The sequence below is a fragment of the Ruegeria sp. AO1 genome, from assembly GCF_056535985.1.
In genome coordinates this window covers 1-54943 of the sequence record NZ_JBQFJC010000003.1, presented here as the reverse complement: position 1 = coordinate 54943, position 54943 = coordinate 1, and the positions used below count along the sequence as shown (strand labels likewise).

At 56.5% G+C, this 54943-nt stretch carries 62 protein-coding genes and 1 pseudogene (1 of these 63 cut by a window edge); 40 read left to right on the top strand and 23 right to left on the bottom strand.

The features are described from left to right. Window positions 1–441, top strand: the 3' portion of a protein-coding gene (locus ACR3FB_RS23580; protein ID WP_170418019.1) for a c-type cytochrome. It extends 33 nt beyond the left edge of the window; the window shows 441 of its 474 coding nt (coding positions 34–474); the start codon falls outside the window, past its left edge; the stop codon is at window positions 439–441. 1 nt (window position 442) lies between these two features. Then, entirely contained in the window at window positions 443–1171 is a 729-nt protein-coding gene (locus ACR3FB_RS23575) for a DsbA family protein (protein WP_414478956.1), read from the top strand. A gap of 37 nt (window positions 1172–1208) precedes the next feature. Here ACR3FB_RS23575 and ACR3FB_RS23570 read toward each other — a convergent pair whose 3' ends face one another. Next, on the bottom strand, window positions 1209–1406 hold the full coding sequence (locus ACR3FB_RS23570) for a heavy-metal-associated domain-containing protein (protein WP_170417905.1): 198 nt from the start codon (window positions 1404–1406) through the stop codon (window positions 1209–1211). Window positions 1407–1579: 173 nt separating this feature from the next. Between ACR3FB_RS23570 and ACR3FB_RS23565 the strand changes: the two genes are divergently transcribed. The 6 genes from ACR3FB_RS23565 (at window position 1580) to ACR3FB_RS23540 (ending at window position 12038) form a co-directional block, all read left to right on the top strand. Beyond that, on the top strand, window positions 1580–4090 hold the full coding sequence (locus ACR3FB_RS23565; protein WP_170417908.1) for a heavy metal translocating P-type ATPase: 2511 nt from the start codon (window positions 1580–1582) through the stop codon (window positions 4088–4090). 15 nt (window positions 4091–4105) lie between these two features. Beyond that, on the top strand, window positions 4106–4492 hold the full coding sequence (cueR, locus tag ACR3FB_RS23560; protein WP_152460772.1) for a Cu(I)-responsive transcriptional regulator: 387 nt from the start codon (window positions 4106–4108) through the stop codon (window positions 4490–4492). 617 nt (window positions 4493–5109) lie between these two features. Beyond that, complete coding sequence (locus tag ACR3FB_RS23555) at window positions 5110–7305, top strand: efflux RND transporter periplasmic adaptor subunit (RefSeq protein WP_170417912.1); 2196 nt, start codon at window positions 5110–5112, stop codon at window positions 7303–7305. Further along, window positions 7302–10481: an efflux RND transporter permease subunit gene (locus ACR3FB_RS23550; protein WP_170417917.1), complete on the top strand. Its 3180-nt coding sequence runs from the start codon at window positions 7302–7304 to the stop codon at window positions 10479–10481. Before ACR3FB_RS23555 ends, ACR3FB_RS23550 begins: the two co-directional genes overlap by 4 nt. Window positions 10482–10510: 29 nt before the next feature. Next, window positions 10511–10852 (top strand): copper-binding protein, encoded by a 342-nt coding sequence (locus ACR3FB_RS23545; RefSeq protein ID WP_170417920.1) that lies wholly within the window; start codon window positions 10511–10513, stop codon window positions 10850–10852. Window positions 10853–11417: 565 nt separating this feature from the next. After that, the gene (locus ACR3FB_RS23540) at window positions 11418–12038 is read left to right on the top strand and encodes a class I SAM-dependent methyltransferase (RefSeq protein ID WP_170417923.1); all 621 of its coding nucleotides are present in this window, start codon (window positions 11418–11420) and stop codon (window positions 12036–12038) included. Window positions 12039–12111: 73 nt separating this feature from the next. Here the strand turns inward: ACR3FB_RS23540 and ACR3FB_RS23535 are convergent, their stop codons facing one another. Continuing rightward, on the bottom strand, window positions 12112–13509 hold the full coding sequence (locus ACR3FB_RS23535) for an ATP-binding protein (RefSeq protein WP_050605707.1): 1398 nt from the start codon (window positions 13507–13509) through the stop codon (window positions 12112–12114). Then, on the bottom strand, window positions 13506–14231 hold the full coding sequence (locus ACR3FB_RS23530; RefSeq protein ID WP_170417925.1) for a response regulator: 726 nt from the start codon (window positions 14229–14231) through the stop codon (window positions 13506–13508). The genes ACR3FB_RS23535 and ACR3FB_RS23530 overlap by 4 nt, the downstream gene beginning before the upstream one ends. Window positions 14232–14403: 172 nt before the next feature. Here ACR3FB_RS23530 and ACR3FB_RS23525 point away from each other — a divergent pair, with 172 nt between their 5' ends. The 9 genes from ACR3FB_RS23525 (at window position 14404) to petA (ending at window position 22782) form a co-directional block, all read left to right on the top strand. Next, the gene (locus ACR3FB_RS23525) at window positions 14404–14919 is read left to right on the top strand and encodes an EF-hand domain-containing protein (RefSeq protein WP_170417928.1); all 516 of its coding nucleotides are present in this window, start codon (window positions 14404–14406) and stop codon (window positions 14917–14919) included. 251 nt (window positions 14920–15170) lie between these two features. Then, window positions 15171–15893 (top strand): TVP38/TMEM64 family protein, encoded by a 723-nt coding sequence (locus ACR3FB_RS23520; protein ID WP_331252139.1) that lies wholly within the window; start codon window positions 15171–15173, stop codon window positions 15891–15893. After that, window positions 15890–16258 (top strand): hypothetical protein, encoded by a 369-nt coding sequence (locus tag ACR3FB_RS23515; RefSeq protein ID WP_157054266.1) that lies wholly within the window; start codon window positions 15890–15892, stop codon window positions 16256–16258. The genes ACR3FB_RS23520 and ACR3FB_RS23515 overlap by 4 nt, the downstream gene beginning before the upstream one ends. Window positions 16259–16342: 84 nt before the next feature. Then, complete coding sequence (locus ACR3FB_RS23510; RefSeq protein ID WP_152460765.1) at window positions 16343–16702, top strand: hypothetical protein; 360 nt, start codon at window positions 16343–16345, stop codon at window positions 16700–16702. 132 nt (window positions 16703–16834) lie between these two features. Then, window positions 16835–17884, top strand: a complete 1050-nt coding sequence (locus ACR3FB_RS23505; RefSeq protein WP_170417931.1) for a YncE family protein — start codon at window positions 16835–16837, stop codon at window positions 17882–17884. A 132-nt stretch (window positions 17885–18016) separates the two neighbouring features. Continuing rightward, complete coding sequence (locus ACR3FB_RS23500) at window positions 18017–20302, top strand: copper-transporting P-type ATPase (protein WP_170418025.1); 2286 nt, start codon at window positions 18017–18019, stop codon at window positions 20300–20302. Then, window positions 20299–21633: an APC family permease gene (locus ACR3FB_RS23495; RefSeq protein WP_255612171.1), complete on the top strand. Its 1335-nt coding sequence runs from the start codon at window positions 20299–20301 to the stop codon at window positions 21631–21633. The genes ACR3FB_RS23500 and ACR3FB_RS23495 overlap by 4 nt, the downstream gene beginning before the upstream one ends. Next, window positions 21630–21908, top strand: a complete 279-nt coding sequence (locus ACR3FB_RS23490) for a DUF2933 domain-containing protein (protein ID WP_170417934.1) — start codon at window positions 21630–21632, stop codon at window positions 21906–21908. Before ACR3FB_RS23495 ends, ACR3FB_RS23490 begins: the two co-directional genes overlap by 4 nt. Window positions 21909–22233: 325 nt before the next feature. Beyond that, the gene (petA, locus tag ACR3FB_RS23485) at window positions 22234–22782 is read left to right on the top strand and encodes a ubiquinol-cytochrome c reductase iron-sulfur subunit (protein ID WP_050605700.1); all 549 of its coding nucleotides are present in this window, start codon (window positions 22234–22236) and stop codon (window positions 22780–22782) included. Window positions 22783–23074: 292 nt separating this feature from the next. On the opposite strand, the gene ACR3FB_RS23480 is transcribed toward petA, so the two are convergent. Further along, window positions 23075–24325, bottom strand: a complete 1251-nt coding sequence (locus tag ACR3FB_RS23480; protein WP_170417937.1) for an MFS transporter — start codon at window positions 24323–24325, stop codon at window positions 23075–23077. Continuing rightward, window positions 24312–25340: a lysylphosphatidylglycerol synthase domain-containing protein gene (locus ACR3FB_RS23475; RefSeq protein WP_170417940.1), complete on the bottom strand. Its 1029-nt coding sequence runs from the start codon at window positions 25338–25340 to the stop codon at window positions 24312–24314. The genes ACR3FB_RS23480 and ACR3FB_RS23475 overlap by 14 nt, the downstream gene beginning before the upstream one ends. Before the next feature lie 89 nt (window positions 25341–25429). Between ACR3FB_RS23475 and ACR3FB_RS23470 the strand changes: the two genes are divergently transcribed. Next, window positions 25430–25843 carry a heavy metal-responsive transcriptional regulator gene (locus ACR3FB_RS23470; protein ID WP_170417943.1) on the top strand — a complete coding sequence of 138 codons (414 nt, stop codon included), beginning with the start codon at window positions 25430–25432 and terminating at the stop codon, window positions 25841–25843. Between the two features lie 284 nt (window positions 25844–26127). Continuing rightward, a complete protein-coding gene (locus ACR3FB_RS23465) occupies window positions 26128–26604 on the top strand; it encodes a DUF411 domain-containing protein (protein WP_170417950.1) in 477 nt (158 codons plus the stop codon). Window positions 26605–26815: 211 nt separating this feature from the next. Here ACR3FB_RS23465 and ACR3FB_RS23460 read toward each other — a convergent pair whose 3' ends face one another. Next, on the bottom strand, window positions 26816–27034 hold the full coding sequence (locus ACR3FB_RS23460) for a GDCCVxC domain-containing (seleno)protein (RefSeq protein WP_237215937.1): 219 nt from the start codon (window positions 27032–27034) through the stop codon (window positions 26816–26818). Between the two features lie 4 nt (window positions 27035–27038). Next, window positions 27039–27362, bottom strand: coding sequence for a hypothetical protein (locus tag ACR3FB_RS23455; RefSeq protein WP_170418031.1), 324 nt, complete (start codon window positions 27360–27362; stop codon window positions 27039–27041). 145 nt (window positions 27363–27507) lie between these two features. Between ACR3FB_RS23455 and ACR3FB_RS23450 the strand changes: the two genes are divergently transcribed. Further along, on the top strand, window positions 27508–27927 hold the full coding sequence (locus tag ACR3FB_RS23450; RefSeq protein ID WP_170417953.1) for a MerR family transcriptional regulator: 420 nt from the start codon (window positions 27508–27510) through the stop codon (window positions 27925–27927). Window positions 27928–28190: 263 nt separating this feature from the next. Here the strand turns inward: ACR3FB_RS23450 and ACR3FB_RS23445 are convergent, their stop codons facing one another. From ACR3FB_RS23445 to ACR3FB_RS23435, 3 genes are all read right to left on the bottom strand, one after another. Beyond that, window positions 28191–29144, bottom strand: a complete 954-nt coding sequence (locus ACR3FB_RS23445) for a LuxR family transcriptional regulator (RefSeq protein WP_170417956.1) — start codon at window positions 29142–29144, stop codon at window positions 28191–28193. A gap of 187 nt (window positions 29145–29331) precedes the next feature. Continuing rightward, a complete protein-coding gene (locus ACR3FB_RS23440; protein ID WP_170417959.1) occupies window positions 29332–30621 on the bottom strand; it encodes a helix-turn-helix domain-containing protein in 1290 nt (429 codons plus the stop codon). 367 nt (window positions 30622–30988) lie between these two features. Next, window positions 30989–31447, bottom strand: coding sequence for a hypothetical protein (locus ACR3FB_RS23435; RefSeq protein WP_170624892.1), 459 nt, complete (start codon window positions 31445–31447; stop codon window positions 30989–30991). A 419-nt stretch (window positions 31448–31866) separates the two neighbouring features. On the opposite strand from ACR3FB_RS23435, the gene ACR3FB_RS23430 reads away from it, so the two are divergent. The 19 genes from ACR3FB_RS23430 (at window position 31867) to ACR3FB_RS23340 (ending at window position 45447) form a co-directional block, all read left to right on the top strand. After that, a complete protein-coding gene (locus ACR3FB_RS23430; protein ID WP_142638830.1) occupies window positions 31867–32223 on the top strand; it encodes a hypothetical protein in 357 nt (118 codons plus the stop codon). Between the two features lie 48 nt (window positions 32224–32271). Further along, a complete protein-coding gene (locus ACR3FB_RS23425) occupies window positions 32272–32685 on the top strand; it encodes a thermonuclease family protein (protein ID WP_170417964.1) in 414 nt (137 codons plus the stop codon). A gap of 462 nt (window positions 32686–33147) precedes the next feature. Continuing rightward, entirely contained in the window at window positions 33148–33831 is a 684-nt protein-coding gene (locus tag ACR3FB_RS23420; RefSeq protein ID WP_331252774.1) for a lytic transglycosylase domain-containing protein, read from the top strand. Further along, on the top strand, window positions 33828–34109 hold the full coding sequence (locus ACR3FB_RS23415; protein WP_152460685.1) for an HAD family hydrolase: 282 nt from the start codon (window positions 33828–33830) through the stop codon (window positions 34107–34109). Before ACR3FB_RS23420 ends, ACR3FB_RS23415 begins: the two co-directional genes overlap by 4 nt. 3 nt (window positions 34110–34112) lie before the next feature. Beyond that, the gene (locus tag ACR3FB_RS23410; RefSeq protein WP_152460684.1) at window positions 34113–34391 is read left to right on the top strand and encodes a VirB3 family type IV secretion system protein; all 279 of its coding nucleotides are present in this window, start codon (window positions 34113–34115) and stop codon (window positions 34389–34391) included. Next, window positions 34384–36750, top strand: coding sequence for a VirB4 family type IV secretion/conjugal transfer ATPase (locus tag ACR3FB_RS23405; protein WP_170417967.1), 2367 nt, complete (start codon window positions 34384–34386; stop codon window positions 36748–36750). Before ACR3FB_RS23410 ends, ACR3FB_RS23405 begins: the two co-directional genes overlap by 8 nt. Then, window positions 36747–36884 carry a hypothetical protein gene (locus ACR3FB_RS23400; protein WP_170417970.1) on the top strand — a complete coding sequence of 46 codons (138 nt, stop codon included), beginning with the start codon at window positions 36747–36749 and terminating at the stop codon, window positions 36882–36884. Before ACR3FB_RS23405 ends, ACR3FB_RS23400 begins: the two co-directional genes overlap by 4 nt. Continuing rightward, the gene (locus tag ACR3FB_RS23395; RefSeq protein WP_170417973.1) at window positions 36884–37630 is read left to right on the top strand and encodes a type IV secretion system protein; all 747 of its coding nucleotides are present in this window, start codon (window positions 36884–36886) and stop codon (window positions 37628–37630) included. Before ACR3FB_RS23400 ends, ACR3FB_RS23395 begins: the two co-directional genes overlap by 1 nt. Then, window positions 37627–38127: a hypothetical protein gene (locus tag ACR3FB_RS23390; protein ID WP_170417977.1), complete on the top strand. Its 501-nt coding sequence runs from the start codon at window positions 37627–37629 to the stop codon at window positions 38125–38127. Before ACR3FB_RS23395 ends, ACR3FB_RS23390 begins: the two co-directional genes overlap by 4 nt. Further along, window positions 38124–39179 (top strand): TrbL/VirB6 family protein, encoded by a 1056-nt coding sequence (locus ACR3FB_RS23385; protein WP_170417979.1) that lies wholly within the window; start codon window positions 38124–38126, stop codon window positions 39177–39179. Before ACR3FB_RS23390 ends, ACR3FB_RS23385 begins: the two co-directional genes overlap by 4 nt. A gap of 17 nt (window positions 39180–39196) precedes the next feature. Then, window positions 39197–39841: a VirB8 family type IV secretion system protein gene (locus tag ACR3FB_RS23380; protein WP_170417982.1), complete on the top strand. Its 645-nt coding sequence runs from the start codon at window positions 39197–39199 to the stop codon at window positions 39839–39841. After that, a complete protein-coding gene (locus ACR3FB_RS23375; protein ID WP_480566948.1) occupies window positions 39841–40473 on the top strand; it encodes a TrbG/VirB9 family P-type conjugative transfer protein in 633 nt (210 codons plus the stop codon). Before ACR3FB_RS23380 ends, ACR3FB_RS23375 begins: the two co-directional genes overlap by 1 nt. 181 nt (window positions 40474–40654) lie before the next feature. Next, a complete protein-coding gene (locus tag ACR3FB_RS23370; RefSeq protein WP_170417989.1) occupies window positions 40655–41335 on the top strand; it encodes a hypothetical protein in 681 nt (226 codons plus the stop codon). Between the two features lie 11 nt (window positions 41336–41346). Further along, window positions 41347–42180 carry a TraB/TrbI/VirB10 family type IV secretion system protein gene (locus ACR3FB_RS23365; protein ID WP_170417992.1) on the top strand — a complete coding sequence of 278 codons (834 nt, stop codon included), beginning with the start codon at window positions 41347–41349 and terminating at the stop codon, window positions 42178–42180. A gap of 205 nt (window positions 42181–42385) precedes the next feature. Beyond that, entirely contained in the window at window positions 42386–43399 is a 1014-nt protein-coding gene (locus tag ACR3FB_RS23360) for an ATPase, T2SS/T4P/T4SS family (protein ID WP_170417994.1), read from the top strand. 12 nt (window positions 43400–43411) lie between these two features. Then, window positions 43412–43570 carry a hypothetical protein gene (locus tag ACR3FB_RS23355; RefSeq protein ID WP_170417997.1) on the top strand — a complete coding sequence of 53 codons (159 nt, stop codon included), beginning with the start codon at window positions 43412–43414 and terminating at the stop codon, window positions 43568–43570. Window positions 43571–43728: 158 nt separating this feature from the next. Then, window positions 43729–44535 carry a type IV secretory system conjugative DNA transfer family protein gene (locus ACR3FB_RS23350; protein ID WP_480566946.1) on the top strand — a complete coding sequence of 269 codons (807 nt, stop codon included), beginning with the start codon at window positions 43729–43731 and terminating at the stop codon, window positions 44533–44535. Further along, on the top strand, window positions 44529–45002 hold the full coding sequence (locus tag ACR3FB_RS23345) for a type IV secretory system conjugative DNA transfer family protein (RefSeq protein ID WP_480566944.1): 474 nt from the start codon (window positions 44529–44531) through the stop codon (window positions 45000–45002). Before ACR3FB_RS23350 ends, ACR3FB_RS23345 begins: the two co-directional genes overlap by 7 nt. Window positions 45003–45117: 115 nt before the next feature. Then, on the top strand, window positions 45118–45447 hold the full coding sequence (locus ACR3FB_RS23340) for a hypothetical protein (protein ID WP_480566942.1): 330 nt from the start codon (window positions 45118–45120) through the stop codon (window positions 45445–45447). Between the two features lie 214 nt (window positions 45448–45661). On the opposite strand, the gene ACR3FB_RS23335 is transcribed toward ACR3FB_RS23340, so the two are convergent. From ACR3FB_RS23335 to ACR3FB_RS23325, 3 genes are all read right to left on the bottom strand, one after another. Beyond that, the gene (locus ACR3FB_RS23335; protein WP_170474328.1) at window positions 45662–46084 is read right to left on the bottom strand and encodes a c-type cytochrome; all 423 of its coding nucleotides are present in this window, start codon (window positions 46082–46084) and stop codon (window positions 45662–45664) included. 161 nt (window positions 46085–46245) lie between these two features. Continuing rightward, window positions 46246–46713 (bottom strand): DUF411 domain-containing protein, encoded by a 468-nt coding sequence (locus ACR3FB_RS23330; protein WP_170417767.1) that lies wholly within the window; start codon window positions 46711–46713, stop codon window positions 46246–46248. Window positions 46714–46787: 74 nt separating this feature from the next. After that, window positions 46788–47417, bottom strand: a complete 630-nt coding sequence (locus tag ACR3FB_RS23325; protein ID WP_170417770.1) for a cation efflux transmembrane domain-containing protein — start codon at window positions 47415–47417, stop codon at window positions 46788–46790. Between the two features lie 74 nt (window positions 47418–47491). Here ACR3FB_RS23325 and ACR3FB_RS23320 point away from each other — a divergent pair, with 74 nt between their 5' ends. Continuing rightward, the gene (locus tag ACR3FB_RS23320) at window positions 47492–47908 is read left to right on the top strand and encodes a MerR family transcriptional regulator (RefSeq protein WP_170417773.1); all 417 of its coding nucleotides are present in this window, start codon (window positions 47492–47494) and stop codon (window positions 47906–47908) included. Window positions 47909–48117: 209 nt separating this feature from the next. On the opposite strand, the gene ACR3FB_RS23315 is transcribed toward ACR3FB_RS23320, so the two are convergent. From ACR3FB_RS23315 to ACR3FB_RS23270, 10 genes and pseudogenes are all read right to left on the bottom strand, one after another. Then, window positions 48118–49155 carry a hypothetical protein gene (locus ACR3FB_RS23315; RefSeq protein ID WP_170417776.1) on the bottom strand — a complete coding sequence of 346 codons (1038 nt, stop codon included), beginning with the start codon at window positions 49153–49155 and terminating at the stop codon, window positions 48118–48120. 87 nt (window positions 49156–49242) lie between these two features. Further along, a complete protein-coding gene (locus ACR3FB_RS23310; RefSeq protein WP_170417779.1) occupies window positions 49243–51078 on the bottom strand; it encodes a relaxase/mobilization nuclease domain-containing protein in 1836 nt (611 codons plus the stop codon). Continuing rightward, window positions 51075–51494 carry a hypothetical protein gene (locus ACR3FB_RS23305; RefSeq protein ID WP_170417782.1) on the bottom strand — a complete coding sequence of 140 codons (420 nt, stop codon included), beginning with the start codon at window positions 51492–51494 and terminating at the stop codon, window positions 51075–51077. Before ACR3FB_RS23305 ends, ACR3FB_RS23310 begins: the two co-directional genes overlap by 4 nt. 470 nt (window positions 51495–51964) lie before the next feature. Then, window positions 51965–52165 (bottom strand): hypothetical protein, encoded by a 201-nt coding sequence (locus ACR3FB_RS23300; RefSeq protein WP_480566940.1) that lies wholly within the window; start codon window positions 52163–52165, stop codon window positions 51965–51967. Between the two features lie 742 nt (window positions 52166–52907). Continuing rightward, window positions 52908–53099 carry a hypothetical protein gene (locus tag ACR3FB_RS23295; protein WP_480566938.1) on the bottom strand — a complete coding sequence of 64 codons (192 nt, stop codon included), beginning with the start codon at window positions 53097–53099 and terminating at the stop codon, window positions 52908–52910. Beyond that, window positions 53081–53377, bottom strand: coding sequence for a hypothetical protein (locus ACR3FB_RS23290; RefSeq protein ID WP_480566936.1), 297 nt, complete (start codon window positions 53375–53377; stop codon window positions 53081–53083). Before ACR3FB_RS23290 ends, ACR3FB_RS23295 begins: the two co-directional genes overlap by 19 nt. Before the next feature lie 22 nt (window positions 53378–53399). After that, the gene (locus tag ACR3FB_RS23285; RefSeq protein ID WP_152460667.1) at window positions 53400–53690 is read right to left on the bottom strand and encodes an addiction module antidote protein; all 291 of its coding nucleotides are present in this window, start codon (window positions 53688–53690) and stop codon (window positions 53400–53402) included. Window positions 53691–53695: 5 nt separating this feature from the next. Next, the gene (locus ACR3FB_RS23280) at window positions 53696–53989 is read right to left on the bottom strand and encodes a type II toxin-antitoxin system RelE/ParE family toxin (RefSeq protein WP_170417791.1); all 294 of its coding nucleotides are present in this window, start codon (window positions 53987–53989) and stop codon (window positions 53696–53698) included. Between the two features lie 114 nt (window positions 53990–54103). After that, window positions 54104–54391, bottom strand: a complete 288-nt coding sequence (locus ACR3FB_RS23275; RefSeq protein ID WP_480566934.1) for a hypothetical protein — start codon at window positions 54389–54391, stop codon at window positions 54104–54106. Further along, window positions 54372–54943: pseudogene (locus ACR3FB_RS23270) on the bottom strand (ParB/RepB/Spo0J family partition protein); the annotation flags it as partial. The gene ACR3FB_RS23275 and the pseudogene ACR3FB_RS23270, both read right to left, overlap by 20 nt.

Here is a 54943-nt window from a genome sequence, read left to right as displayed (position 1 = left end):
GCTGCTGTAGTGATCATTGTCGCGGTCGCTGGCTGGGGCCTGAGTGGGCGTGCGCAGAACAGTGCATCAGCGGATTCGGCACGTGGTGCAGTTTTGTACGCCGAAAACTGCGCGTCATGCCACGGGGCAAATTTGGAGGGTCAGCAGGATTGGCAAACACCTGATCCGGATGGCGTCTTGCGGGCGCCCCCGCATGACCGAACCGGGCATACCTGGCATCACGGCGACAAGCTGTTGTTCGACTATACAAAGTTTGGCGGGGACCAAACTTTGAAACAGATGGGTGTCGCTGACGTCAAAAGCGGCATGCCAGGCTTCGGGGACACTCTGTCGGATCAGGATATCTGGGACATCCTCGCCTTCATCAAGGAGAGTTGGCCGGATCGGGAACGCAAGCTGCAAGAGCAACGCACCGAAGCAGAACAAACGGAAGGAAACTGATGTGAAACGAATACTTGCAGGCTTAGTCGCTATCGCCATGTCGATTGGCATTCCTATGGCACGCGCCGACGAGCTGTCTGACTCCGATGTAAAACGGCTGGCTCTCGAAGCCATTTTGGAAAACCCTGAGATCATCATGCAGGCGATTCAATTGCTTCAACAGCGCGAGGATCAGGCAAAAGCCGAAGCAATTGGAAGCGTCTTGGAAAATCAGCGTGAATTGCTGGAACAGGATCCGAATGCGCCTGTAATCGGAAACCCGGAAGGCGATGTAACCGTGGTCGAGTTTTTCGACTATAACTGCCCATATTGCAAACGCGCTGCCCCGGTCGTGAAGAACGTAATCGCGGGCGATTCCGATGTGCGAATTGTTTATCGAGAATGGCCCATACTTGGAGAAGGTTCCGACTTCGCGGCACGCGCTGCGCTGGCCTCACGAAACCAGGGAAAATACGAAGAATTTCATTGGGCGCTTATGGCTCTGAACGGTCGTGCCACTGAGGCCAGTGTACTGAAAGTTGTTCGGGAACTTGGCCTGGACGAGGATCAATTGCGCGCAGATATGGAAGCGCCGGAAGTCGACGCGCATATTCAGATTTCCATGGAATTGGCCCGACAGCTTGGCTTCAGTGGCACTCCTTCGTTTGTGATTGGAGATGCGCTTGCCCCGGGTCTGATCACCGAAGATGAAATGACCCGGTTAATCGTGGCAGTCAGAGACGCAAGATAGAACCAAGGGGGCGACAGCATGTGCGCTCCTAAGTTTATCATGCGATCGTGGCTTCGTATCCCTCGGACTTCAGCGCTGCAAGGATATGATCAAGTGAATTGGTGCTTAAGACACGTACCCTGCGGTTTTCCATGTCAAAGTCCAACTGTGCGGAGGAATCCACCGTGGCAACGGCTTTTTCGATAGCTGACTTGCAGTGCCCGCAGCTCATATCCGGGATATTTAGGGTCGTCATGGATGTTTGCTCCTGTGTTCCGTCGTCCCGGCTAAAGTATTCCAGCACAGGAAGGTCAAGTCGTGATTATTGGATCGTCAAAATTAGTGGCAAAGAAAGTCAGCCCCATCCCTTGACCTTCCACTTGCTGGAACCCTTATGTTTCCCGTCAGCAGAACATTGGTGGTGACAATATGACTGAAATTTCACATGCAAGGTTTCAAGTTCAGGGTATGAGCTGTGCGTCCTGCGTAGGGCGGGTTGAGCGCGCGTTGAAAGATGTGCCAGGGGTAGATGCCGCTTCGGTTAATCTCGCCAGCGAAAGCGTTCAGGTCGATTTCCGCGATCCAGCCGATAAAGCGGCCATTGCTGATGCGTTAAACAGCGCCGGATATCTGGCACGGACGGAAGAGGTAACGCTGGATATTCAGAACATGTCCTGCGCATCGTGCGTGGGGCGCGTTGAACGGGCATTGCAAGCAGATGATGGCGTCTTGTCCGCGTCGGTCAATCTGGCCACCGAAAGTGCAACTGTACGTTATGCTGAGGGAGTCACAACACCCGAAGCCATCGCGGCGCTTGCGGCATCTGCTGGCTATCCGGCGAGCCTGCGATCCGCGACGCAGACCGAACCACAAGACCGCAAAGCCAAAGAGATTCGCCAATTGGCCCGGCGAACAAGCTTTGCCGCCTTGCTCGCTTTGCCGGTCTTTATCCTTGAAATGGGCTCGCATGTTATTCCGGGCATGCACCACCTGATAGCGAGCACGATCGGCATCCAGAACAGCTATTACCTGCAATTCCTTCTAACCACGATCGTTCTTTTTGGGCCAGGTTTGCAGTTCTATACTAAGGGATTCCCTTCCTTGTTCAAAGGCGCGCCGGACATGAATTCTCTGGTGGCTCTGGGCACTTCGGCGGCTTATGGGTTCTCGCTTGTTTCCACCTTTGCGCCGGGTGTTCTTCCCGCCGGAACCGCAAACGTCTACTACGAGGCCGCAGCGGTGATCGTGGTTCTCATATTGCTGGGGAGGTTCCTCGAGGCGCGCGCCAAGGGGCGAACTGGTGAAGCGATCCGAAAACTGGTCGGTCTGCAGGCAAAAACAGCGCGCGTTGAGCGCGACGGATCGGTTGTCGAGCTACCGATCGAGCAGATCGTTGTAGGGGATATTGTGCACGTTCGACCGGGCGAAAAAATCGCGGTGGATGGTGCCGTAGTGACCGGCGCGTCATATGTCGATGAAAGCATGATCACCGGCGAGCCGGTTCCTGCCGAAAAGACCGAGGGCGCAACTGTGGTCGGCGGAACAGTTAATGGCGCGGGCGCATTGACGTACCGGGCTGAAAAGATCGGCGCAGACACTATGTTGGCCCAGATCATTCAAATGGTCGAACAAGCACAGGGTGCCAAGCTTCCGATTCAAGGCTTGGTTGACCGCATCACGCTGTGGTTCGTGCCGGTAGTGATCGCTGTGGCCGTAATGACTGTGCTGGTTTGGATGTTGTTCGGACCCGATCCTGCGCTCAGCTTGGCGTTGGTAGCCGGGGTTGCGGTACTGATCATTGCTTGCCCCTGCGCCATGGGGTTGGCCACACCCACCTCAATCATGGTCGGCACCGGCCGCGCGGCCGAGATGGGTGTCCTGTTTCGAAAGGGCGACGCCTTGCAAATGCTGCAGGAAACCACCGTTGTTGCGGTGGACAAGACGGGGACCTTGACCGAAGGGCGTCCGGAGCTGACCGACCTGATTGTGGCCGAAGGATTGGCCGAGGATGAGGTTCTGCGCCTTGTTGCTGCCGTTGAGGTCACATCCGAACATCCGATCGCCACGGCCATCGTGCGCGCGGCTGAAACCCGTGGTCTGGAGCTTTCGAAGCCAGAAGACTTCACGTCGATCACCGGTTACGGGGTAAGCGCCTCAGTCGAAGGCCATACAATCCTGATCGGGGCCGACCGCCTGATGAGTCGCGAAGGGGTTGAAATGGGCGCGTTGTCTGATCGGGGCGCTGAACTCGCAATCAACGGAAAGACTCCACTTTATGCCTCCGTAGACGGAGTTATCGCAGCCGTCATCGCCGTGGCGGACCCAATCAAGACCACCACGCCAGACGCAATTGAAGCTTTGCACGGACTGGGGCTGAAAGTAGCGATGATTACCGGCGACAATACCGCTACAGCCAAATCCATCGCGGCGCAGCTTGGCATCGATCATGTCGTGGCCGAGGTTCTGCCAGAGGGTAAAGTATCCGCGTTGCAAGATCTGCGCTCAAATGGCGGAAAACTGGCCTTTGTGGGTGATGGCATCAATGATGCCCCCGCTCTGGCGGCGGCTGACGTAGGAATTGCGATCGGGACAGGCACTGACATCGCCATCGAGGCGGCTGACGTCGTTCTGATGTCAGGCGACCTGACAGGCGTGGTCAACGCCTTCGATATTAGTCAGCGCACCATGCGTAACATCCGCCAAAACCTGTTCTGGGCTTTCAGCTACAACACGCTGCTCATACCGGTTGCAGCGGGGGTGCTCTATCCGTTTGGCGGCCCGTTGCTGTCGCCGGTTTTGGCTGCAGGTGCCATGGCGCTGTCCAGTGTATTTGTCCTGACCAACGCGCTGCGGTTGCGCTGGGTTAAGCCGATCAAAGTTGGGCGAGAACAGATCTCGCAGAATGAAGAGCAGGCGCTGCGATCAGCGCCTGCTGAATAGAATAGGAGAACCGCTGTGAATATCGGAGATGTAGCAGAACGTTCGGGTCTGCCTGCCAAAACCATCCGTTATTACGAGGATATCGGATTCATCAAACCCAGGCGCAGTCTGAACGGGTATCGACATTTCGACGAAAAGGAACTGCACAAACTGGCCTTCATCGGGCGGGCCCGCTCATTGGGCTTTACCATTGAGGATTGCCGTTCACTACTGGCGTTGTACGAGGACAAAGAACGCGCAAGCGCGGACGTGAAGGATATCGCCAAACAGAACCTAAAAGAAATAGATGCCAAGATCGCGGACCTGAAGGCCATGCATGCTACACTGTCTCATTTAATCGATGAATGTGCCGGAGACCACCGTCCCGACTGCCCGATCCTGAAGAACCTCGGCCAAACTTAGATGCGCTCATCGTATGAACTGCCTCCTATTTTGGCAGTTTGTTACGTGTATTCGCGGGAATCCGCTTCATTTCGATACAGCGCACCAACTCACCTGTTTTTTCCTCCGACTGGCTTGAACACTCGTTACGTTCGTCCTAACTGCACGGGATGAAGTGGAAGTTTTTCTCAGTGTTGCGAATGACGTTTCTGACATGCGTCTGCTTGGCGATGACCTTCGTCGGCACTGTTGTGGTCGCGAGCAGTGACGTCAAAAACAGTAGCACCTCTGAGCCTCACGGCGTTTCAATGGCTGCAAAGTCATCAGACTTCAAACACGACCATAGCGGTTTGCATCCGACGACTGGCCAAATCCACACGGATAGCCACGTAAATCACAGCGGAGAATGTCATTCCGGTATCTGTTGTGTTGGCGAATATCCGACCCACGTAGGACTTGCGGTTTTGGCTGAAGCTTTTGGCCAGAAAAACCGTAACATGGATTCCGACATCCACAACTCTCAAGCGCCTCTGACGCCCGATCGTCCTCCACAAATCTCCTAACATCCACAGGCCCGTCAGCGCGGGTTTTCATGTTGTTTCGGTTCGAGCATGCACTGCGACCGTCAGGAGATTATTATGCGTGGAAGATATGCGGCACTATCAGTACTTGCCTTGGCGATTGGCCTGGGTGGAGGTGTCTTTCTTGAAAGACTGTACCTGAATCCAATTGATCAGGGCCAGTCGAACGAACCAGAGGTCCTTTATTGGGTAGCACCGATGGATCCGAATTTTCGGCAGCCTGGACCTGGAAAATCGCCGATGGGTATGGACTTGATCCCGGTTTATTCTGGGCAGGAACCTACCGGCGACCCTGAAGAAGTCACCCTGAGCGCTGCGGAAATCAACGCAATTGGTGTGCGAACTGCGGTTGCACGCATGACTGATATCGAACCTCGCATCGAAACGGTGGGTTTCGTCGGCTTTGACGAACACCTGACCAATCACGTTCATACGCGTGTTGAAGGTTGGATTGAGCAACTGAAAGTTCGAGCGGTCGGTGATCGCGTTGAGAAGGGGCAAGTTTTATTTGAACTCTTTTCACCACTGATCGCAGCTGCGACCGGCGATCTTGTACGCGCAGTCGAAGCTGGTGACCCGCGGATTTTGGACGCGGCGCGCAATAAGTTGATCAGCCACGGTATGTCCGCTCGTCAGGTTGCTGAGATTGAGGCGGGCGGTGAGTTGGTTCGAAATGTGGAAATTGAGGCACCTCAAAACGGTGTCGTCATAGCTCTGAATGCCGCCGATGGCATGTACCTGCAGCCAGGCACGCTTGCTTTTTCGGTAACCGATCTTTCTGAAGTATGGCTGATCGTTGATGTATTTGAACGAGATATTGCACGTTTGTCGGAAGATATGCGCGCGATAGCAAGGTTCGAGCACCTACCCGGTCGCACCTTCGAAGGCGACATCGACTATGTTTACCCTGAGCTTGATCCGCAAACCCGAACTCTTCCCGTAAGGCTTAGTTTCGATAACACCGACGGCGTGCTGCGGCCGGGCATGTTTGGCAGTGTTAGCCTTATACCGGATGAAAGCCGAAATGTTCTCACTGTTCCATCAGAGGCGTTAATTCGTACCGGTTCGGCGGAACGCGTCATCTTAAAAACAGGCGATGGTACTTTTCGCCCGAGACTGGTGACTACAGGTCTTCGAGACAGTTTCGGCGAGGGGGGTCGAACAGAAGTTCTGCAAGGGCTTGAACCTGGTGAGGAAGTTGTCGCATCCGCACAGTTTCTAATCGACAGTGAAAGTGCTTTGAGCGCCGGTTTCACCCGAATGGCACCAACGGATACCGAACCAGCACGCGGGGCAGGCACCCTGGTTTCACTCGATGCCCAAAATCGTATGGCAACTGTTCGTCACGATGTTCTCGAAAGCCTCGATTGGCCCGCAATGACTTCGCAGTTTCCGGTGAGGTCTGGTGTTTCGCTCGACAGCTTGAGTGCAGGCGACGCAGTCGCTTTCGTGATCGCACGGGGTGCGGATGGGCTTCTGAGCCTGATGGAGCTTGCACCAGACGATGGTATTGCCGGAACTGGTGCCGGAATCGCGCGCGCCGTCACTTCAGACGGCAAATTGACGCTTGAGCACGGACCGATCCCCGAGCTCGGTTGGGCCGCCATGACAATGGATTTGCCTGTTGTAGGAGTAGATCTCACTACCGTGCCAATCGACATGCCAATTGAGTTTGATCTGGCTGAGGGAGAAGGGGGGATGTTCTCGATTGTGGCAATTCGCGAAGAGGGCTCGCCGCCGACGGATTCCGTTGAACCCGAAGAAACCGACACGCCTTCTGCTCCACCGATTGTAGTCACCGGCACGATCAACCTCGTTAATGCTGAGGCGGGAACGGCAACCATCACTCACGGGCCGATGACTGAGATTGGCATGCCCGGAATGACCATGGATTTCCCATTAGAACCTACATTGGACACAAGCATGCTCGAAGTCGGTTCTGAAATGACTCTGACTTTCGCGCGTGCAGATGGCATGACAATGGTGTTGGCTGCGGCAACGCCTATTGCACCGCCACTTCAGGTTTCTGGCCGGATTAACAGTATCGACCCGAACGCGCGTACCGCGAACGTAACACACGGTCCGATGACTGAGATCGGCATGCCGGGCATGACCATGGATTTCCCGGTTGCGGAGGGGATTGAGGTTTCTAACTTGCCTGTAGGGATTGATGTTTCTTTGATCCTTCGCCGCAATCCCGACTTTTCGATGACGCTGTTAGAGGTCGCGCTTGATGGGAGTGTTACGCAGTGATCACGGCCATCATTCGTTCTTCGCTCGCCAACAGGTTCGTCATCTTGGCCCTCGCATTCATGATAGGAGTTGCGGGTATTTGGGCCATTCGTGAGACGCCGGTTGATGCAATCCCGGATCTGTCGGATGTCCAGGTAATTGTTCGCACGCCATATCCCGGGCAAGCGCCTCAAGTTGTCGAAAACCAAATCACATATCCACTTGCGACAGCCCTATTGGCCGTACCCGGTGCAAAAGACGTTCGCGGGTTCTCGTTCTTTGGAGACAGCTTTGTATATGTTGTCTTTGAGGACGGGACGGACCTCTACTGGGCTCGGTCGCGTGTGCTCGAATACTTGGGCCAGATTACCGGCAGCTTACCTGAGGGCGTGTCACCACAACTTGGCCCTGATGCGACTGGGGTCGGGTGGATTTATCAGTATGCGCTGGTTGACAGAACCGGAAATCATGATCTGGCTCAGCTCAGGACTCTGCAGGATTGGTTTCTGAAATACGAATTACAAGCCGTGGAAGGCGTCTCAGAAGTCGCCACCATCGGCGGAATGGTCAAACAGTACCAGGTCGTCGTCGACCCAAACAAACTACGTGCCTATGACATAACACTTGCACAATTGAGGACGGCTATTCAGGCGGCCAACCGCGAGACGGGCGGCAGCGTCATTGAGATGGGGGAAGCCGAATTCATGGTCAGGTCCTCGGGCTACATTGACGAATTGTCAGACCTTGCAAGCGCGCCGTTGATGGTCAACGACCGTGGCGCCGCTCTGACGCTTGGAGACGTCGCTGAAATCCGTCTGGGGCCGGAAATGCGGCGCGGTGTCGGAGAACTCGACGGGCAAGGAGACGCGGTTGGTGGAGTAGTCATTCTGCGATGGGGTGGGAATGCGTTGGCAACGATCAAAGCGGTGGAGGCGCGCATCGAAGAGTTGCGCTCAAACCTGCCGGAGGGGGTCGAAATCATAACGACCTACGACCGATCTGGTGTGATCGAGCGTGCTATCGATAACCTCCAGAAGAAACTGACGCAGGAATTCATTGTCGTTGTTCTTGTGTGCGCGGCTTTTCTACTTCATCTGCGGTCATCCCTCGTAATTCTTCTGTCGCTCCCTCTGGGAATCTTTGCCGCATTTATTCTGATGAAGGCGCAAGGAGTAAACGCAAACATCATGTCGCTCGGCGGCATAGCCATCGCTATTGGTGCGATGGTCGACGCATCGATTGTGATGATCGAGGCGATGCACAGGCGGTTGGAAAAAGAAAAGCTCACAGCAGAGAACCGATGGCGGATTGTGCAAGAGTGCGCTTCTGAGGTGGGACCAGCCCTTTTTTATTCTCTGGCGATTATCACGGTTAGTTTTTTGCCTGTTTTCGTTCTGGAAAATCAGGAAGGTAGGCTCTTCTCGCCACTCGCTTATACCAAAACCTACGCCATGGCTGCAGCCGCCATCCTTTCGATAACGCTGGTTCCGGTCTTGATGGGTTACTTTGTAAGGGGGCGTATTCTACCGGAGCGAAAAAATCCGCTAAATCGCTTGGTTGTGTTCGTGTACCGCCCATTTCTGGACGCGGCAATTGCCTGGCCATGGGCAACAACACTGTTGGCCGGCGTTCTGGTGACGTCCATGTGGTACCCGTACCAGAGAATTGGCTCTGAATTCATGCCCGAGTTGAACGAAGGTGATTTTCTCTACATGCCGAGCTTCTACCCCGGGATCTCGACGGGAAAAGCCCGTGAGGTACTGCAGCAGACCAACCGCCTGATCGCGACCGTGCCAGAAGTCGAAACTGTTCACGGTAAAGTTGGGCGTGCGGAGACTGCAACCGATCCAGCACCTCTAACGATGGTGGAGACCACAATCCAACTCAAGCCGGAAGAAGAATGGCGCCCCGGCATGACAATGGAGAAAATCCGGAATGAGCTCGATCGTATCGTTCAGGTTCCGGGCGTTACAAATGTTTGGATCCAACCTATCAAGAACCGCATCGATATGCTTGCGACAGGTATCCGTACTCCTGTCGGTGTCAAAATATCCGGCACCGACTTGGAGGTCATTACAGATATAGGGATCGAAGTAGAGCGTGCGGTCGCTGATATTGATGGAACGGCTTCCGCCTACGCAGAGCGACCTGTTGGCGGGCGTTTCATCGAAATCGACGTCAAACGAGATGCCGCCTCCCGATACATGATGAGTGTTCGAGAAGTTCAGGACGTAGTGCAGACCGCAATTGGCGGTATGCAAGTGTCGGAATCTGTGGAGGGGCTGGAGAGGTTTCCTATAAACCTTCGGTACCCTCAGGCATGGCGAGACAGCCCGGAACGGCTCGAAAATCTTCCTGTCGTCACGCCGTCGGGTGCTCATGTGCCACTGTCCGCTCTCGCCGATATTCGAATAGTTGACGGGCCGGGAATGATACGATCAGAGAACGCTCGACGAACTGGGTTCGTGTTCATCGACATCGCGGGGCGCGACCTGGGCGGCTATGTGGCCGAAGCACAAGAGGTGGTTACAGAAAAGGTCGACCTGCCTCCAGGTTACTCGCTGACTTGGTCAGGGCAGTATGAGTACATAGAGAGAATGCAGGACAGGTTGACGATCGTTGCTCCTGCAACCCTGCTAATTATCACGCTCATGCTTTTCTTGGCGTTCAATCGGGTGATTGAGGTCGGGATAATTCTTGCGGCGCTCCCGGTCGCATTGGCAGGTGGGGTTTGGTTCTTATGGTATCTTAACTTCGATATCTCAATTGCTGTGCTCGTGGGCTTCATCGCGCTGGCGGGAGTTGCCGTGGAAACAGCGATTGTCATGTTGTTGTACCTCAATCTTGCTTGGGAGAAACGTCGAGGGCTGGCGCAATCGGAACAGCGAAAGCTGACACGTGACGATATCGAAGACGCGGTGTTCGAAGGAGCCGTTCTTCGGGTTCGGCCGAAGGTAATGACTGTAGCCACGATCTTTGCAGCACTGATACCCATCATGTACGGCACCGGTACAGGCTCTGAAATCATGCAGCGGATCGCTGCGCCGATGATTGGGGGCATGGTGACAGCGACCCTTCTTACGCTTTTTGTCATTCCCGCAATATTCGTGATTTGGAAACGGCTCGCGCTCAATCGCGTGAACCGAGAGATCTCCCACACGATCCAGGAAGTGCCCCCTGCGCTTCCGGCAGAATAATACCCACAACCTTGAAACAGGAGCATCTGATGAAAACTTTGACTGCAATTTTGGCCCTATTGGCCGTGTCTACAACATCCGGCATCGCGCAAACGAACCACGGCATGGACCATTCCAACATGCCCATGTCTTCCGAACAGATGGAAGGTGCGGTCCACGCAAAGGCTTTGGTGAACTCAATTGGCGACGAAACCGCTAACGTCAGCCATGATCCGATCCCCGAGATCGGGTGGCCCGCGATGACGATGGATTTGCAGCTTCTTGAGAATGCCCAGATGATGGGTGAGATCAGCGCAGGTGACGAAGTCACACTGATGTTGGTCAAAAGCGATGATGGTATGTATGCGATCGGCGCGATCATGAAAAACTGAGTCTGTTGATGCGGCAGCTATTCACCAATGATGTGATTGTTCGCCGTTTCAACGACTGTAGGAAATTCTATGAACTAAGAGAAATGGAGTAGGAGCCACTCAAGAACCAAATCGTATTTCAACGATCTGTGGCTCTGCTCATAAGTTATCAGTCCATTGTCGGTTAAAGGCGCTTTAAGCAATTCGTTGACTGATTGAAGCTCCAAAGCTCAGAAAATCTTCCGGCTATACTGATTGAACAGAGCAATCCAGGCAAGCAGTACACAAACTGCCAACGCTTCGGTATCTCCGGCCCGCGCCACTGCAGTTAAACTGCGCAAAATTCTGGAGCTACTTGCGCAGCCCAGTGGAAATCTGACCGACAAGCAAATCCCACCTAAAACATTTCACAATTGGAATGTGTGTACTACATTGTCGCCGAGATGACTTCACGCGGCCATTCAACGGACCAGCGTCGAATTGTCTGGGGCGTTGCCTTGTTGGTTTTTGCTTCAGTCGAAAACGCAGCGCGGAGCGGTCAAAATGAGGATATCTCCAGGGCGACGACTTGGGAAAACGATACGACATGACAGCTAACACAAGAGAGCACTGGGACGATGTCTATGGCGAGAAGTTTGACACCCAATTGAGTTGGCACGAGGATGATCCAGAGATATCGCTTGAACTCATCGAGTTGATCAGAGTGTCTAAGCCTTCATCCGTCATCGACATTGGTGGAGGTACATCTCGTCTTGCTGGAGCGTTGCTTGCGAAGGGGCTCCATGACGTGACAGTTCTCGATCTATCGCAGGTCGCGTTGGACACGGCCCGGGAAAGGTTGGGGCGCGCCGCTGAAACAGTCACTTGGATTTCTGCAGATATAACTTCTTGGGTCCCCGATCGCAGATATGACGTCTGGCATGATAGGGCGGTTTTTCACTTTCTCGTGGATACATCGCAACGCGCGGCCTATCTGGAAAGCGTGAAGAAAGGGGTAAAAATTGGCGGCCATGTGATCATTGCTACGTTTGCACTTGATGGGCCGGAGACTTGCAGTGGTCTCCCTGTCGCCCGCTATAGTCCGAGCGATATCGCCGTGCTTTTTGAGGAACACTTTGAACTCGTCGCGCATCGCCATCACCTGCACCAAACCTCTTGGGGGGAAAGTCAGTCTTTCCAGTTCAGTGTTCTCCGCCGCTGCGTTTGAGCCCACACCTGAAACTGGCCCAAAGCGGTACGCTTCCAATAAGCTTTCGGGGCATGCCGATTGTGTTCACAAGTTACGTTTGGCCCTCAAAAACTGGCAGAACCACCTTAGCGCACAAGCCGCCAGTTTCCCCGTTTAGCAATTCTATCGTGCCACCGTGCGACTGGATGATCGTACGTGCGATCGACAGCCCCAAGCCGGTTCCGCCAGTCTCTCGCGAGCGGGATGTTTCAAGCCGCACGAATGGGTCGAATACCGCATCGAGCATATGCTCGGGGATGCCGGGCCCCTGATCCTGGATCAATATTTTTGCCTCATTCCCCTCTTGCATGACTGAGACGTTGGCCCGGGCACCATACCGGCAGGCGTTTTCAATGATATTGCGCAGAGCTCGCTTCATCAGCATCGGCCGAAGCGTGACGGCCGGATTGTCTGCGACCGATACTTCAACCGTGTCACCGGCTTGCACAATGTCTTCGGTCGTTTTGGTTACGAATTCACCAATTGGGACGGTACTGGAAGGTTCGCGCGTGGCCACGCCCTTGGCAAATGACAGGGTGGAGTCCACCATCTCCTGCATTTCCTCGATGGTCTCGATCAGATGGTCACGGGTCTCCTCTTCCTCCACCAGTTCGGCGCGAACCCGCAATCCCGTCAGTGGCGACCGCAAATCGTGACCCAGCGCCCCCAATAGTCTGGTCCGATCGGCAACATAGCGAGTCAGCCTATCACGCATATGGTTGAACGCCTGCGTCAAATCTCGCACCTCGGTCGGACCAGAAACCGTCAGTTCCTGGACGTCTTCACCGCGACCAAACTGGTCTGCAGCCAGTGACAGGCGGCGCAACGGGCCGGTCAGCCGTGTCAGTAGAAACCAAATGGCTGCTCCAAGAATTAAAGTTGCAGTGAAACCGAAGCTGACGAAGGACTGCAAAGGCCATTGCAGAGGAGGGTTATGGAACCGGGTATCCACGTTGAGCCATTGATCGGTCGTCAGAGCGATCGACAGCTGCATTTCAATTGCGGAAACGTGATCACGCATCATTGCCATGTGCATTTCAGCCATTGTAGACGGAACACCTTCAACCGGCAGCATATCGGGAGAGAACTCATGCAACTCTACCCGGATGGGACGGTTTTCATAGCCTGGCAGAATTCTGCGGATTGTGTTTTCGACCGTCCCACCAGCGCTATGTCCGGTGTGATCGACTGCGGGCGTATCTGTAAGGCTGAAACGCACCAGTGGAGAACTTGCCGCCCGCAGGATCGCGTCGTGCATCTCGGGTGGAGCTTCTTCAATCAGCCGCGCGATGTTTGCGGCGCGTCCGGCGGTTTCCAGGCCAAGGGCCATGTGCACTGCCATTGAGCGTTCGTCGACGAACAGCCACAGGCTGACCAGTTGCGCGGCAGCCAGCGCGGCGATGATCAAAAGGATAAGCTGACCGCGCAGACTTTGGGCAAAGGCTTTCATCCCGTAAGCTCGCTCACGTCGGTCGACAGGCAATAACCGCCACCTCTTATCGTGGTGATGAGCTTCGGCCGCGTTGGGTCAGCTTCGATCTTGCGACGCAAGCGGCTGACCTGGTTGTCGATCGTACGGTCGAACAAGTGCGGGCTGCGGCCGGCGGTCAAATCCAGCAGTTCGTCTCGCGACAGGAGTTTGCGGGGCCGCTGCAGGAATACGGCCAGCAGCCGGACATCGGCGGTGGTCAGACTTTCTTCGGCCCCTTCGGCGGATATCAAGGTGCGACTGTCGGCATCCAGAACCCAGCTTCCAAAGGCGATCCGTTTGCCGCTCAGATCGCCAGCCGGGGGGACGGTGGTTTCGGAACGCCGCAGGATCGCCTTGATCCGGGCCAGCAATTCACGTGGGTTGAATGGTTTGGGCAGGTAGTCATCGGCGCCGATCTCTAAACCCACGATACGGTCGGTGTCATCGCTGAGGGCTGTCAGCATCAGGATCGGCGGGCCACCGGCCGCGGACAGGCGGCGACAGACCGACAATCCGTTTTCGCCCGGCATCATGATGTCGAGTACGATAAGATCAATCCGACCGGCCGCCAGTCGTGCGTCCATCTCGGTTGCGTCGCGCGCGGTACTGGCGCGCAACCCATTCTTTTCCAGATAGCGGCTGACAGCATCACGGATTTCGCGGTGGTCGTCGACAATCAAGATATGTGGTGCTTCAGTCATGGCGCAATCATAAGCCCCGGCGCGGTACAAATCCCGGCTTTTTTGTATCCCTTTGTATCAGTTGGGCGGGCTGCGACACAACGATACAAACCGGGTTGAGCAGGGGGGTGGTGGCGCGACCGAGGGCGGCCATATGCTTTGTGTAGAAACAAAAACCCGAGAGGTGAAAGTCATGAAACGTACCTTCACGCTGGCCGCTGGAGCCATTGCCGCGACTTTGATGGCGCTGCCCGCGCTTGCCGCCGGTCAGCATGGCAGCAGCGCGCAGATGCAGGGCCATGAGGGCGGCATGATGCAGGGTGCGCCCGGCGGCATGATGGGCGATCACGCAGGCATGATGCAAATGATGGTGAAAATGCATGGCCAGATGATGGGCGGCAACTGGCTGGCGGTTCTGGACATGGACGAGGACGGTCGCCCGAGCGAATCTGAGATCGCCGAAGGTCTGAAGGCCCGGATGCAGGCGCATGACGTCAATGGAGATGGCAACCTGTCGATTGATGAGTTCGAAGCGCTGCATTCCGGGATGATCCGCGAAACCATGGTGGACCGATTTCAGCATCTTGATGCCAATGGCGATGGCGTTGTGACCACAGGGGAAATCGAGAAAGGCGCAAAGACGATGTCGCCGAAACACGGCATGAAGGCCTCGAAACCTGTGACAAAGGCTTCTGAAACCAACAACTGAAACGCAACCGTGTAGCCGGGTCATCGCACTCGGCACAAACCACTGAGGAACAAAGCGATGATGGGCTATGGCGCTGGAATGGGGTTTGGAATGATCTGGATGTTGCTGATCGCAGTGTTGATCGTTCTGGCGATCGTAGCGCTGATCAAATACATCGCTAAGTGACCTCGGAATCCGTCACTCCCGTTTAGGGGTGGAGGGCTATGTCATAGGAGGAACGAAAGCTGGAGGGCCTGCACAGCAATAGCCGTTTGGTTTTCATCGCGGTTTTGATCGCGTTGCTGATCGCCACCATCTGGTTGTGGCTGTCTGGCGCGTTGGACGCAGGACTATCGCGCGAAGTCATTACTGCGTGGGTGGATTGGGCCGGCCCGTTCGGACCCGTTGTCATCATCGGCTTCATGACAGCCGCAGTGGTTGCCAGCCCAATCCCCAGCGCTCCGATCGCTGTCGCTGCCGGGGTGGCATATGGGCATGGGCTGGGAACCGCATTGGTTGCTATCGGAGCGGAGTTGGGGGCGCTGCTGGCGTTCCTGATAGCCCGTTGGTTGGGGCGCGACGCGCTGCGCCAGTGGTTCGGCGACAAGCTGGACTTGGGGTTGCTTGGATCGCAGAATGCCCTGATGTTGACCGTGTTCACCAGCCGCCTGATGCCTTTCGTTTCTTTCGACATGGTCAGCTATGCCGCCGGTCTGACCCGACTTCAATTTTGGCGGTTCGCACTGGCCACCTTGGCTGGACTCCTGCCGGCCAGTTTCGTTCTGGCCCATCTGGGCAGCCAGATTACCGAAACCGCGACAGGCGGCACCAGCCTTGCGGTTATCGGGCTTGGGCTGTTGACGGGGGCGCCACTTATCTGGTTGGCTTGGAAACGCAAGATGCCTGTTGGCTCTTCAGACCACGAATTGAGCCAGATCAATGCGACCGGTCCAAGCGGCCCTAAACTGTTGGAGAATGGAGGAAACCCTAAGTGATCCGCGCACAATGGATATCAACTGCGACACGGACGGCCCGAGCCATGGGCCGGCTGCAGGTCCTGTTGATCTGTGCGTTGGTGGTTTCGATGCTGATCTCTGTTGTGCCGTCCCATGCCGGGCATGACATCGCGAAGGCCGCCACCCAGGCCGAGCTTGTGATCGATGACAGCGGTGGGTATCCCGCGTCTCATCCATCAGAAGAATTAGACTGCTCAGTGCACCCGGGCTGCTATGCGATGGCAGTTATGGCGGCACCTGAATTGCTCTCGATGCGTATTGCTACGCCCGTGGCGCCAGAACGGTTCCGGCCACGCGCAAGCCTGCCGGTCGCACCACTACCACATCCGCCAAACCTGTCCTGAACGTGACCGGCAATGGCTCCGGAATCGCTCCGGGGTCTTGCCCAAGCCGTTGATTGCGGCCCAACTCAGTTCAGGACACTTACCATGCTTACCATTCTGTACTTTTTCGTCACGGGCGTGGTGCTATTCGCACTGTTGCGCCTGACCTGTGGCCCCTGTGTGATGGGGACACAAGAACATCATCCCGGTGTTCCGGTGACAACCCTTGGCTGGGCGCTCAGCCTGTTTCTGGCCGCAACCTACCTGCTGTGCGTGGCCTTTGACCTGATCTTTCCAAGTTTTGCCATGTACCGGGCTTGGATCGGCCTGATGCCCGGAATGACTTGGCTCAGCCTGCCCTCATTCCTGTTGGGACTGTTATGGGCGTTTCTCTACGGCTGGTACGCCGCGTTGCTGTTCGGCGGACTGTTCAATGTCTTTGCGGCTCGCACAAAACTCAACTGATTGAAAGGACAAAGCCATGAAGGCCATCGCTCTGACCCTGCTTTTGACGCCCTTCCTGATGGCCGTCATCTACCGGATTTTTCTGCACGTGCCCGCCAATGCGCGCGTTTCAGTTGACGAAAGGAAACCTAAATGACCCTGTTCAATCTGGCCGCAGGCCTGTCCGTCGCAGCTTTGACTGCGCCTTCGCTCACGCTGGCGGCAACCGTGTTCATTCCCGAAGGCAGCGCGGACTCGGTTCTGGTGATCGACTCCGAAACCGGCAAGACCGTCGAGCGGCTGCCGAGGCTCGTGGCGGTCCATGGGCTGGCCGGCGCGCCCGGCTTTAAGTACCTGGTCGCGGGCAGCTACGCAGAAACCGAGGCCACAACGCCACCAAAACCCGAAGGTATGTCCAAGGATGAACACGCTGCGCACCACGCCAAGCGCGATGTCACTGCGTTGCCCAAAGACAAGGGGCGGAGCCTGCTGACGATCCTTGATGCGGAAACACGCGAGGTCGTCCGCCAGATCGAGGTTCCAGGTGCGGTGCATCACACTGCGGTGTCGCCCGACGGGCGGTTCGCGGTGGCGACCCATCCGGGCGGTGACGGTATTTCGATCGTCGATCTCGATAAGCTCAGCTTCCTTGGTTTCGTAGCAACCGGGCCAATGCCCAACTATGCGGTATTCGCGCCTGACGGCGACAGGGTCTATGTCACCAATACCGGCAATGGTACACTTAGCGAAGTGGATGTCGTCAAAGGCTTCGTCGTACGCAACATGCCCGTCGGCGAAGGCCCTGAGCATCTTGTACTTAACGCCACCGGCAGCGCCGCCTTCGTAGCCGACAGTGATGGTGGCAAGGCCTTCCGCGTAGATCTTGCCAGCGGTTCTGTCACCGAAACCTATGACATTGGAGGCGAGTTGCACGGGATCGGCCTGTCCGACCGCGAGGGCGTACTGTTCGTGGCCGCCAAAGGCACCGACCGGTTGTTGTCGATTGATCTTGCTACGGGCAAACAGCGCTCGACCAACCTGTCACCGGCACCTTATCACCTGACGACCATACCGAACTCAGGCAAAGTGATGGTATCAAGCCGAACCGAACCGAAGGTCTGGATCGTCGATCAAGTCAGCCTGACGGCTATTACCGAAATGCCGATACTGGGTGAGGGCCACCAGATGGTTGTTCTGCCCTGAAGGACTGTGCCCGGCATTGCGTAATTAAACGGCTCTACGACCAAAGCTTAAACCAGGGAGCAGAACATGACAGAAGACCACGACATCAGAATCCACGCGAACGGCCCGACCGAGGTCGCTTACGTCTGCCCCATGCATTCTGACGTGCGTCAATCTGGGCCCGGCGACTGTCCCAAATGCGGGATGCACCTTGTGCCCGAGGGCGAGGTGGATGCGCATGCGCATCACCACCATTCCGCGCATCATGGCGCGACGGACGAGAACGGTGAATATGACATCGTTCCGACAGGCTATGACGGACCCGTATATACCTGCCCGATGCATCCGCAGGTGCGGCAAACCCATCCCGGGTCCTGTCCACTCTGCGGCATGGGGTTGGAGCTGGAAAGCGCGGCGATGGTGGACGAGGGGCCGAACCCGGAACTGGTGGATTTCACCCGGCGCCTATGGGTAGGTGCGATTCTGACGCTTCCACTTTTGGTTTTCACGATGGGCCCCTACGTTGGGCTGTCTGGTGTGCGAGAGATTTTTGGTGAGCGAACAACCCTATGGATTGAACTGATACTTGGCACTCCGGTTGTTCTTTGGTGCGGTTGGCCATTTCTGGAACGAGGGTGGAATTCGTTTCGCACCATGAACCTGAACATGTTCTCGTTGATTGCCATGGGGGTTTCGGCCGCGTGGCTGTTCAGCGTTGTCGCCGTATTGATGCCCCACATATTTCCGGACGGTTTTCGAGATTCAGAAGGCCATGTTGGGGTCTATTTCGAAGCGGCCGCAGTTATCGTTACACTTGTTCTGCTCGGGCAGGTGATGGAACTGCGGGCACGCGAAGGCACAGGAAAGGCAATCCGCGCTTTGCTGGACATGGCCGCAAAGACCGCCCGCATTATCCGCCCTGACAGCAGTGAAGAGGAAATTCCGCTTGAAGAAGTACAGGTAGGTGACCGCCTTCGCGTACGCCCCGGCGACAAGGTGCCAGTAGACGGCATTGTACTCGAAGGGCGCTCATCTGTTGACGAAAGCATGATCTCTGGCGAACCGGTTCCGGTCGAAAAGGTACAAGGCGAGCCGGTCACAGGGGCCACAATCAACGGCACCGGTAGCCTTGTGATCGAAGCAACCCGAGTGGGCTCTGACACAATGCTGTCCCAGATTGTCGAAATGGTGGCCAACGCGCAACGCTCGCGCGCACCAATTCAGAAATACGCTGACAAAGTGGCGGGCTGGTTTGTACCGGCGGTCATAAGTATAGCTGCGCTGGCCTTTATTGCATGGGCAATTTGGGGACCGGCTCCGGCGCTCTCCTACGCCTTGATCGCAGCGGTGTCGGTACTGATCATAGCTTGCCCGTGCGCGCTTGGCCTGGCCACTCCGATGTCGATCATGACGGCCACGGGGCGCGGGGCGCAGGCCGGAGTGCTGATCAAAAATGCCGAAGCGCTGGAGCGGTTCGAGAAGATCGATACTTTGATCGTCGACAAAACTGGCACGCTGACCATGGGCAAGCCAAAGCTTGTGGCTGTATTACCCGAACCTGGCCATGACGAGGTCGAGGTGCTGCGGCTGGCCGCAACGCTGGAGAAGGGCTCGGAGCACCCGTTAGCTGAGGCAATCGTCACAGGAGCCGAGGAACGTGGCGTAGCCCTGTCCGACGCCAGTGACTTCGAGGCGGTGACTGGTAAAGGCGTGAAAGGCACGGTGGATGGCCGCCCCGTCGCGCTCGGCAATCTGAAACTGGTCACCGATCTCGGACTCGAGGCGGCCGAACTGACGGCCAAGGCCAATGCGCGTCGGGATGACGGCGAAACGGTGATGTTCGTGATGCTTGATGGTTCAGTGGCGGGGTTGGTCTGCGTCGCCGACCCGGTCAAGGAAACAACACCAGCCGCACTCAAGGCGCTGCACGAACTGGGTTTCCGGATCATCATGGCGACTGGCGACAACGAACGCACTGCAAAGGCGGTGGCCGAACGTCTGGGTATCGATGAGATTCGAGCCGACGTACTGCCCGAGGACAAGGCCCGCATAATTCGCGAACTGCAGGAGAAAGGCGCAAAGGTCGCCATGGCGGGTGACGGAGTGAACGACGCACCCGCGTTAGCGCAGTCCGATGTGGGCATCGCCATGGGGACCGGTGCCGACGTGGCGATCGAAAGTGCAGGCTTCACGCTGGTCAACGGAAGCCTTGATGGCATCGTGCGCGCCCGTAGGCTGGCCCGCGCTACCATGCGCAATATCCGGCAAAACCTATTCTTTGCCCTGATCTACAACGCCTCGGGCGTTCCGGTGGCGGCGGGTCTTCTGTTCCCGCTTTTCGGCATCCTGATCAGCCCGATGTTTGCGGCCTTCGCTATGAGTGCTTCATCGATTTCAGTGGTGTTGAATGCGCTGCGATTGCGGGGGGCGAAGATTTGAGCACGCACGAGCATAGTACCCACGGCGCCAGTGGCGCGCTGAAGCCCGGATCAATCTCGCTGACCGGAGCCGTCGCCATGGGGACCGGCGTGATGATTGGCGCTGGGATCTTTGCACTTACCGGACAGATCGCCGGGCTGGCGGGGCCATGGTTTCCGCTGTCCTTCGTGGTCGGGGCCGTGGTGACGGTTTTCAGCGCCTATACCTATATCGCCATGTCCAACGCCTGGCCCTCATCAGGCGGCATCGCCATGATCCTGACCAAGGCATATGGGCCCGGGGCGGTTGCGGCGGCGGCCTCGCTGCTGATGGCACTGTCGATGGTGATCAACGAAAGCCTCGTCGCGCGTACTTTCGCGACCTATGCGCTCCGCCCGTTCAACATCGAGAGCGGACCGCTGGTGTCTTTGGTCGCTGTTGCGCTGATCGTCTTTGCCTATGCGGTGAACCGGTCGGGCAACCGGTCGGTGGGGTTGTGGTCGATCATCATGTCGGCGCTCAAGATAGGCGGGATCGCAATATTCGGCATCGCCGCACTTTGGGCTGCGGGCGGAACCTGGCAGGTTCAGGGCTCGGAACCGGCCGCGCCGCTGGGGTTCGTCGCCTCGGTAGCCCTGTCGATCCTCGCCTTCAAGGGCTTTACCACCATCACCAACAGCGGGGCCGAGATCGTCGACCCGCACCGCAATGTCGGGCGCACCATCATGATCTCGATCGCGATCTGCGCGGTGGTCTACCTGCTGGTCGCCCTTGCCGTCGGTGTCAGCCTGCCGCCCGAGCAAATCCGCGCGGCGCAGGACTATGCCCTGGCCGAGGCTGCCAGGCCGGTGCTGGGGCAGGGCGGGTTCTATCTGACCGTGGCGCTGGCGATGGTGGCGACGGCCTCGGGGCTGATCGCCAGCGTTTTCGCTGTGTCCCGGATGCTGGCGATGCTGACCGACATGAAGATGATCCCGCACAGCCATTTCGGCATGACGGGCAGCATCCAGTCTCACACGCTGATCTACACGGTCGTGATTGCGGGCCTGCTTGCGGTGTTGTTCGACCTGTCTCGCATCGCCTCGTTGGGGGCGTTCTTTTACCTGGTGATGGACATGGCGGTGCATTGGGGTGTCTGGCGACGCTTGCGCGGTCAGATCAAAGCCCGTGGATGGGTCTTGCTGACCGCCCTGGCGCTGGACTGCGTAGTCCTGACCGCGTTCACAATACTCAAGCTGCGCTCCGACCCGATGATCGTAGTATATGCCGTTGCTGGCATCGGCTTGGTCTTCGTCTATGAGCGCATCTTTCTCAAACAATGGATCATCGAAAAGGAGACAAATCAGCTATGACCCAATCAAATTTCGACGAAACCCGCGCCACACAGGAGACGACCGAAAGGGTCAGCTCTGACGTAACGGCCGAAGCGCCCAAAACCGAAGATCAGACGGCCAACGGTGCCAAGCGTAATTGGCTCCCGGTTGTCATTGCGATCGCGTTGGGCGCCGCTGTTCTGGGCTGGGAATACCGCGAGACACTCTATCCTTTGCTCAGTTCTCCGTTGCTGTTCTTGCTGGTCTGCGTGGGCATGCATTTCTTAATGCATCGCGGCCACGGCAAACACTGAGAACGGCGCCCTGTATGGCTGGCGGCTTTGCGGCAAGAACACTGCGCAACAAGGAGCAGCAACGGCCAACTGATCAGAACAAATTTGTAACCCAATAAGGAAGGGAAATTGCCATGTTAGCAAATCCAATTCGGAGAGCAGCAACTGAACTGCACCTGACGGCCGGTGCACTAACTGTAAAGGCATTGCACGGTGACACCGACGAAGATCACTCTGATGAATAGGGAATGGGGCATCGCGGTGAAGAAGAGGACCAAGGCGACTGATCCACCTCGTCCGAGTCCTATCATTCGATGAACCCGTCCTGACGCACAGGAGGAACAATATGTCTGAATTTTCTGAAAGACAGGCACCTTCAGAGCCTGAAACTCGGCGCGATTTCTTATACTTCGTCACCGGCGGTGCCGCCATCGTGGCCACGGGCGCGGCGGTCTGGCCACTTGTTAACAGCATGAACCCCAGTGCAGACATCTCCGCCCAAGCCGTTGTCGACATAGATCTTGAAGGTGTCGGACCAGGAACGAGGATCACTGTTAAATGGAAAGGCAAGCCGATCTTTATCGACCACCGGACTAAAGAGCGGATCGCGCTGGCGATAGCAGAAGACGATGCACCAATGATCGACCCGCAACCTGACGCCGAGCGCGTACAGCGACCGGAATGGCTGGTAGTTATTGGCGTTTGCACCCATCTGGGATGCATACCACTCGGGCAGGGCGGCAGCGAACCCACCGGAGACTGGGACGGTTGGTTCTGTCCGTGTCACGGTTCACATTACGACACGTCTGGCAGAATTCGGAAAGGCCCCGCGCCCCGCAACCTCGATCTGCCCCCTTACGAGTTCGTCACCGACACACGGGTCAAAATTGGGTGACGGCGCGGTGAACTTTGTTCAGAGGCGCGTGCCTCACCAAGTTCGTTTGTCAGTCCTCGAATATCCCTCGATCAGCGCCGCGATGCTATGTGGCGGAATTCGACATGTACCCCGCTTTCTGGAGTTTTCGAGAAGAGACCTCGCCGTCATGTTCTGAACGGAACAATTCTAATCGCTGCGCTCAACGTTTTCTGCTTCGCCCATGTTTAGACATGCCATCTTGCCTTTTGACAGGATCGCATCTGAATTGCGGGTTGAGAGGAAACGCTTTGGTCCTGAACAAGGTGCTATTTCAACCCCGTGTCAGCCGCGCGGCGATCGCGACCTGTCCCAGCGCGGCCAGGATCGCAGCGATGAACACGGCTTCGATGGCGATCATGCTGACCACCACACCGCCCACAAGCGGCGCCAGCGCCGCCGGGGCCGCAAAGCTGTTGAACCACGCGGAATAGGCCGGGCGGCGGTCGTCGGGCGAGATCTCCAGCAAATAGCCGAGATAGCCGATGGTCACCCCGTTCATCATCGCGCCGATCAGGAAGAACAGCACCGCGAAACCGGTCAGCCCCGAACCCGTGACCACAAGCAGCAAAACCAGCACCGGAGGTCCGAGACGCACCAGTGCCACTATCCCCAGCAGGCGCAATTTGCCCGCCTGGTCTCCGATGTGGCCCCAGAGCGGATTCGAGGCCAGCGCGCCGACAGTCTGCGCCGCCAACAGCGTTCCGACATCCGCCGCCCCGAGGCCGCTGCGGCTGGCGGCAACGACATAGAACGGCAACGCCATCAGCGTCGCTGCACCAAGCCATTGGAAGATCAGGAACAGCCGGAACCGGTGGTCCTGCCGCAGCGTCGAGAAACCTTCGCGCAGAAATCCAGACAGATTGGCAGGACGGTCCCGTGGCGCCCTTGCAGCGGTAGCGGGCTCACCCGCGGAGACAAAAAGCGTCGCAGAGACGATCATCAGCACCGCGCCGAGCCAGAAGATCAGCGCATAGGCCCTGAGCGGCGGCATCACGTCGAGCGCGTGTCGCAGAAAGCCCGCCACCAGAACCGCCAGAACACCGCCGCCGAAAAAGCGCCAGGCCAACATCCGGCTGCGGCGCTCGGACGGGATCGCCCGGCCGACGATGTCGTTGTAGGGCACCGCGACCACGCCGCTGACAAAGGCATAGACCGTCCACAATCCCAGCATCCCGAGCGCCAGCGGAACCGGAGGCCAATCGACCTGAGGCCAGTCGGCCCCCCACCACAGAAGAATACCGATCATCGCGACCGTGATCGCCCGCCCATAGGCACCAAGGGCGTAGAACGGCATCCGCCGATCGGTGCGCTCGGCGAGGTAGCCCACCGCGAACTGGGGCAGCAGCCAACCAAGACGCAGGACCGTGCTGGCATAGCCCACGGCCAGCGCGCTACCGGTCAGCATATGCACCAGACTGGCCACCACCGTCGCGCTGTCCACCGCCGCCGACCCGCCCTGAAACACCGCACCAGCACCGGCGATGCGCCAAAATCTCGTGTCTTCGGGATTACGCCTTGCCATTCGCCGCCTCTGCCTCCGCCCGGGCGCGGCGGATGTCGATGCCGCTCTGCCACAACACCGTCAGGCCGATCCCGACCACCAGAAGGATCGTCAGCACATAGTTGAACAGGATCATCAGAAGGGCGGTTTCGTCCGGAACGCCAAGCACCTTGAGCGCGAACCCCGCCCCAAAGACAAAGCTCGCCGGGATGCGCACGAAACGACCCAGAACCATGGCGAACCCGGCAAACACCATCAGGAACAGGTAATCCCACGCGCTCAGCACCACGCCAACCGCCAGCCCGGCCCACAGGAAATGGGTTGTCGCCACCAGCTTACCCGCAATGGCTGCGGCAATGGCGGCGACGCGGCGGGCCCGTGCCTGTGGCCAGACGATCCCTTCACCGAGCGCGGTGCGCAGATACGCGCCATCGGCCCCGATGCGGGCGGCAGCCCAGTCGAAGAGTCGGCAGACCAGAGGGTCCTCGCTCAGAAGTGACGCGCGGAACCGGAACAGAACCCAAAGCAGGCTGCCGAAAAGCATCAGGTTCAACAGGCCCGCAACGCTCAATCCCAGCCGCAGGTCACCCTCGATCTGTGGAATCTGGCCGGCGGCGGCCACCGCTCCGGCAAAAAGGGCGAAAACGACGCCGTCGAGGAACCGGGCGATGATCGCGGTTGCAAGCACGGTCGCCATCTTCAAGCGGTCGAGCCGGGCAACCAGCCAGGCCCGGACCAGCGGGCTGATGCCGAGCGGGACAAGGACATTTGCGCCATAACCTGCCAGTAGCGCCCCCGTCAGCCGCAGGGTGCCGACGGGTTTCACGTCGAACAGGATCTGCCGCCACTTCCAGCCGCTCATCAGCTGCTCCAGCAGGATGGTGGCGGCAAGAATCGCGATCCAGAACATGTTGGCTCCGCGCAGGCCCTGCAGAAACAGCGCAAAATCGAGGCTGCCGTAGAGCGCAAACACCAGATAGAGCGCCAGGGCGGAGCCGAATATCGGCAGCAGCCACCGTTTCAGGAAGGTCCGCATTTGACATCCTCGCAACTACCAAGACCTCAATGTTTTAACCTCCGTATCATGATACGGTGTCAAGATGACGGTGACGGAGGGAGACCGCGATGCAACCACTCAAGATCGGCCAGGCCGCGCGCGAGACCGGGATAGGCGTCGAGACGATCAGATTTTATGAAAAGAAGGGCCTTGTCACTCAGCCGCCGCGCCCAATTGACGGCGGCGCGCGGGACTATGGTGGTGACACGCTTTGGCGGCTGAAATTCATATCCGGCGCTAAGAAGCTCGGATTTTCGCTGGCAGAAATCGCGGAAATTTTGGAGTTGCGCACGGCACCAAATACCGAGTGCGTCGCGATGCAGGCCAGAGCGCGCAAAAAGCGGGACGAAATTCAGGAACGGATCGAAGGGCTTGCACGGTTGAGGAACAATCTGGACGAGCTGATCGCGGCGTGTCCGGGGCGTGGTGGAATTCAGAACTGTTCGATCGTGGGCGCCATAGAACGCAGCAGTGAGAAATAGGCGCAATTCCGGCCTTGAACGGAGGGTAGCGGCGTTGCTTGCGAACCGGGTTATTGCCAAGCAGGACCCAGAACGGCAGGTGCAGCGAAAAAAGGAGAGCGAGGGTTCCGCTTCCGAGCAGAGTTTGCGCCAGATCATTGTGAGAAATCCCTGCGTCGCCCAGAAAGCCATATCTGATGAGTGTCGGAGGGTGACGGACAAGTCGGCCCTGTAAATGCGGTCCAGCTTTTATCCTACCGGTGCGATTTTATATCGGTTTAAGACAAGTTTACCCAAGAGGGAACATGACAATGAATAACCTGAGCCGCCGCCGCTTGATGCAAGGAGCCGCGGCAATTGCGTGCAGCGCGGCGCTTCCCGCCTTCGCGAAAACCGGTCCCTCAATCCATGTCCTGAAGGATCCGAATTGTGGGTGCTGCGGATCGTGGATCAAAATCATGCGGGCGGAAGGTTTTGAAGTAGGCGTGGAAAACAGTGCTTGGGAGGCCTTGAACGCTTACAAAACCGCCAATGGGATTCCGGAGGGCATGATGTCATGCCACACGGGTCGCGTGGAGGGCTACATGATCGAAGGACACGTCCCATCCGCTGACATTCGGCGCCTGCTGGGCGAACGCCCGAATGCTGTCGGACTGTCGGTTCCGGGAATGCCTTTCGGCTCACCGGGCATGGGGCCGGAAAGTGAACGCGAAGCCTTCGACGTCTTTCTGATCCGCAAGGATGGAACCACAGAGGTGTTCGCCAGCTACCCGGCCGCATAATTTCCCGATGGCGCTGGCAAGATCCTGACAAACACGGCGCTCGCTTCTGCTGCCTGGTTTACGTGACATTCTTCACGGCAAACCAGTTGATCCGTGACTTCACGCCTGCCTTGTCCTACCGGGCAAGTTCCAGCCTACGGTGAAAAAATACCTGCGTCCGCAAAGCCTGATGACCGGCTTTGCGGACAAAACCGACATCCCGGTCGCCGTATCAACCGCAGCATTTGTCGCCCGCCTGAATTGGCGGGCATGGGGCCGATCCGTAGGAACAGTAGACGCAGCAATCGCCGGGAAGTGGCTTCAGGACTTTTCCGCAAGATGTGCATTCGTAGAACCACTGGCACGCGTCTGTTGGCATCGTTTCAGGCCTTGAATGTCCACATTCCGGGCAGATGATCGTGCTGACAAGGTTCGGGTGCTTTTCACTCATGGCGTCACATCAAGGTTATCAGGAAATCATTTATTCGGATTTCGTTGAGCACGATAACCCAAGCGATGGCCGTCAACGCAAAACTGCCTGTCAGCCACCATTTGAAGCGGTCGAGCGAACCACGGCGATACGCGACGATGCCAGAGAGAAACAGCAGGGCCGTCGAACCGCCGAGCACGTAATAACTCGCGGCGGCGATCTTGCCGAATACGGCCAGCCAGCTCCCTCCCAAGCCAAGCAAAATCAAGGCCATCGGCAAGATGCAGCAGGTCGCAACGCCAAGTGCGGTAAACGATCCAAGAAAGCTTGCGCCAACAAACTTGCTCATGGTCAGCTTTCTCCGGCTTTGACGAACTCGAGCGGAAGCCGGTTCGACTTCCTCGATTTTTGCTTCGCGCGGTATGTGAAATTCGACATCATGACCGACAACATGCACCCTGTAGTAGCTACAGGTTCAAGGGAAAGGTCATCACATGATTGCGATTGGCGAAGCGGCGAGATTGACCGGTCTGTCGGTCGAGACGATCCGCTACTACGAACGGGAAGGCATAGTCGAGAAAGCCGGTCGAACCGCCTCGGGACGCCGCGCATACACGGAACGGGAAATCTCCGAGCTCAGATTCATCAAACGCTGCCGCGATCTTGGCTTTACCATTCAGGGTGCATGCGCACTTCGCGAATTGTCCAAAGCGCCCGAGCAAGCTTGTCGTGACGTCGAAGACGTCGCAACAAGACATCTCGACAACGTCAGGTCAAAAATCGCCGCCCTCCAACGGTTGGAGCAAGCACTGGCAGAACTTGTGCAGACCTGCACCGAGGGTACGGCCTCATGCCCCCTGCTAACGGCGTTGCTCAACGAGCCTATCGCCAAAGAAAAAATAAACGACACCTAATTGCAACGCCCGGAAAGGATCGAATCTGGCCAACTCAGTTTGCGGAAAGACTACAATGCGGCTCAAATCCGGCTCGCTCATCATTACCCACCCCATGCCCGAACTCTCTGCCTGTCCTCATCGCAGGCGAGAGTGACATTCCTGAATTGCTCATGGGTGACATTTGAGCTTTGCGGCTACAGATTGCGGAAGCATAAGTGAAATTATGTGAAACTTGCCCCTGCTCACAATTTTGCAAATCAAGCGGTGCACGTGGGCCGAACTCAGAGATGCCTGATCCACACGCATTGATCCCGGTTGGGTCCAAGTTCTTCGAGGATCCTTTCAGCATCCAGATTGAAGTCTTTGGCAATTTCCTGGACCTGAACCGCCTGAAAGCTATCCAAGTTCCGCACCGTTCGACCATCTTCAAAGGTGATCAACTCGTGTGATCTTCCAGACCAACGCACGATCCCGCCGCAAAGGGTCTGTCCTTCAACATCCGCAAGTTCGGCGACCGGGTCGGCAAAGAAATCGGTCCATTTAAGAATACCTGTGCTGACAGCTCTCGCCACTGCTTGTTCCGTTGTCCGGCACTTGAGTTTTGTGACGATCGAAGACGTCAAAGCATGCACCATCCTGGAGGAGAGCCCCGTCTGGCCAGCAACTACGGATGGGATCAATCCTGATGCGAGCATCTTCAGAACATCCATCTCCTGATCGGACAACGCATCCGTAGGAAAGTTGAAAACTGTATCAATCACATCGAGCGCGAGTAGATGCAGGACCTGCGCTTCGTGGCGAAGGGCAGGGAGCATACTCCCGACCAAGGCGTCCCAGTCGGATCGGCGCAGGTTGGAGGTAACCGTAAAGACACCACGCTCCCCAAACGGATTGATAACCGGAATGGATAGTCCGTGCTGACCCACACCAAATTTTCTCGCTGCATCGAATAGCGGTGCGTGTTCACGCTGATCATCAAACACAGCCCAATCAATTGGTGCGATCATTGCGGCGCCAAACCGGATGAGGGGATCGACCAGGACCATGTCGTTGTCGACGTAGTGCCTGACCCATTCGGCCGGGAACGTGGTGCAGCCGTGGACAACGTTGTGATGCTTGTCGATATGGGCGTAGGACGCATTCTCCAGTCCGAACCTCGAACAAATTTCCTGAAGGCGCGCCTCCCCGGTCTGCCTGAAATCCAGTTCAGAATTGCCAATGTCCGCGATTTTCATAGATCGTCTTTCTGTTCCGCGTTGCCGTCGAGGCCGCTTAGCAACCTAAAGCTGAACAAACCACTCGGGAATTCCCGTAGCCAATCATGCATTTGAATACAGTTCTGTTCTGGAGGCGGAAACGGAGCGAAAACCTGCCGATGAGACACATGAATTGGAGAAGCTGGCGGCTCATAACCCGGCACGGCTAAAACCCGCTGCAGTGATCTTGCGGAAGCCCGTCTTCCTCCTCTCGGGCTCTACGCGCCAAAAGCCCCATGAAACTGGAAATCAGGTTCAGTTCACCGCGCTCATCTGCGTGCACCATACCGCGCAGATATCCGCCCGGATTAACCACTGGCGGCAACCGTGGATCGCTCAGCCTCGCGTCTGTGATCAACCCGGCCAGGATTGCACCCATCACGGTCAATCGGTCAATCGCCGTACGCCAAGCCGAGGCATTGGCGCCGATCTCCGACAATCGCGACCAAACGCCGGTCTCAATCGCGTAGAGCGACGGGCTGGAATTCTGATCTCCGCCACCCGCGATATCGATATGCATGCGCAGCTCGGGTGAGGCCAGTTCATATAGGATGCGGTTATTCACCCGCGGTAGTTTTTGGGCCTTGCGCGATGCCGTATCTGTCGGATGATTGCTTTCTAAGCAATGCGGAGGGCCGTCAGGCCCGGAGCCGGAACAATCTGGTTCCGAGGCTTTTGCCGAGGACATTGAACTCTCGCCATCGGCGTTACAGGACAGAATTGTTTCTTCAATTTGGTCTTGTATATGGCACCCGAAACAAGCTTCGGGTTCACCCGAAATTTCACCGGGTTTTGCGACATGCTCTTCGATCCGGCTCCAAAGGTCGTAAGCCGCCTGAACATGTAGCTTGAGCGCCTCCAGCGTCATGTATTTCAACTTGTCGGCGCGCGGCCAGGATCGAAGTTCCTCCTTCATGCCTTCCAGACTTTCAGGAGGGCAGGGGAGTAAGAGAAGCACGGCCAGACTATGTTTCACATATCGGTAAAGCCGTGATCGATCCCCGCGCAGCTCGTCCTGTTCTTTCTTCTCGGCCTTGCTGCGCACGTCCGCGTCGCGCATCTCGGGAATGAGGTTCAGGGCAGGGGTCAGGAAGAGTCCAAGCTTCTTGCGCTTACAGCGCGCGCCATTTGCGCCAAGCCTGCGTTCGATCAGACCAATCCTTTCCAGCTCACGTTCGTGATTGTGGATTGTCCGATCTGTCACGCCTCGCCCGGCAATGAGGGTTTCCTGGCGCGCGTAGCAAAAGGGTTCCTGAGACGGGTCTCGAAAAGCACATGGCGTAATCATATCGATGATGATCTCTAAGGTGCGAATACACTGGGCTGATGCGCCTCTGATCTGCGCATATCCCACGCAGAGCTGACGTAACCTGTCACGGTTCCAGCCCTCAGGAAGGCCGTTGTGAAAGCGAATATTATCGTGGTGATGGGCGGATGCGATCTGCCGAAAGCTCATGGATTTGGCCTCATTTGGCAAAGGTCAGTGTTGATATCGCGGCTTCGCGGGGCAGGGTGTTCGGAATGGTTCAACGGTCTCATGGTCTGCTTCTCATTGGGGAAGCAAGGCGGCTCGAACCTCAGCAAAAAGACACAGAAAAACCGTTCGCACAGATGCGTTTGTCCTTGTCAGTAATTTTGGAGTTTCCTATAAATCAGGTGATCAAACGTGACTTAAGAAGATCCCCGCTGAGGCCCCGCCTTGCGGGGGTTTTTGTTTCTGGGATTAAGTTTTTCCTCCGGGCCAATCGGCCTGGTTTAAAAATGCAGCTGGCGATTTTTGGTGGCATAGCCAGGAGCAACGCGTTGTACCGCAGGTCAGCACCTCAATATCGGATGAGTTCGTAGTCGCTGAACCCGAATGTGTCGGTCCACTCGACGCCAACGCCGCGGAAGTAGCTGGGAGGTTCACAGCGATTGCCCAGTGGCAGCCAGTAAGGGATTGGGGCAGGAGCGCGCTCGGACCAGCGAAAATTCGTATTATCGTCGTAGGTGCCAACCACAAGATCAAGCGAACGCTCGCAATCTCCCTCCCTTGAACGACGGCGATAGCTGTAGTGGCGCACATCCCAAACCCTGATGGATCTCACAACGTCGAAATCGGAAGAAGAAAGATCGACGCTGATCGGGGTGGCTTGGAAACCGTCACCGTATTGGCCGTGATGTGCATCGATCCTTCCTATCGAGATCGCTGCGTCTACCAGTATTGGCTTAGCGGTGTCATCCGATGGAAGCTCTGGAACTGGGCTAGCACTGGTGCGCTTGATGGCTTCCAACCGTTCCATAGGACCCAAGTCCGAGGGGCTGTGTGACGTATTCATCGGACAGCGCCAGAGTTGAAGCGGCGGTTCGACCGGGTAGGGTGTGATGCGCCGAATGAACTCCGCCTTGGCTGCGACGCAATCAGCCGAACTTGGCCAACCCCCGGCGAGGCAAAGGAATATGGCACAGTCAATTGGATAGGCACGAGCCTGCGTGGCTGGCAGTGCAGCGAGTGCAACTGCAAGGGCCTTCGCGCGAGTTCGATTTCCGGATTTTGAGTGTTTCAAGATGGTCTCTCCTGCTTGCGAATCGCCTAAGCAATATCCGGCCAATATATTTCTGACAATCCAATATCGTATATTGGCGGGTTTTCTTATATTGACGTAGATTGTGTTTTAGTCCACAACTTTTGGATGTAGAAGACGGCCCATAGGGGGTCGTCATGGCGGACAACAAGAGACAATACACTGTGGTAACCATCGAGATGGTCCGGGGCCTGAAAGAGGATCAGGTTCCCTTTACATGCCGCTACGAATTTATCGGACTCGCTTCCCTTGGACGACCTAAGTACCACTGCATTTACAGCTCGCCGAACTATGTCGGGGCCTTGTGCAAGTCGAAGATCTCTCGAGCGGGCGCTGAGCCCAGAGAGTTCGATCTTTGGCCGGGCCTCTTCAAGCATCATCAGGAATTTGGTGATGGGCGCATTCTCTGCGTCAAATCAGACTATACGATCGAGTCGATTACCCCAGAGGGTCTCGAAGCAGCTCAGGCCCTGGACGCGAAATCCAAAACCTGATCGGTCACGTTCGAGAACCCGGCTCATCAAAATGCTGGGGCAGGGCGCATGAAACGGCTCTTGTTTCTCAGCGCTGCACTCGCGTCCTTGTTCATTGCTGCAGTTTGGATTGAACCAGCTAGGAAAACAAAGACTCTCGGCGCATCCGAGGTGATTGCCGTTGACGGTGACACGATCGACCATGGTGACGACCGATACCGGCTTATTGGGTTTGATACGCCTGAGACATTCCGGGCTCAGTGCGATGCTGAGAGAGCTTTGGGTCTACGAGCCAAGGACCGGCTGACGGAGCTCATCAACTTCGCGGGCGTAATTGAACTTGAGATTGAGCTGCACTTTGACGTCCACGATCGCTTCTTGGCGCTTGGGCGCGTGTCTGGACAGAACGTCGGGGCCATCCTGATTTCTGAAGGTCTGGCGCGCCCGTACTCGGGTGGCAAGCGCCAGTCCTGGTGCGGCTGAAAGAAAGGATAAAACAACGATTTATGACAGCAGAGAGAAACGACTAAGCAATAAGCAGTCCTGCCGATTGCGCCAACAATCGACAGGACAAGAAACGCCCTTAATCCATCCGGGCATTCCTCCAACATCAAGAGAGAACTGTACTATGGTAAAAACAGTAGTCCGAGATGCCGGTCCTAGATTGGGCAGCACCGCGACAGAGTCAATGGGTGCAAACCTAGACAACGCGTCTGCACCTCCGATCCCTTAGCGCTGTCTGACGATTGAGGCGCGCGGGACATCCGAACGTTCCAGCCAAAACATCTGACTAAGAGATCCGAACCAGACATTGGTCTTTTGCGGCGCCACTGAAGGTTCAGTGCTGTGTCCCAGCACCCGATTCCCCACCGCTCAGATGACCTGAAGTCGACCCCATAATAGTAATTATGTAAAAACTACTGACCTAATTTGGAGGACAAATTAGTGACCAGCTCCATCAAAAGCTTCACCGATAACAGATGTCGGATCAACGCCGTTTGGCCGTTGTTGGCGTTCTTGACGGCGACTTTCGGAACGGATGTCTGTGCCCAGGTCATTGAATACGAACCTGATGGAAGCGTGTATCTAAACGGCATTCGCGCAGAAATCGTTGATGGCGTCGTTCGTCCAATCCGGATGCGTGAATACACGCTTAATGAAAAGCCGGAAGCACCAACCCCCAAACCGCAGGCAAAGATCGAGATTGCGGGCAAAGCACCGCGGCCTCGCAGATCCTCGGGCGGCTGGTCGCAAGAGCGGATCGTCAAAGAAATCCATGCAGCGGCAAAACGGCACGACATTCCGGCCGAGTTGTTCATGGCACTGGTCTGGCAGGAAAGCCGGTATCGCGCTGATGCTCTGTCGCCCAAGGGTGCCTATGGCTTCGCACAGCTCATGCCCGGAACGGCGAAAGACCTGGGCGTGAACCCAAAGAACCCTGCAGAAAATCTCGACGGTGGTGCCCGCTATTTGGCGGCGCAGTACCGCGAGTTCGGAACCTGGAAGCTGGCGCTTGCCGCCTACAACGCCGGGCCTCACCGCGTCGTCGAATACGGCGGCGTCCCCCCCTTCACCGAAACCCGCAACTACGTGCGGATCATCCTAAGCAAAGTGAGTAAAGACCTATGAAAAGAACCCACTTCTACCAGCAGATGGCGTTTTTCGCGATCACTGCGTTCATCATCACCGCAGCGCCCGCCTCCGCTGGCTGGCTGCAAGATGCCATTGGCGATTTCATCAACGAAACACTGGCCGACTCGAAGGTCGTTGGCGTCAGCCTTGCCGCTGTCGGCTTCATCTGGGGCTGTCTCGCCTATGTGTTCGGCTGGGGTTCGTTGAAAGGCCCGGTAATCGCTATCGTCGTCGGCGCTGTTATCGGCCTCGCTGATACATTCATCGGAGGCTGATTGATGCCGCGCCGCAATACGGTCTTTCGCGGCCTGAGCCGCCCCGCAGAATGGGGCGGCCTACCCGTGATCTATCTGCTGGTGATCCTCGGGATGACCATGCTTTCGTTCTTCATGTTCGGGATAGCGCCAGCAATCATTGCGGGTTTTGTTTTCTACACCGGGCTTCGCCTCTTTTACGAATGGGAACCGGCTTTCTTCCGCGTCCTGTCCGTAACCCTTTCCAAAACTCCGCGCACCAAAAACCGCCAGCATCATGGGGGAGATTACTATAGTGCCTAAGCCTGCTGCACAGGATTTGTGGACCCTTGCCCGCTCGTTGATCGAGCCGAGCTGGCGCAAGGATGAAATGAGCCTCTTTCAGATGTTGCCTTATGGCTATGTCGTGGACGATGAGGTTATTTCCACACGCAACGGTGGCCTTATCGCCGCTGCAGAAATCACCGGAATCAATGCAAACACGCTGGACGAAAACGAGTTCGAGTTCCTGGCCGAACGGTTTGAGCGTGTGTTGCGCACAACACCCAATGAGGTGGCATTCTACGTTCATCGACTGACCGTCCCGGCTGAGACGGGTCATGTCATCACAGATCCAACCGGCTTTGCCGGTGCAGTGGCACAGGCCATGCGCTCAGCTTCCGTCGATGCAGAGCTGAAAGAACGCAAGATCATCATCAGCGCCATTCTGCAAAAGCGGCAGGATGAGCGGGCAAAACAGATGTTCGGCATGTCGTCTGGAACGATAGACGAGGAACGCCGCGAAATGATCGAACAGCTCGACGGTGTTTTCACAACACTGGCGGGCACGCTGGGCGAAAGCCGGGTGCGCCGGCTGAAGCTCAGCGAGGGGCGTTGGCTCGGCTATTATGGAATGCTGTTGAACGGTCGGTATCAGCCGATCATTCACACGAACATTGCAGAACCCATCGCCTTCAACATGCCGCAAGAGGATGTGCTGTTTCAGGGCAAGACCGGCAAACTGGTCACGGGCGACGATCAGGAACGCTCCATCCGTGTCTATTCCCTGAAGAATTACCCGATGGCTTCGTTCCCCGGCATTTTCGACGGGCTGGACCTGCCGGTTGATGTTGTGATTTCGCAATCCTTCCTGCCGATCAGCCGCGCCCAGGCGCAGGAAATGGAACGCCGCAAGTCGGGACAAATGCGCTCGGCAGGCGACAAAGCGAAGTCGCTTGAAGAAGATTTGTCCATTCTGGCGGACGGCATTGCCTCCGGCACCATGTCACTCGGCAAGCACCACCTGTCGATCTGTGTGTTTGGGAACGAGGAAGATCTGAAAACCGCCGAAAAACACATCATCGGTGAAATCCAGATTTCGGGCGGCACGGTCAAACGCGAAGCGATGTCGGCGCGGTCGGTGTACTTCGCGCAGCACCCCGGCAACTTCGCATTCCGTCCTCGTGAAGAACTGATCACGGACCAGAACTTTGCGGACATGGTTGCGTTCCACATGCGCCCTAAAGGGTTGGATGCGGAAAAGCTGCCCTGGCCGGGGCCATTGGCGACTTTGCCGACAACGCACGGGGACAGCTACGATGTTTCGCTGCACCTTCCCAAGACCAGCAAAGACGCTGAAAACCTGCCCTCCGGCCACACAATCGTTCTGGGGCCGAACGGATCGGGTAAAACTGTGACCGCGATGCTGCTGGCGACAACGGCGGTTGCACAGGGCGCGCGGATCATCGCTTTTGACAAAGACCGGGCGATGGAGGCCCCCATGCGTGCGCTCGGCGCACAGTACACCCGCGTCCGAGTTGGTGAACCAACCGGCATGAACCCGTTTCAGACCGAGACGGATGAGGCTGGGCAAAGCTGGCTCGCCAATTGGGTCATTGCCCTGTTGAGCTATGACGAACCACTGACCACCGATCAAAAGGATGAAATCACGCGGGCTTGCCAAGCGAATGCCACTTTGCCGCCTGCGCTTCAGAACTTCGATTCATTGGTGGAACGGTTCAGAGCCTTTGACGATGACAAGAACCTGTACAAGCGTGCAAGTGAATGGGCTGGCGAAGGCCGCTTGTCCTGGATGTTTGGCGAGGGTGGCTCAGATCCGTTTGCTGCTGGCGCCCGTCATCTTGTTTTCGACATTTCCGAGGTTCTGGATGACGAGTTGGTGCGGCTGGCATGGATCAGCTACGTCATGCGCCAGATCGAACGCCGCTGCGCCACCAAGATACCCACTGTCTTTGTGATTGATGAAGCATGGGTAATTGCTGGCAACCCTTATGGCGCTGGCATTCTCATAAATGCCTACACCACGTATCGGAAGCTGAACGTCATGATGATGATGATGACGCAGATCCCCGATCACCTCCTGTCGTCGGCGGCAAGTAAGTCGATCCTGGAAAACACCAGCACGCAGCTCTTGTTCCCCTCTCGATCCGGCAATGAAGCAGACTACCGGGCAATCGGCTTGAACGATTCAGAGCTGGCCGCGCTGAGGGCGCATTTTGGCGACCGCGTAATGCTCATGAAAAAGGGTGATGAGAGTGTTTGGCTCGATGTCGATGTCGGCGCTCTCGGCCCGCTTCTCCGTGTTCTGAGCGGATCAGACGGAAAATCGTTCCCTGATCCTGACTGGCGAAAAAACCCCAACTTCTGGAAGGAAATCACATGAAAACCCGCCTTGTAATCGCCCTTGTAGTTCTGGCCGCTGTCTCAGCCTGCACCAGCACCTATTCGGGCTATCGCAGCAAATGCGCCTGCGACTTTGAGCGCATGACCCCCCCTGAAAACTTGGAGCTTGTCTGATGAATATTTCAAAGAAATTCCGCACAACCATTGCTGTTTCAGTTCTGGCCGCCCTGCCCGTCATGGCATCGGCCCAGGGTGTTCCGGTGGTGGACTCTGCATCCATCACGCAGGACGCCGCCAATTCGGCCAAAGAAATCGCTGAAATGGTCCGCCAGTACGAGCAATTGCTGGAACAGTACGAGAAACTGGAACAACAGCGGGCATTGCTCGAAAACTCCTTCAAAACCATCAGCGGTTTGACAGATCTGGATGAGTTCAACAGCCGCAGCTTTTTGAAACTGGCGACTGCTGCTGACACGCTCGGCTACGCACTGGATGCAGCGGAGGGCGGTATCTCCGGCCTGCCCGATGTCGCTGCGCAGGCAATGGAACGTCGATCAATCAACCTCGGCCTGAACGATGGCATCTTGTCCGACTTCAGCGGATCGGATGTGCAGGCTCGCCGCATCCTGTCTGAGCGTGGTGGTGCGGGCCTGATGGCGTCGGCGTTGGGTGAGAATGGCTATGACATGGCCGGTCAGCTCTCCGAAGATGCTGAAAAACTGCGCGGTGAAATCGGTCAGCAAGAAGATCTGAAGGATGCAATCGACTATAACACGGCGGTTCTCCTGAAACTCCTGCAAGTTGAAATTGAAATCTTGCGCGCAACCTCGGCTAATGCTCTGGCGTCGGGCACGGATCTGGCTGCAACCGCTGCTGATCTTTCGACACTCAGCAACTATGTACGAGGAACCTCACAATGAAACTCCGCTCAACTCTCATCCTGACCATTGCAGCCGCCGTCGTTATGTCGGGTGCTGCATCGGCACAGGTGAAGCTGCGCCCGTCACCCAAGGTCGATATGCCGTTCGATGAATATCGTAAGTGCCTTGGGTACTCGGGCGCGAGTGAGTACGGTCGTCAATTCGTCAAAGACGATCAAGCGCGCATGGCCGAAGCGGGCCAATCCGCAGACAAGCAGCCTCTTGTGACCAACTGGTCGGTGGTGATCCTGAATGAACAGGTCATAGCAGCGCACGAGGCCACCATCGAGCAATGTAATCTGCGCAAGTCTGGCGAGACCTACAGCACCGAATGTCCGCTGGGTGGTTTGAGCCGTGAGGACGCGGCCCAAAAGGTCGGAGCTGACCAAGACGAGTTTTGGACCCAACCGTCCGACAATCTTGCCGCGCTTAAAAAAGAGCAACGGACCCGTCTGGAAGCTCTGCGCCCTGCAATTGAGGAGGCTTGTGGGCCGTGATCCAAGATTTCGTCAGCTCGATTGAGGCTGCGCTTAATAACTTCTCGCAGCAAGCATACAACAGCCTGGCGGCGGATCTTGCATCCGCCCTCTGGGCAATAGCCGCGCTGATCTTCGTGGCAATGCTGATCAACGGTGTGCTTCAAATCCGGGAAATCGGGTTTGGTGGCTATGTCGGCTGGATCATTCGGGCGACGATCATCATTGGTATGGCTTCCAGCTGGAGCTTCTTTCAGCCCATTTATCAGGGCATTTCGAGCCTCCCAGACACGATTGCCGGAGAATTGACCGGCACAACAAATGTCTGGGAAGCACTCGATGACATTGCGCTTCAGTGTTTCTTGATGGGCCAGCAGGCCATTGAAAACGCGACCTGGGGCCTGAGCATCACCGGGGCTATTCTCTGGGTTGTTGGGGCTGTCATCGTAGCTTTTGGCACCGGCATGGCGCTGATCGCAAAAGGCGGTCTGGCGGTCCTGCTGGGACTAGCGCCTGTTTTCATCGCAACGCTGCTCAGCTCAGCAACAGCCAATATCTTCGCAGCCTGGGCGAAAACGACTGTTGGCCTGATCATGGTCATCGTCGTTCTGACAGGTATTGTTTCTCTTATTCAGGCCCTTTTCAGCTCAGAACTGACCGCTGTTGAGGATGTGAACAATATGGAGGCCAGTGGCCGGTTTTTGGCGATCTGCATTGTGTCAATCGTGATGCTCACGCAGATCCCATCGCTCGCGGGCGGAATGTCGGGTGCAATCGTTTCGGCATCCTCGGGTCTTGCCGTGGCAACTGGTGCCGTCGCTGCCGCAAGAAGTGCATTGGGCACTGCAAGCGACGGCGCAAGGGGTGCAGTAGCCGGTGGGAAAACCGCCGCCGCGATGGCCTCCGCAGCCCGCGATGGGACAGGTGTTCGTGACAGCGCCTCGCGCGCGATGCAAGCGCGTCGGGACATTGCACACAGAGCCCGCAATCAGGATGGGGCGGCTCGACAGAGCTACGCCGCTGACCGTTACCGGCAGAGCATTCGACAAGCTCGCGTCAATAAATCTTCCTAAATCGAGGTATTGAGCTGATGTCACACGTGACAGATCACGAAAAAGAACTCTTTCTGGGTGCACGCCGCGATGCCTTCAAATGGCAGGTATTCGGCATGGTCGGCATGGCAATGGGCGTGGCCTCTATGATTGGTTGGGCGATGCTCCTTCCCTTGAAGGAAATCCGCGCGGTGCCATTCTCCATTGATCCGGACACGAAACTGCCGGTCCTGCTGACTGAAAAAGTCGAAGAACTGGAACCTTCTGAGGCGATGGCCTTCCGTGAAGTCGCAAATTATGTGCGCGACCGGGAAACCTATGATGTCCAGGACAACAACGAGCGCCTGAAATCGGTGCTGCGTCGTTCTGATGAGCTGGCCGAAACGTCCTACCGCGAACTGTGGGACGGGTCGAACGACAACCATCCGGACGAAATCTATACGCCCAAGACAAAGGTGCAGACCGAAATTCTGGGCGTGTCGCCGGTCAACGATGCGACGGTGCAGGTCGAGATCCGCAAGTCCCTGATCGTTCCAAACCAAGCAACGGCCTCAGCCCGCTACGTGGTCACAGTGACCTATGGGTTTGAGGAAAAAATCGTGACGTCGATGGACGAACTTTTGGAAAATCCATTCGGCTTCGTCGTCACCAACTATCGCGTAGACGCAATGGGAGACATCTGATGCAGCGTTCTTTCAAAACACTCACCGCCACCGCCGCAGCAGTTTTGGCATTCTCTACGCCTCTGCTCGCTGAAATCACACCGACACCGGACGGAAAGAACGCGGATCACCGCATCACGCATTTCCATTACGTCGAGAACCAGGTGTACCGCATCCCTGTGGGTGAACGCCTGATTACCTATGTTCACTTTCCGCAGGGCGAAACCGTCCGCAGCATTGGTGCGGGCGACACTGAAAGTTTTCAGATCACTCGCCTTCAGGAAGGTCGCGTTATTGCGTTCAAGCCGGAAATCCTGAACTCGGATTCAAACCTGACTGTCCTGACCAATCGCGGCACATACAACTTCTATCTGGTTCCGGCCGAGAGCGCCGCCGAACGCAAACGTGTTCCGTTCCGGGTCACGTTCTACAACAAAAACAACAGCGGCGGGACTACAACGCGCCGTGGCACGGTAGCGCGCAGCGAACCGAAACCAACAGGCCGCTTCGTCAACCAAAACTACTCGCGCTCGGGCAAAGCTGACTTCGCGCCTACTGCCGTGTGGGACGATGGCGTTCACACCATATGCAGATCCCGCAGGATGCGGAGTTGCCGGGGATCTTCCGTGTCCTGCCTGATGGCCGCGAGCTGATGGTGAACACCACAGTCAAAGAGCGCGGCATTATCCAGGTGCAAGGCCTTTCAGATCTTTGGACACTGCGCATCGAGGACACTTCGATCTGTGTACGAAACGATGGCGACGCGTTTCAGCAGGCAAGTGTGAGCGGTCGGCCCGTCACTTCACAGACAGTTAAACCGGGGGGCAGCAAGTAATGAACCGCGATCAGACAATTGCGGCACGGGCGGCGGCTGAACAGCCGTCGCAACGTGTCCGGAAGAAGTTCGACCCAAAGAAGCTGATAACTGTTGCAATCGCAGGGGCGGTGTTCCTGGGCTTTGTATGGTTTGTCATGGGCGACGAAAACAAAAGCACCAACACGGGTGTCCGCGTTGACGCTTTGCAACAAGGCGGTGGCGAGCGATACGGGCTTTTGACCGCACGGGGACCAGAGGTCGATGAGCCGGAACAAGAGGCTTTGCCCGAGGAAATTGCGGTGGCAACACCGGTAGCAGTGCCGCAGGTCGATTCCGAAGGGCTGAAACAAGCCCTGAAAACAATCGAGCAACAGAATGGCCGGATTTCCGATCTGCAAGACGAGCTGACGGACGCCAAAGTTTCGCTGTCAGAAAAAGACGGTGAAATCGCAACGCTGAACCTGACCAATGAACGCCTTCAGGTCAGATATGATGAGCGCGAGAAAAAGTTTCAGACTGAGCTTGCCCAGGCGGTTGCTGATGCAGAGGCCCGGGCGCTCGCCAGTATGAGCCACTTGCAGACTACGGGTCTGACTGATGATGAGCGGCGCAGGCTTGAAGAACTCAAGCGGATGCGCGAGCGCCAGAACCAGTCAGACGGCATCGTGTTCGATGAAAACCCATACGGCAGAAACTAATGGAGCTGACGATGAACAGAACAGCACTCACCCTCGCCCTGGTTGCTTTGGCGTCAAGCGCGATGGCACAGGAAGCACCCGGTCAAAACTACCAGCCGATCAATGGTGGATCGCAGCCGGTCATTTTCCAACCCTTCCCTGCTGCGCCGCAGCCGGTTCAAGTCCAGCCAGACGACACCCGCTTACCTGAAGAACAGCGCGGCTATCAGGAAAACCCGAATACGACATGGCAAAACAATCTGGTCGAAGAATATCCACCCATCGTCGGGGCCTCGATCATTGACGATCCGTCGCGCACCTTAACGCAAGGCACGGTCTTGTCGGCGCTATTCGGTGGGGCGGTCAGCTCGGAACTGCCCGGTAGTGTCGTGGCAACGATCACACGCGGCGTCTACTCGATGGACGGCACACGTTTGCTTCTGCCTCGTGGATCGAAGCTCTATGGCGAGTATCGAGCGGATACGACATTGGCGCAAACGCGCATCATGATTGTTTGGAGCCGTGTCATTACACCGGATGGCCTTTCCGCTCAGATCGGCTCAGTTGGCACGGACGGACAGGGCCGCACCGGCGCGACCGGCAGGGTGAACACACACTTTGGGAAGCGGTTCGGCACGGCTGCGTTGTTGTCCATCATCGGTATTGCCCCTGTGGCGCTGGTGTCTGACAGCGACAGCAACAACTCGGTCAGAACGGATCTGGCAACCCAAGTGGGGTCTAACCTGCAGAACGCCACGGCAGCGGCGCTTGATGAATACCTGCGCATCACTCCGACAATCTTTGTCGATCAGGGCAGTCGTATCAACGCGATCCTGCAGCGCGACGTTGTGTTCGATAGCTTCTGAGAGCGAGCCAATGAGCCGACCGCCTCAGCGGTCTTTCCGGCCGCTGCCAGCATGATCGAGTGCGGTAGCGGCCTTTTTTGAAGCAAATTCAGCACTTTTTGGAAGCAATGAATCTTATGTGGATGCCTTCGTGTTCGAGGCAAAGCCGAGATGCAGCGAAGGCAACCTCCAGTGTTCCAAAAAGTGCTCTACCAAGGACAAGAACATGAGCGGGCGGAACGGGAATAGCCTTCTGGAATACTATACAGGCAAGATCGAGCATCTGTTACACGATGAAAGCCTGAGCGAAATTTCTGTGAACCCTGACGGATCGGTCTGGGTCGAAGAAATGGGCACAACGCACATGACCAGGACAGACATCACTCTGAACAGAGACGATGTAGAAAACATCGGGCGCTGCGTGGCCGGTTTCAGCGATGTAACATTCGGAGAAAAGAAGCCGATTGCGACGGCCAACGTGCCGACACAGCAGGGTAAAGCGCGGGTTCAGGTCGTGATTCCGCCAGCAACAACCGGCGTGGGGTCCGTTGCGATCCGTCTCCTGCGCGTGAAAAACGTCGATCTGGGCGCGTTCAGCTTCGCCAGCAAAGAGGCGGCGTTGGCAGAAAACAACGATCATAGCGCGCTTGAAAATGCTCGGGCTGTTCTCGCTGACGGAACAATGAACTTTGACGAGCTGGCCGACCTTGCAATGCTTAGCAAATGGAACGTGATCATTGCCGGGGGCACCTCGTCCGGCAAAACCACTGTCCTCAATGCAATGCTGAAGCGCGTCGATCCGGGCGAACGGATCGTGACGATTCAAGAAGTGGCCGAGTTGGACATCGAGCAACCCAATTCTGTCGATCTGCTTGCCGACCGTTCCGAAGAAGATGGCCCTCGATCACCAACAAAGCTGCTGGAATCGGCGCTTCGCCTCCGGCCTGACCGCCTCGTCTGCGGTGAAATCCGAGGCGACGACGCGAATATGTTCTTGGAACTGGTGAACACCGGCCACGATGGATCTGTCTGCACCATGCACGCGAACTCGCCCGTAGATGCCATTGGACGGATGAGCAAAATGGTGCGTCGCGGATCTCCGACCGTTCAAAAGTCAGAAGTGGTCGATGACATCCGGGCCACCATTCACATGATCGTTCACATGAAGAAAATCGGGGACGAACGGAAGGTCAACGGCGTGATCTTCCCGCCTCTGATGACTGCTGAACAACTGAATTGAAGGAGTACAAAGATGAAGAAATTCGAGTACCGAGACGTGCCTTTTTCGGAATGCGACGACGCCAGCGAGAAATTCGCAAAGCTGGGCAAAGAAGGTTGGGAAATGGTTGGTGTCGCACGTGCAGAATTTGGCATCGTGTGCTTCTTCAAACGCGAGCTGACCGATGGCTGAGTTTCAGGATCTACCCAAAGGCAAGAAGGTCGCGATAGCCGGTACTATGGGCTTTATCGCTACCTCGGCTTGCGCGGTGTTGGTGGTCGGGCTGGCGCTCGAATACATCAACACCAGAGGCTTTCGCGGGCTGGACATCTGGGCGATCCCAGAGGTTCATGGCACAGCCTGCAGAGACGCAGCAGATCATGGGTCTGGTGGCGGTGGTCGCAGTGGGTGTTTTGACCTTTGCATTTGTGGCGGCTGCGCTGCGTGGTCCCTCAACGAAATACGGTGATGCGACCTTTGCAAAGGCCCCTCAGCTCGTCCAGGAAGGCTATGCGTCGGTTCTGAAGCTCAAAGACAAATTGGATAGTGAAATCGTGTTTGCCAAATTTGGTGAGCCAAAGGACAAAAACGCGATCTACTATAAGCCCGGCCCCGGTGTCCAAAAGCCGCACGCGATGTTCATTGCCCCGTCTGGTTCGGGCAAAACCAGCGGCTTTGTGATCCCGAATGTCCTGCGTTTCAATGGGTCTTGCGTCGTCCTGGACATCAAGGGCGAGATTTTCCAGACAACCGGCGCGCGTCGGGCAGCAATGGGCGATGAGGTTTTTGTGTTCGACCCCGAGAACCCCGACAAAAGCCACAGCTACAACCCTCTGCGCCGCGCAGCACGTGCCGACAATCTGGACCGGCGATGGGAAGAAGTGATTCAGGTTGCAACTCAGATGTTCGACACGCCCAGCTCGTCCGCGCAGGGCTTTATGGGTGGTGTTGAAGGCATGTTCTGCGCAATGGCGATGCTGGCGATCAAAAGAAAGCGGCCATACATTTCCGAAGTCCTGCGCCTGGTCAAAACGACCAAGCAAAAGGACTATGAGAAAATGGCTGAAGAAGTTGGATATGCGCGAGCTGCAGATGAGTTTCTGAATCTTGCAGCCGAAGAATCAAAATCCTGCGGTCAACGATTTCGGTTATGTTGAACTCCGGCCTGCAGCTCTGGCGCAACCCGTCGGTAGCAAGAGCCACGCAGGGCAATGACATCAACTTTGAAGATCTGCGTCGGCGCCCCAGCTCGATCTACTTTTCCGTGCCAGGGAAAAAGGTCAAAGAGTTCCGGACGCTCATTCGCCTGTTCTTCCTCGATCTGGTGAACACCATCGAAACTGTTGAGCCGGGCGAAGATGAGCCGTTCAAGGTTTTGATGCTGCTCGATGAGTTCCAACGCCTCGGCCATCTTGAGCGCGTTGTTGAAGCCTATGACACCATGCGATCGTTCGGGGGCAGGCTCGTGGTGATTTCGCAAACACTGTCGCGCCTACAGGACATTTATGGGCACGAGGGTGTGCGGGCGATGCTGGCAAACGCTGGAACCCAGATGTTTGCCGCCTCAGAGGATTCGAAGTACGCGAACATGTGTCCAGGTCCATCGGGGACAAAACGGTCATAAGCAAGTCGAAGTCTCGAGCACTCGGCAAGATGGAAATGGGCAGCATATCAGAGCGTGAAGAAGGCATTCGCCTGCTCCGGCCCGACACGTTGGCCGATTGCCTGAAAATGAAGTTGTGCTGATCCGCGAAGGCAAGATGCCGGTGATTGCAAACAAGATCCGATACTTCGAAGATCCCTATTTCATGCAGTTCCTTGGGGGTGATGCTCCAAAGATCAAGGTACATCTGGATCTTGCTGAAGAACAGGCCAGGGACACGGCAAAGGCTCTGGCGGATGCGAATCCGGCCCCTGCCCCGGTGAAAGAGGTTTCTGAAAAAGACCAGGAACTTCAGGCGGCATTTGATGCGCAGCGCACGGTCGCAAAGCGGAAAAGTCGGTCAGCGAAAGATATGGCGATGGAGAAAATGAAAGCCAAACGGGCTGAAAGTAGCGCCTTCACTTGACGGGGGTAACAGGACGCGGCCGAACCGGACCTTACTTCAATATGCAGAGAACGGCAGGAGAGAGCCCTAACCTGCTCGTGCTGCGACTTACATATATGTCCGCTTCCGTGAAGCTTACTAGAATGGCGCATTGTCAGCTTTATGCCTGCTGAGAATTGTCGTCATAGTATCGACAGCAAAAACACTCATCAAAAACCAACAGATTGACGACAGATCAAGGGAACCCCGCACGCATATAAACGATGATCTTCCAAAGGTCTTCTTCGCTCAGCGCTTCCTTGAAGGCTGGCATGTCTGTTCCGAAGCGTTCGCCGCCCTCGGAAATTGCCCAAAGAAGGTACTCGTCCCCCGACATCGGCATCTGAACGAACCATCGTAGGAGAGCGGGAGAGGGCGCGAGCGAACGTCCGGCTTCACCATCGCCCAAACCCTCAGCTCCATGACAGCTTGCGCAGTTTTCCGTATATAGCGTCTTGCCCTCCGAAACATTCTCGGGCGTTGCACGAATGGTGCTCCGAGCCCCGCGGTAGGCTGCGGGCACGTCCTCGTTCATATACGTCCAATGTCGTTGCATGCGCTGCTGCTGGCCAGGCCCCATATTGCCGTGCCCCCAACCACGCATGTGCTCAGACCTCATGTGGTTAGATCCCATTGGCCCGTGACCCCACCAATCTCCTCGTTGTTGTTGTGCGCAACCCACTGTAGCAATGGTGATAGACAGAACGCTTAAGGTAAGAGTGCGTAATCCAAGCTTCGTCATCTTCTCCTCCTTACTGTTTCCGCTCGATGAACGTCGCCTCAGGCCGCTTCGTAACTCTTGAACACCTCGGTGCTACCGTCCTTGAGGATCAAAAACACGTCGTAGGCCTCACGACGATCTTCCGGCCCCATCCCAGGGGAACCGTAGGGCATGCCAGGAACAGCAAGTCCAACAGCACTGGGTTGCTCCTCCAGCAGACGACGAATGTCTGCAACCGGCACATGCCCCTCGATCATATAGCCATCGATCTCGCCTGTGTGGCAGGACATCATTTCTTCGGGAATGCCGTTGTCCAATTTGTGGCGGACAAGCTGTGTTCCAAAGCTGCGCTCCTCGGTAATGCGAAAGCCTTCCTGCCGCAGGATGTCGATCCAAACCTGGCAACAGCCGCAGTTCGGATCCTTGAGAACACGGACGGAAGGCGTGTCTTGCGCAAACGCGGCAAATGGTACTGTGCTGGCAAAGCCAGCGGCGTAAGTCAGTACTTGGCGGCGTTTCAGGTTCATGGCGAGAGTCCTTGGTATTTCCAACTAAATTGAGCCGATTTCGTATCATTCGAGATCAAAGGTCATAATCCACGTCAAACATGCTCATGTTCGCCAACTTCCCGACGCTCGGCGAGCGCTTGGCGCACGATCTGGAAAGCAGAGGAAAGAAACAACGTTGCCATGACCGCCGCAACAATCAGGTCAGGCCAACCGCTAGCTGTGCCCCAGACGCCTAAAGCTGCAAACATAACGGCCACATTGCCAATGGCGTCATTACGCGAACATAGCCAGACAGAGCGCACATTTGCATCGCCGTCCTTGTAACGGACGAGCAAGAGAACACTTGCGAGATTGGTCATAAGAGCGAAAAAGCCAACGATGCCCATGATCTCGGCCTCCGGCACTCCGACATAGAACACCCGGTACACGGTCGATCCAAACACCCAAAGACCCATCAGCAGCAAGCTCACCCCTTTCGCCAGAGCGGCATTGGTGCGTGCACGGATTGAAGCCCCGATCACTGCCAGCGAGATACCGTAGGTCAAAGCATCCCCAAGGAAGTCTAGAGCGTCGGCCTGAAGTGCCTGAGACTTTGCATAGTGACCGGCAGTCATCTCGACGACGAACATCACCGCGTTCAGAGCAATGACAATCCACAGCCTCCTTTTGTAGTCGTCTGATACGCCGTCGAATTTGGCGTTGTGTCCGCAACATGCTGACATTGGGAAGCCCTTTTTGTATCTGTCGTGACCATAGTGTAGTGTCTCTAGTTACTAGAGGTTCAAGAGGTATTTTCATGTTTTCTATCGGGGAGCTTTCCAAGCGCACGAAGGTCAAAGTTCCGACTATCCGCTACTATGAGGAAATGGGCCTGCTTGCCGCACCAGAACGCACCGAAGGCAACCAACGGCGCTACGATGTGGCAGGGCTAGAGCGTCTCAGTTTCATCAAGCATGCACGCGATCTTGGTTTCTCAATTGAAGCGATCTCCGAATTGATTGTGCTTCAAGGCCACCCGGATCGTTCATGCCAAGCCGCAACGGACATCGCCGTCTCACAACTTTCCGAAGTAAGAGCAAAGATCAAACGACTACGGGCTCTTGAAAAAGAGCTGGTTCGGATTTCGAAGGGCTGTGATGACGAAGGAGTGTCAGAGAACTGCTATGTGCTCGCGTCTCTTGCCGATCATAAACTCTGTCACCACGATCACTAAACTATGAGCGGACATTGCTTTAGTCCCAGCGAAAGACTGTTTTGTCCGCTTCTTGCCTATTCAAACGTGGTGCAGCGAATGCCCGGAATGTCCAAGGACAAGAGTCCGTCCCAATCGGAACAGACCCCACATTACTCCAACCCGGTGGTCTCGCTGTTCCCGGCAACACATTCACCGGCGCGAACAATCATCTATCATGTCCTCCGTGGTTAAAGACTGTGTCCATCATACTCATGGACGTGGGTAGCCTGTTCGCGGGTATGGGCAATCTCTTGCACCACGGCGGCAATCTTGCTGGATGAAACTTGGTGCAGCTCACCAACAACGGCCTCCGCGCGCTCGTAGCTGTCCGGAACGCCTTGGCTGTTGAAATGGGCGGCAGCGGTGGAAATGTCCGCGTCTTTCCAAGTCGCCGTTGTGCCGATTGAAACGCTGTCATGATCGTTGTAGCGGGCCAGGAACTTGCTTCCGTCGAGACCGAAGCTGTGCGCGGTCGCCACAATGTCATCACGCACAGCCAGCCATTTTTCGGCTTCCGTGGGGTCCAGGTTGTCCAACTCGGCCGCATTCATGGATGTGGTGTAGCTGTCATCAGCCAAAGTGTATGCCTGCAGGTCGGTGTCATATGGGCGCAGTTCGGCAACATCGCCTTTCAACTCCCCGATCTGAACGTCCATTGCGGCACGCAAGTGTGGATCTTCGACCTCTCGTGCAAGAGCCTCCATGTTCTCGATGGAGTTCACGATGTCCTTGGTCTGCTGCTCGTAGTTCTCAAAGATGGCCTCCCCCAAAGCGGATTGCATATACTGAACATAGCGATCACCGGGCGACTGGTAGTCGTCGGACTCCTGAAAATCCTTGTCACCACTCAGATCCGCAAGGGACGAATAGTAAGGGTGATACAGATCGTATTCCTGAGCATCACTCATGTGCTGAGAAACCAAAGCCTGCATATCGTTCAGATCAACCGGCTCCCCTGACCGCTCCGCAGCTTCAAATTCGATTTTGAATTCTTCGACCAGATCTTGTTGCGCAGTATGTTCGTCAACACGGCGGTTGGCCTGGTCCTCGATGTCGAAGCTGTTTGAGGCGATGGCTGCACGATCAAAGCCCATCGCCTGCTGTTCTTTCCTGATGATGTCGATCTGCTCTGAAACGCGATCTTCACGCGGGGCGGATTGATCAAATCTGGAATAGGGTGCGAAGTGTTCGACTTCGTTCAAAAGATAGTCTGTACGCGAAACCATAGTTTTTCCTTTGCGAGTTGATGGAAAACTCTGTGATGGGTCTGCCTGGGGCGTTGGCGCGCGCATCAGGCAGACCGGTTAAAGTCCTTACAAGCTGTGCCCGTCATCGTCACCGCGCCCCTGCAAGAGCGGGTGCGTTGCGTGGGCGTGAACGTCTGAAAGTTCTTCTGAGATTGCGATGATCCTGGAAGACGCAAGCTGGTGCAGCTCGTCAACAACGGCCTCAGCGCGGTCGTGGCTGTCGGGTAATCCTTGCGCCTGGAAGTGGGCCGCGGCGGTCGAAATGTCGTCGCTGCGCCATCCCATTGTTGTACCCAGGGTGACGTTCTGATGATCGCCAAAGCGGGCAACGAACGCCTCGCCATCGAGGCCGTAGCTGCTGGCCGTGTCGGTGACTTCTTTGCGGATCGCTGCCCACTTGCCGGCCTCTGAATAATCCAAGACATCCATTTCGGCAGTGCCCATTCCCATCATCGTTGAATAGCGGCGGTCCTCGATGATGAAGGCTTGAAGGTCCGGATCGTTGGTGCGCAGGTCCGCAACGTCGCCCTTCAACTCGCCAATTTGAATATCCATAGCGACACGCAGATGAGGGTCGTCAACCTCACGGGCCAGCCCTTCCATCTTGTCGATGGATTGCAGCAATTCTTTGGTCTGAGTCTGGAAGTCCTCATAGGCCCCCTTGCCCAAGGTGTCCTGTATATAGACCTCGTACCGGCGTGCTGCCGGGGCATAATCAGCGGACGACTGGAACGCCTTGTCATCGACAATATCAGCAAGGGCAGACAGATACGGATGGCTCTGTTCGTTGTCCCGAACGTCGCTGATATGGGCAACAACCTGAGCCTTCAGCTCGGGTGCGATTGTTTCCTCAGAACCGCCTAATTCGATGTGTCGCCGCAAGTTGCTCATGACTTCGGGCGACACATAAGACGGGTCTCCTGGCTCGCCGTAATCATCAAAATGATGGGCTTGATCCAGCAGATGTTCCATTCTCGATACCATAGGTTCCTCACTTTCAACGAGTTGGATGGCAAACTCTTCGATCCGGTCTTTGACAGCGTTGGCGCGCTCATCAAACAGATCCGACATTCTTGCGATGGAGAGTGTCATCACATCACCGGCCATGTCGCGGGCCGTAACTTCAACCTCCGGAGTGCTTTCAACAACAGACAGTCCGGCCTGAACCTTCCACGTGTCGGTCTCAACTTCCTGCCGCAAACCGCGCTCAAGGCGGGTCGTTGCGGTCAGCTCAATTCCGTATCCTTCGGCAACCTCAACCTGGATAGAGCGCTGAACGTCGATGTTCATGTCGCTGCTCATACCCATAGCCAACCACTGCCCATGTTCCACGCCTCGGTTATTCACAACGATGTGGACATGGGGGTTGTCAGTGTCGTTGTGGAACACGGTCAGATAGTCCCAGGTATCGCCAAAATCACCGCTCCCAAACAGGCGATCCGCGAAGTCCAAACCGGCCTCATGCGCGGCATCCGGATAGGTGCCTTCGGGAAAAGAAACGATCATGTGACGGGTATAACCATAGTTGGTTTTCCCGTTGAAATCCTCGGCCCAGGTCTCGATCAGATCACTCACCTGATCGGCATCGAGCGGGGTCACACCATTGTCGCGGATGTCCAACACGCCCTCTGCCCTGACGGTCAGGTAATTGATCTGGCGGCGCAGCTCATGCGCTTTTTTCACCCCACCTTTGCGGACGTGTTTCACAACCGCCTCGGGCTTTCCAACCACAGCACCAAGCCGCGCCTTGATGGATGAGGCCCGCGAGATCATGAACTTCATGCGCTTGGCGGTTTGCAGCTGCTGGCTGATCTGCTTGGACCGATCGATACCCTTCTGCGCTTCCCGGAAGGCTAGCTCCAGAAAGTCCCCTGCCGTCAAATTGTGAGCCGCGACGTTCATGCTTCAGATGTCCTCTCATCGTCGCGCAAGATTCGGCGAATGGCGGAGTCTGGCTCTCGGTTTCGGCGGGCCGCGGTGATCAGCGCCTTCAGGTCTTGCCGGTGCTGGATGATCGCACGATGGAGGTTTTCGACATCGCGCCGGTCGTCATCGGTCCAGATCACCGAACCGCGTTTGGCCGATTTTGCGAGCTGATTGAGGTTGGTGTATCCACCCTGAACCTGCCGCAAGTGCGTCTGCCAGAGATCGACAACGGCCGGGTCAGGATCGAGATACCCGATCAGACGATAGATCAGTCGTTGGATGATCTGGTTGCGGCTCTTGGCCCCAAGCGACTGCACGGCCTCCTCCAAACGCACCAACGCATCTGACGGCAATCGAACGGAAAAGACAGTGGTGTCGCCGGGCTTGCTCAATGTATACCTCTGGTTGTTTTTATGACTTGTAACACAACTACCTTATCCTGTCATACTCTCCAAGAGGAAACCGGGGGTGATTTTAGAAATCCGTATTTTCTCAAATTGCCCCCGGAACAGTTTTGCTCTTGGAGGCAATCTCCACGCCGGGAAAAGGGTCCTGCCCCTTTTCCAGCCAGCAGGCGTGGGTGCCGGTGGACCGGCGCAGGGCAATCACGCAAAGCGGGAGCTGCCCGAACAGCGCCCGTCACATACCGGCACGTTCAAGGTCAGTATGGCATTTTCCGCGCGCCTCAGCGCGCTCAATGTCCCGCCGCTTTCGCGGCGGGTGTGGCAGGGGTCGTGCTGCCGCATTGGGGCAGGTCGGCACCCCTGCCCGGTCTTAGACCGCGCGCCACCTGTGGCGCATATGTGGTCCGGCCTGCGGCCGGAGCAGAAGAAAGGGCGGCTTGCGCCGCCCTGCCCTCCCGTCATTCGGTGACGGGATCGTCATCGGTGCGCTTCGGGAAGGCCACCATCTCAACGCCAGGGAACATGCTGTGCCAGACCTGGATCGAGGTGATGGTGCCGGTCTCATCGGTATTGACGAAGAGCACCCCGCATCGATCCCAGAATGTCTTGCCTTCTTTTTCACCGGTCTTGACGCTCAGTTTCAGAGTTTGAGTTGCCATTGTTTGATCCTCGCTATGGCGTGTTTCGATGAACAAGGGAAAAGCGGGCATCAAGGGATGTCAGCAGGAATTTGATCCGCGCGGAATGCGCCGCAGGCGCAGGGGACATTCCTTGTTGAAGCGCGGCGCCGGCCGGGCGCCGCGATGACTGCCCGCTTATGTTCATCCCTTCAGAAACACCGCAGCCGAGGATCTTCTCCGGCAACGTACTTGAAACTGTCAGACCTGGTGAAAGGCAAGGCTTTCTGGGATCGCTGCGCGCGGAACATCTGAACAAAACGATGTCTTTGATGGCGGCAACATCACCTCGATCCGACACAGGCGCGGCGCTCAGTTCTAAGTTGGGGGTTGCCCTTCTGGGTCGGTATGACCGTCGTCGCAAAGGATGAAGAATGACGGACGGTGCAAACCGCCCTATCCAACTGGCGGAGGCCAAAGACCGGACGGTCCGGCCCTGGTCCGTGCTTGTGCGGATCAGGTAAACAGCCGGACTCAATTTGGATTGGCGGGTTCGGTAGGACGCCCCGGTAATCCGCAAGAACTCTCTCAAGCGCTGTCGCGGGGCGAGACCGGCGCACGGGCAGATACAGTGATGAGTACGCCAAGAAAAAGGCCCACCGAAGCGGGCCACGAGTTTAACCAAAGGAAAATCTGGAGGTATTCTTTACAGGCTAACGCTTGCGCGCGCGATCGACAACACCGTCAGCTGTGATCGTGGCAATGCGATCCTCTGTGCGGCGGGTCATTTCCACCCCGTCACCGTCATATGCGCCTCGGCAAATTCCGTGAACTTGAAGATGCTGCCATCTGCTTCAACATGGGTTTCGTCCTCTGCCGAGCGCCGCTTCACCGATCCGTCATGGCGGATTTCGATGATCGTGTTGTCGGCCATTCGGACCGTCACGGTATGCTCATCTACAGCGACACCTGCCACCAGGCATCTGCATCGCGGCGCACAACAATGCGGTTTGGGTGCAGCTTGATCTGCACGTCCTGTACCTCGTCCGGATCAGCGGCTTTGACGACCACGATGGCCTCCTGCGCGCTGGGATCACCATGGATCGACGCGCTCCCGTTTTTTGGCGGCCAGAGCTTCGGCTGTGTGCGCGGCTTGCCCTTCTGGTCTGTATGAAACCCGACGAACATCTGCGCGGATTTCCAGACGCGGCGGGCGGCTTTTTCAACCGTAGACGGAGCTGCATCGGTGGACATGGTGGATAGCCTTTAAAGTGGGTTAATTCACGTGCATTTTCGGGGTGAGCGTCACACCCACAGCGCTCAGCACTTTCAGCACCGTGCCAAACTCGGGATTGCCATTTTCGCTAAGTGCGCGGTAGAGGCTTTCCCGAGACAGACCAGATTTGTCGGCCACACTCGACATACCTTTGGCCTTGGCAACATCGCCAAGTGCCGACGCGATCAGCGCCGTGTCGCTGGTTTCAAAAGCCGCTTCAAGATAGGCTTGAATGGCTTCCGGGCTGTCCAGATAGTCAGCCGCTTCAAACTTCGTTGTTTTGACACCCATGTTTTTCACTCCAACTCTCTTGCCATCGCCTTGGCGGTTTTGATGTCGGCTTGCTGGGATGACTTGTCTCCCCCGCACAGCAAAACGATCAAAACGTCACCGCGCGACACATAGTAAACGCGATACCCCTTCCCTTCGGAGATACGCAGTTCACTCACACCTTCACCAACCGGTTTCACATCACCGGGATTGCCCAGGCTCAACCGCGTGATGCGAACCAAGATCCTGGCTCTCGCCCTTTGGTCCTTCAGGCCCTTGAGCCACTTGTCGAACAGGTCCGTCTTACGAATTTCTATCATACCTATATGTAGCCTACAGGCTACAAACTTTCAAGTCAAAACAACCTATACCATTGAACTAAAATCAAAAATCATTGCTGAAAAGCAGGGCGCGTTGCGCCTGCCCTGCCAGTTTCAGAAGCAATCCGGCACCCATGCATCGATCCGGGCTTTCTGTGCCTCGGTCACGCCCAGTGCCTTTTGATGCTCTGGATCATTGAAGAGCTTGTGCAGCGCCTCGTTCTTGGCACCCTTTTTGGATTTCGCGAAGGCTTTGAACATGTCGGCGTCGATGTGCAGGTCCAGCAGGTCTTTGTAGAGATCATCCAGCTGCCAGCCTTTCAGACGCTTGAAGCAGTTTTCAGCCGAAGGGGTCCAGATCGCGCGCATGTCAGCCTCGATCTCAGCCTCGATCTCCGCCATGAACTCCGGGCGTTGGGTCAGAAACCGCCGGGGAAAAACCCGTGATCTCACCATTGCGGGTCTTCTTGCCCAGATCGCGAAACGCTTTGAACGCTTCCACGCTGCCTTGTGCGGCAATCTCGTGGAACTGGTCATAGGCTGCCTGTGCCGCTTCATCCCGTTCTCCGCCAAGACGCGGGTCGAGGATGAACTGGTCATCGATCTCGGGTGTGTTCCGCTCGGCACCACCATAGCCAAACCCAAACAGATTGCTGCTCAGACCGGAGGCCGGGGTGGCAAAGAAAGCAAACAGGCTCAACACATAATCAGGCTTGTCCAGCAGGGCCGTTTGAACCGCTGCCAGCCGGATCGCCACCATGTCGTCGATGAACTTCTGCGAATAAACTGGTTTTGGTTCTTCCTTGATCTCCGGTTCTTTGACCGGGGCCAGAACACCAGCCTCAATGGCAGCCTGAACATGTTCCGCCGCGACATAGGCCGGGGATGTTTTGATCTCGCCATTGTTGGTGACATAGACAAACACGCCGGACAGCTTGCGCTGCGCGTCAGAAT

What these genes read in the sequence shown, in the direction of transcription:
- ACR3FB_RS23570 (WP_170417905.1), bottom strand. Translation starts at nt 1,406, where the DNA reads ATGACGACCCTAAATATCCCGGATATGAGCTGCGGGCACTGCAAGTCA.
- ACR3FB_RS23565 (WP_170417908.1), top strand. Translation starts at nt 1,580, where the DNA reads ATGACTGAAATTTCACATGCAAGGTTTCAAGTTCAGGGTATGAGCTGT.
- ACR3FB_RS23555 (WP_170417912.1), top strand. Translation starts at nt 5,110, where the DNA reads ATGCGTGGAAGATATGCGGCACTATCAGTACTTGCCTTGGCGATTGGC.
- ACR3FB_RS23545 (WP_170417920.1), top strand. Translation starts at nt 10,511, where the DNA reads ATGAAAACTTTGACTGCAATTTTGGCCCTATTGGCCGTGTCTACAACA.
- ACR3FB_RS23540 (WP_170417923.1), top strand. Translation starts at nt 11,418, where the DNA reads ATGACAGCTAACACAAGAGAGCACTGGGACGATGTCTATGGCGAGAAG.
- ACR3FB_RS23535 (WP_050605707.1), bottom strand. Translation starts at nt 13,509, where the DNA reads ATGAAAGCCTTTGCCCAAAGTCTGCGCGGTCAGCTTATCCTTTTGATC.
- ACR3FB_RS23530 (WP_170417925.1), bottom strand. Translation starts at nt 14,231, where the DNA reads ATGACTGAAGCACCACATATCTTGATTGTCGACGACCACCGCGAAATC.
- ACR3FB_RS23525 (WP_170417928.1), top strand. Translation starts at nt 14,404, where the DNA reads ATGAAACGTACCTTCACGCTGGCCGCTGGAGCCATTGCCGCGACTTTG.
- ACR3FB_RS23510 (WP_152460765.1), top strand. Translation starts at nt 16,343, where the DNA reads ATGCTTACCATTCTGTACTTTTTCGTCACGGGCGTGGTGCTATTCGCA.
- ACR3FB_RS23505 (WP_170417931.1), top strand. Translation starts at nt 16,835, where the DNA reads ATGACCCTGTTCAATCTGGCCGCAGGCCTGTCCGTCGCAGCTTTGACT.
- ACR3FB_RS23500 (WP_170418025.1), top strand. Translation starts at nt 18,017, where the DNA reads ATGCATTCTGACGTGCGTCAATCTGGGCCCGGCGACTGTCCCAAATGC.
- ACR3FB_RS23490 (WP_170417934.1), top strand. Translation starts at nt 21,630, where the DNA reads ATGACCCAATCAAATTTCGACGAAACCCGCGCCACACAGGAGACGACC.
- petA (WP_050605700.1), top strand. Translation starts at nt 22,234, where the DNA reads ATGTCTGAATTTTCTGAAAGACAGGCACCTTCAGAGCCTGAAACTCGG.
- ACR3FB_RS23480 (WP_170417937.1), bottom strand. Translation starts at nt 24,325, where the DNA reads ATGGCAAGGCGTAATCCCGAAGACACGAGATTTTGGCGCATCGCCGGT.
- ACR3FB_RS23475 (WP_170417940.1), bottom strand. Translation starts at nt 25,340, where the DNA reads ATGCGGACCTTCCTGAAACGGTGGCTGCTGCCGATATTCGGCTCCGCC.
- ACR3FB_RS23470 (WP_170417943.1), top strand. Translation starts at nt 25,430, where the DNA reads ATGCAACCACTCAAGATCGGCCAGGCCGCGCGCGAGACCGGGATAGGC.
- ACR3FB_RS23465 (WP_170417950.1), top strand. Translation starts at nt 26,128, where the DNA reads ATGACAATGAATAACCTGAGCCGCCGCCGCTTGATGCAAGGAGCCGCG.
- ACR3FB_RS23460 (WP_237215937.1), bottom strand. Translation starts at nt 27,034, where the DNA reads ATGAGTGAAAAGCACCCGAACCTTGTCAGCACGATCATCTGCCCGGAA.
- ACR3FB_RS23455 (WP_170418031.1), bottom strand. Translation starts at nt 27,362, where the DNA reads ATGAGCAAGTTTGTTGGCGCAAGCTTTCTTGGATCGTTTACCGCACTT.
- ACR3FB_RS23450 (WP_170417953.1), top strand. Translation starts at nt 27,508, where the DNA reads ATGATTGCGATTGGCGAAGCGGCGAGATTGACCGGTCTGTCGGTCGAG.
- ACR3FB_RS23445 (WP_170417956.1), bottom strand. Translation starts at nt 29,144, where the DNA reads ATGAAAATCGCGGACATTGGCAATTCTGAACTGGATTTCAGGCAGACC.
- ACR3FB_RS23440 (WP_170417959.1), bottom strand. Translation starts at nt 30,621, where the DNA reads ATGAGCTTTCGGCAGATCGCATCCGCCCATCACCACGATAATATTCGC.
- ACR3FB_RS23435 (WP_170624892.1), bottom strand. Translation starts at nt 31,447, where the DNA reads ATGGAACGGTTGGAAGCCATCAAGCGCACCAGTGCTAGCCCAGTTCCA.
- ACR3FB_RS23430 (WP_142638830.1), top strand. Translation starts at nt 31,867, where the DNA reads ATGGCGGACAACAAGAGACAATACACTGTGGTAACCATCGAGATGGTC.
- ACR3FB_RS23425 (WP_170417964.1), top strand. Translation starts at nt 32,272, where the DNA reads ATGAAACGGCTCTTGTTTCTCAGCGCTGCACTCGCGTCCTTGTTCATT.
- ACR3FB_RS23415 (WP_152460685.1), top strand. Translation starts at nt 33,828, where the DNA reads ATGAAAAGAACCCACTTCTACCAGCAGATGGCGTTTTTCGCGATCACT.
- ACR3FB_RS23410 (WP_152460684.1), top strand. Translation starts at nt 34,113, where the DNA reads ATGCCGCGCCGCAATACGGTCTTTCGCGGCCTGAGCCGCCCCGCAGAA.
- ACR3FB_RS23400 (WP_170417970.1), top strand. Translation starts at nt 36,747, where the DNA reads ATGAAAACCCGCCTTGTAATCGCCCTTGTAGTTCTGGCCGCTGTCTCA.
- ACR3FB_RS23395 (WP_170417973.1), top strand. Translation starts at nt 36,884, where the DNA reads ATGAATATTTCAAAGAAATTCCGCACAACCATTGCTGTTTCAGTTCTG.
- ACR3FB_RS23390 (WP_170417977.1), top strand. Translation starts at nt 37,627, where the DNA reads ATGAAACTCCGCTCAACTCTCATCCTGACCATTGCAGCCGCCGTCGTT.
- ACR3FB_RS23380 (WP_170417982.1), top strand. Translation starts at nt 39,197, where the DNA reads ATGTCACACGTGACAGATCACGAAAAAGAACTCTTTCTGGGTGCACGC.
- ACR3FB_RS23375 (WP_480566948.1), top strand. Translation starts at nt 39,841, where the DNA reads ATGCAGCGTTCTTTCAAAACACTCACCGCCACCGCCGCAGCAGTTTTG.
- ACR3FB_RS23370 (WP_170417989.1), top strand. Translation starts at nt 40,655, where the DNA reads ATGAACCGCGATCAGACAATTGCGGCACGGGCGGCGGCTGAACAGCCG.
- ACR3FB_RS23365 (WP_170417992.1), top strand. Translation starts at nt 41,347, where the DNA reads ATGAACAGAACAGCACTCACCCTCGCCCTGGTTGCTTTGGCGTCAAGC.
- ACR3FB_RS23360 (WP_170417994.1), top strand. Translation starts at nt 42,386, where the DNA reads ATGAGCGGGCGGAACGGGAATAGCCTTCTGGAATACTATACAGGCAAG.
- ACR3FB_RS23355 (WP_170417997.1), top strand. Translation starts at nt 43,412, where the DNA reads ATGAAGAAATTCGAGTACCGAGACGTGCCTTTTTCGGAATGCGACGAC.
- ACR3FB_RS23350 (WP_480566946.1), top strand. Translation starts at nt 43,729, where the DNA reads ATGGCACAGCCTGCAGAGACGCAGCAGATCATGGGTCTGGTGGCGGTG.
- ACR3FB_RS23345 (WP_480566944.1), top strand. Translation starts at nt 44,529, where the DNA reads ATGTTGAACTCCGGCCTGCAGCTCTGGCGCAACCCGTCGGTAGCAAGA.
- ACR3FB_RS23335 (WP_170474328.1), bottom strand. Translation starts at nt 46,084, where the DNA reads ATGAGGTCTGAGCACATGCGTGGTTGGGGGCACGGCAATATGGGGCCT.
- ACR3FB_RS23330 (WP_170417767.1), bottom strand. Translation starts at nt 46,713, where the DNA reads ATGAACCTGAAACGCCGCCAAGTACTGACTTACGCCGCTGGCTTTGCC.
- ACR3FB_RS23325 (WP_170417770.1), bottom strand. Translation starts at nt 47,417, where the DNA reads ATGTCAGCATGTTGCGGACACAACGCCAAATTCGACGGCGTATCAGAC.
- ACR3FB_RS23320 (WP_170417773.1), top strand. Translation starts at nt 47,492, where the DNA reads ATGTTTTCTATCGGGGAGCTTTCCAAGCGCACGAAGGTCAAAGTTCCG.
- ACR3FB_RS23315 (WP_170417776.1), bottom strand. Translation starts at nt 49,155, where the DNA reads ATGGTTTCGCGTACAGACTATCTTTTGAACGAAGTCGAACACTTCGCA.
- ACR3FB_RS23310 (WP_170417779.1), bottom strand. Translation starts at nt 51,078, where the DNA reads ATGAACGTCGCGGCTCACAATTTGACGGCAGGGGACTTTCTGGAGCTA.
- ACR3FB_RS23300 (WP_480566940.1), bottom strand. Translation starts at nt 52,165, where the DNA reads ATGGCAACTCAAACTCTGAAACTGAGCGTCAAGACCGGTGAAAAAGAA.
- ACR3FB_RS23290 (WP_480566936.1), bottom strand. Translation starts at nt 53,377, where the DNA reads ATGTCCACCGATGCAGCTCCGTCTACGGTTGAAAAAGCCGCCCGCCGC.
- ACR3FB_RS23285 (WP_152460667.1), bottom strand. Translation starts at nt 53,690, where the DNA reads ATGGGTGTCAAAACAACGAAGTTTGAAGCGGCTGACTATCTGGACAGC.
- ACR3FB_RS23280 (WP_170417791.1), bottom strand. Translation starts at nt 53,989, where the DNA reads ATGATAGAAATTCGTAAGACGGACCTGTTCGACAAGTGGCTCAAGGGC.
- ACR3FB_RS23275 (WP_480566934.1), bottom strand. Translation starts at nt 54,391, where the DNA reads ATGGCGGAGATCGAGGCTGAGATCGAGGCTGACATGCGCGCGATCTGG.